Source organism: Aureimonas sp. AU4, from assembly GCF_001463765.1.
In the GTDB taxonomy this organism is placed as follows: Bacteria; Pseudomonadota; Alphaproteobacteria; order Rhizobiales; family Rhizobiaceae; genus Aureimonas.
Genome location: NZ_BBWK01000040.1, coordinates 1 through 55,127, shown reverse-complemented (window position 1 = coordinate 55,127; position 55,127 = coordinate 1). Strand labels below are relative to the sequence as shown.

53 protein-coding genes, 1 tRNA gene and 1 pseudogene (1 of these 55 running past the window's edge) are annotated in these 55,127 nt (G+C 70.5%); 26 read left to right on the top strand and 29 right to left on the bottom strand.

Annotation, left to right across the window (positions count from 1 at the left end):
* Positions 1-769: the final stretch of a PAS domain-containing sensor histidine kinase gene (locus AUL35_RS12475; RefSeq protein WP_062015252.1), read on the top strand. The gene continues 1,718 nt to the left of window position 1, outside the view; the window shows 769 of its 2,487 coding nt (coding positions 1,719-2,487); its start codon lies beyond the left edge, outside the window; it ends in the stop codon at positions 767-769.
* Here the strand turns inward: AUL35_RS12475 and hslU are convergent.
* Positions 759-2,069: an ATP-dependent protease ATPase subunit HslU gene (hslU, locus tag AUL35_RS12470; protein WP_062015251.1), complete on the bottom strand. Its 1,311-nt coding sequence runs from the start codon at positions 2,067-2,069 to the stop codon at positions 759-761. The two genes, AUL35_RS12475 and hslU, sit on opposite strands and share 11 nt — an antisense overlap.
* A 258-nt stretch (positions 2,070-2,327) precedes the next feature.
* On the opposite strand from hslU, the gene AUL35_RS12465 reads away from it, so the two are divergent.
* The gene (locus AUL35_RS12465) at positions 2,328-3,041 is read left to right on the top strand and encodes a LuxR family transcriptional regulator (RefSeq protein WP_062015249.1); all 714 of its coding nucleotides are present in this window, start codon (positions 2,328-2,330) and stop codon (positions 3,039-3,041) included.
* 61 nt (positions 3,042-3,102) lie between these two features.
* On the opposite strand, the gene AUL35_RS12460 is transcribed toward AUL35_RS12465, so the two are convergent.
* The 10 genes from AUL35_RS12460 to hisB all read right to left on the bottom strand — a co-directional run bounded on the left by AUL35_RS12460 (position 3,103) and on the right by hisB (position 11,866).
* A complete protein-coding gene (locus tag AUL35_RS12460) occupies positions 3,103-4,665 on the bottom strand; it encodes a glucan biosynthesis protein (RefSeq protein WP_062015247.1) in 1,563 nt (520 codons plus the stop codon).
* A 93-nt stretch (positions 4,666-4,758) separates the two neighbouring features.
* Complete coding sequence (locus AUL35_RS12455; RefSeq protein WP_062015245.1) at positions 4,759-6,456, bottom strand: methyl-accepting chemotaxis protein; 1,698 nt, start codon at positions 6,454-6,456, stop codon at positions 4,759-4,761.
* 147 nt (positions 6,457-6,603) lie between these two features.
* Positions 6,604-7,566, bottom strand: coding sequence for a type I pantothenate kinase (gene coaA, locus AUL35_RS12450; protein ID WP_062015307.1), 963 nt, complete (start codon positions 7,564-7,566; stop codon positions 6,604-6,606).
* A 23-nt stretch (positions 7,567-7,589) separates the two neighbouring features.
* The gene (locus AUL35_RS12445; RefSeq protein ID WP_062015243.1) at positions 7,590-7,922 is read right to left on the bottom strand and encodes a phosphoribosyl-ATP diphosphatase; all 333 of its coding nucleotides are present in this window, start codon (positions 7,920-7,922) and stop codon (positions 7,590-7,592) included.
* Positions 7,923-7,925: 3 nt separating this feature from the next.
* On the bottom strand, positions 7,926-8,729 hold the full coding sequence (hisF, locus tag AUL35_RS12440) for an imidazole glycerol phosphate synthase subunit HisF (protein WP_062015241.1): 804 nt from the start codon (positions 8,727-8,729) through the stop codon (positions 7,926-7,928).
* 49 nt (positions 8,730-8,778) lie between these two features.
* Complete coding sequence (locus AUL35_RS12435) at positions 8,779-9,336, bottom strand: Uma2 family endonuclease (protein WP_062015240.1); 558 nt, start codon at positions 9,334-9,336, stop codon at positions 8,779-8,781.
* Positions 9,337-9,400: 64 nt separating this feature from the next.
* Positions 9,401-10,138 (bottom strand): 1-(5-phosphoribosyl)-5-[(5-phosphoribosylamino)methylideneamino]imidazole-4-carboxamide isomerase, encoded by a 738-nt coding sequence (gene hisA / locus AUL35_RS12430; RefSeq protein WP_062015238.1) that lies wholly within the window; start codon positions 10,136-10,138, stop codon positions 9,401-9,403.
* The gene (gene hisH / locus AUL35_RS12425; RefSeq protein WP_062015236.1) at positions 10,138-10,794 is read right to left on the bottom strand and encodes an imidazole glycerol phosphate synthase subunit HisH; all 657 of its coding nucleotides are present in this window, start codon (positions 10,792-10,794) and stop codon (positions 10,138-10,140) included. The genes hisA and hisH overlap by 1 nt, the downstream gene beginning before the upstream one ends.
* Positions 10,791-11,261, bottom strand: coding sequence for a DUF2628 domain-containing protein (locus tag AUL35_RS12420; RefSeq protein ID WP_062015235.1), 471 nt, complete (start codon positions 11,259-11,261; stop codon positions 10,791-10,793). Before AUL35_RS12420 ends, hisH begins: the two co-directional genes overlap by 4 nt.
* Positions 11,258-11,866, bottom strand: coding sequence for an imidazoleglycerol-phosphate dehydratase HisB (gene hisB, locus AUL35_RS12415; RefSeq protein WP_062015233.1), 609 nt, complete (start codon positions 11,864-11,866; stop codon positions 11,258-11,260). The genes AUL35_RS12420 and hisB overlap by 4 nt, the downstream gene beginning before the upstream one ends.
* A 345-nt stretch (positions 11,867-12,211) precedes the next feature.
* On the opposite strand from hisB, the gene hslV reads away from it, so the two are divergent.
* Positions 12,212-12,772 (top strand): ATP-dependent protease subunit HslV, encoded by a 561-nt coding sequence (hslV, locus tag AUL35_RS12410; protein ID WP_374754496.1) that lies wholly within the window; start codon positions 12,212-12,214, stop codon positions 12,770-12,772.
* A 7-nt stretch (positions 12,773-12,779) separates the two neighbouring features.
* On the opposite strand, the gene AUL35_RS12405 is transcribed toward hslV, so the two are convergent.
* Positions 12,780-13,352: an NnrU family protein gene (locus AUL35_RS12405; protein WP_062015304.1), complete on the bottom strand. Its 573-nt coding sequence runs from the start codon at positions 13,350-13,352 to the stop codon at positions 12,780-12,782.
* Positions 13,353-13,483: 131 nt separating this feature from the next.
* Here AUL35_RS12405 and AUL35_RS12400 point away from each other — a divergent pair, with 131 nt between their 5' ends.
* Together AUL35_RS12400 and AUL35_RS12395 are read left to right on the top strand one after the other, a co-directional pair.
* Positions 13,484-14,281, top strand: coding sequence for a potassium channel family protein (locus AUL35_RS12400; protein WP_062015231.1), 798 nt, complete (start codon positions 13,484-13,486; stop codon positions 14,279-14,281).
* 206 nt (positions 14,282-14,487) lie between these two features.
* Entirely contained in the window at positions 14,488-15,513 is a 1,026-nt protein-coding gene (locus AUL35_RS12395) for a purine nucleoside permease (RefSeq protein WP_062015229.1), read from the top strand.
* Positions 15,514-15,561: 48 nt separating this feature from the next.
* Here the strand turns inward: AUL35_RS12395 and AUL35_RS12390 are convergent, their stop codons facing one another.
* The 3 genes from AUL35_RS12390 to AUL35_RS12380 form a co-directional block, all read right to left on the bottom strand.
* Positions 15,562-16,611: a glycosyltransferase family 2 protein gene (locus AUL35_RS12390; protein ID WP_062015227.1), complete on the bottom strand. Its 1,050-nt coding sequence runs from the start codon at positions 16,609-16,611 to the stop codon at positions 15,562-15,564.
* A 262-nt stretch (positions 16,612-16,873) separates the two neighbouring features.
* Positions 16,874-16,949: transfer RNA gene (locus tag AUL35_RS12385), tRNA-Ala, on the bottom strand.
* Positions 16,950-17,078: 129 nt separating this feature from the next.
* Positions 17,079-17,501, bottom strand: a complete 423-nt coding sequence (locus tag AUL35_RS12380) for a TIGR02300 family protein (protein ID WP_062015225.1) — start codon at positions 17,499-17,501, stop codon at positions 17,079-17,081.
* Between the two features lie 285 nt (positions 17,502-17,786).
* Here AUL35_RS12380 and aroA point away from each other — a divergent pair, with 285 nt between their 5' ends.
* The 8 genes from aroA (at position 17,787) to AUL35_RS12345 (ending at position 25,409) form a co-directional block, all read left to right on the top strand.
* Positions 17,787-19,142, top strand: coding sequence for a 3-phosphoshikimate 1-carboxyvinyltransferase (gene aroA, locus AUL35_RS12375; RefSeq protein ID WP_062015223.1), 1,356 nt, complete (start codon positions 17,787-17,789; stop codon positions 19,140-19,142).
* Positions 19,139-19,639 (top strand): hypothetical protein, encoded by a 501-nt coding sequence (locus AUL35_RS12370; protein WP_062015221.1) that lies wholly within the window; start codon positions 19,139-19,141, stop codon positions 19,637-19,639. The genes aroA and AUL35_RS12370 overlap by 4 nt, the downstream gene beginning before the upstream one ends.
* Positions 19,632-20,276, top strand: coding sequence for a (d)CMP kinase (gene cmk / locus AUL35_RS12365; RefSeq protein ID WP_062015219.1), 645 nt, complete (start codon positions 19,632-19,634; stop codon positions 20,274-20,276). The genes AUL35_RS12370 and cmk overlap by 8 nt, the downstream gene beginning before the upstream one ends.
* 238 nt (positions 20,277-20,514) lie before the next feature.
* Positions 20,515-22,209, top strand: coding sequence for a 30S ribosomal protein S1 (rpsA, locus tag AUL35_RS12360; protein ID WP_062015217.1), 1,695 nt, complete (start codon positions 20,515-20,517; stop codon positions 22,207-22,209).
* A 282-nt stretch (positions 22,210-22,491) separates the two neighbouring features.
* Positions 22,492-23,631 (top strand): helix-turn-helix transcriptional regulator, encoded by a 1,140-nt coding sequence (locus AUL35_RS12355; protein WP_156417975.1) that lies wholly within the window; start codon positions 22,492-22,494, stop codon positions 23,629-23,631.
* 182 nt (positions 23,632-23,813) lie between these two features.
* A complete protein-coding gene (locus AUL35_RS12350; RefSeq protein WP_192847087.1) occupies positions 23,814-24,017 on the top strand; it encodes a hypothetical protein in 204 nt (67 codons plus the stop codon).
* A gap of 214 nt (positions 24,018-24,231) precedes the next feature.
* Positions 24,232-24,378 carry a hypothetical protein gene (locus AUL35_RS22165; protein WP_156417974.1) on the top strand — a complete coding sequence of 49 codons (147 nt, stop codon included), beginning with the start codon at positions 24,232-24,234 and terminating at the stop codon, positions 24,376-24,378.
* Positions 24,379-24,800: 422 nt separating this feature from the next.
* Entirely contained in the window at positions 24,801-25,409 is a 609-nt protein-coding gene (locus AUL35_RS12345; RefSeq protein WP_244493764.1) for an N-acetyltransferase, read from the top strand.
* A gap of 69 nt (positions 25,410-25,478) precedes the next feature.
* On the opposite strand, the gene AUL35_RS12340 is transcribed toward AUL35_RS12345, so the two are convergent.
* The 5 genes from AUL35_RS12340 to AUL35_RS12320 all read right to left on the bottom strand — a co-directional run bounded on the left by AUL35_RS12340 (position 25,479) and on the right by AUL35_RS12320 (position 30,028).
* On the bottom strand, positions 25,479-25,820 hold the full coding sequence (locus AUL35_RS12340; protein WP_062015212.1) for an ATPase inhibitor subunit zeta: 342 nt from the start codon (positions 25,818-25,820) through the stop codon (positions 25,479-25,481).
* 203 nt (positions 25,821-26,023) lie between these two features.
* The gene (locus tag AUL35_RS12335) at positions 26,024-26,647 is read right to left on the bottom strand and encodes a ribonuclease D (RefSeq protein WP_062015210.1); all 624 of its coding nucleotides are present in this window, start codon (positions 26,645-26,647) and stop codon (positions 26,024-26,026) included.
* Between the two features lie 353 nt (positions 26,648-27,000).
* Entirely contained in the window at positions 27,001-28,239 is a 1,239-nt protein-coding gene (locus AUL35_RS12330) for an NAD(P)/FAD-dependent oxidoreductase (protein WP_244493763.1), read from the bottom strand.
* Positions 28,236-28,946, bottom strand: a complete 711-nt coding sequence (locus AUL35_RS12325) for a class I SAM-dependent methyltransferase (protein WP_062015208.1) — start codon at positions 28,944-28,946, stop codon at positions 28,236-28,238. Before AUL35_RS12325 ends, AUL35_RS12330 begins: the two co-directional genes overlap by 4 nt.
* Before the next feature lie 11 nt (positions 28,947-28,957).
* Complete coding sequence (locus AUL35_RS12320; protein ID WP_062015207.1) at positions 28,958-30,028, bottom strand: type III polyketide synthase; 1,071 nt, start codon at positions 30,026-30,028, stop codon at positions 28,958-28,960.
* A 323-nt stretch (positions 30,029-30,351) separates the two neighbouring features.
* Between AUL35_RS12320 and AUL35_RS12315 the strand changes: the two genes are divergently transcribed.
* Entirely contained in the window at positions 30,352-31,491 is a 1,140-nt protein-coding gene (locus AUL35_RS12315; RefSeq protein ID WP_082666300.1) for an alpha/beta hydrolase, read from the top strand.
* 84 nt (positions 31,492-31,575) lie between these two features.
* Here AUL35_RS12315 and AUL35_RS12310 read toward each other — a convergent pair whose 3' ends face one another.
* Both AUL35_RS12310 and AUL35_RS12305 read right to left on the bottom strand, forming a co-directional pair.
* Positions 31,576-31,833, bottom strand: coding sequence for a hypothetical protein (locus AUL35_RS12310; RefSeq protein ID WP_062015205.1), 258 nt, complete (start codon positions 31,831-31,833; stop codon positions 31,576-31,578).
* Between the two features lie 175 nt (positions 31,834-32,008).
* Complete coding sequence (locus AUL35_RS12305) at positions 32,009-32,899, bottom strand: outer membrane protein (RefSeq protein WP_062015203.1); 891 nt, start codon at positions 32,897-32,899, stop codon at positions 32,009-32,011.
* A 337-nt stretch (positions 32,900-33,236) separates the two neighbouring features.
* Here AUL35_RS12305 and AUL35_RS12300 point away from each other — a divergent pair, with 337 nt between their 5' ends.
* Complete coding sequence (locus tag AUL35_RS12300; protein ID WP_062015201.1) at positions 33,237-34,190, top strand: SMP-30/gluconolactonase/LRE family protein; 954 nt, start codon at positions 33,237-33,239, stop codon at positions 34,188-34,190.
* A 40-nt stretch (positions 34,191-34,230) separates the two neighbouring features.
* Entirely contained in the window at positions 34,231-35,412 is a 1,182-nt protein-coding gene (locus AUL35_RS12295; RefSeq protein WP_062015199.1) for an L-dopachrome tautomerase-related protein, read from the top strand.
* Positions 35,413-35,456: 44 nt separating this feature from the next.
* Here AUL35_RS12295 and AUL35_RS12290 read toward each other — a convergent pair whose 3' ends face one another.
* Positions 35,457-36,446, bottom strand: coding sequence for an SDR family oxidoreductase (locus AUL35_RS12290; RefSeq protein WP_062015197.1), 990 nt, complete (start codon positions 36,444-36,446; stop codon positions 35,457-35,459).
* Positions 36,447-36,628: 182 nt separating this feature from the next.
* Between AUL35_RS12290 and AUL35_RS12285 the strand changes: the two genes are divergently transcribed.
* From AUL35_RS12285 to AUL35_RS12275, 4 genes are all read left to right on the top strand, one after another.
* Positions 36,629-37,402, top strand: coding sequence for a gluconate 2-dehydrogenase subunit 3 family protein (locus tag AUL35_RS12285; RefSeq protein WP_062015195.1), 774 nt, complete (start codon positions 36,629-36,631; stop codon positions 37,400-37,402).
* Complete coding sequence (locus AUL35_RS12280; protein ID WP_062015193.1) at positions 37,399-38,967, top strand: GMC family oxidoreductase; 1,569 nt, start codon at positions 37,399-37,401, stop codon at positions 38,965-38,967. Before AUL35_RS12285 ends, AUL35_RS12280 begins: the two co-directional genes overlap by 4 nt.
* 126 nt (positions 38,968-39,093) lie before the next feature.
* Positions 39,094-39,252, top strand: a complete 159-nt coding sequence (locus AUL35_RS22160; protein ID WP_156417973.1) for a hypothetical protein — start codon at positions 39,094-39,096, stop codon at positions 39,250-39,252.
* Positions 39,249-41,093 (top strand): glycoside hydrolase family 15 protein, encoded by a 1,845-nt coding sequence (locus tag AUL35_RS12275; RefSeq protein WP_244493762.1) that lies wholly within the window; start codon positions 39,249-39,251, stop codon positions 41,091-41,093. Before AUL35_RS22160 ends, AUL35_RS12275 begins: the two co-directional genes overlap by 4 nt.
* Before the next feature lie 54 nt (positions 41,094-41,147).
* Here the strand turns inward: AUL35_RS12275 and AUL35_RS12270 are convergent, their stop codons facing one another.
* The gene (locus AUL35_RS12270) at positions 41,148-44,084 is read right to left on the bottom strand and encodes a peptidoglycan-binding domain-containing protein (protein ID WP_156417972.1); all 2,937 of its coding nucleotides are present in this window, start codon (positions 44,082-44,084) and stop codon (positions 41,148-41,150) included.
* A gap of 261 nt (positions 44,085-44,345) precedes the next feature.
* On the opposite strand from AUL35_RS12270, the gene AUL35_RS12265 reads away from it, so the two are divergent.
* From AUL35_RS12265 to AUL35_RS12255, 3 genes are read left to right on the top strand one after another with little or no spacing between them, the layout of a single operon-like run.
* A complete protein-coding gene (locus AUL35_RS12265) occupies positions 44,346-44,906 on the top strand; it encodes a TadE/TadG family type IV pilus assembly protein (protein ID WP_062015187.1) in 561 nt (186 codons plus the stop codon).
* Positions 44,900-45,454, top strand: a complete 555-nt coding sequence (locus tag AUL35_RS12260; RefSeq protein WP_062015185.1) for a TadE/TadG family type IV pilus assembly protein — start codon at positions 44,900-44,902, stop codon at positions 45,452-45,454. Before AUL35_RS12265 ends, AUL35_RS12260 begins: the two co-directional genes overlap by 7 nt.
* Positions 45,451-47,295, top strand: a complete 1,845-nt coding sequence (locus tag AUL35_RS12255; protein WP_082666298.1) for a pilus assembly protein TadG-related protein — start codon at positions 45,451-45,453, stop codon at positions 47,293-47,295. The genes AUL35_RS12260 and AUL35_RS12255 overlap by 4 nt, the downstream gene beginning before the upstream one ends.
* Before the next feature lie 16 nt (positions 47,296-47,311).
* Here the strand turns inward: AUL35_RS12255 and AUL35_RS12250 are convergent, their stop codons facing one another.
* The 3 genes from AUL35_RS12250 to AUL35_RS12240 all read right to left on the bottom strand — a co-directional run bounded on the left by AUL35_RS12250 (position 47,312) and on the right by AUL35_RS12240 (position 50,245).
* Entirely contained in the window at positions 47,312-48,094 is a 783-nt protein-coding gene (locus AUL35_RS12250; RefSeq protein ID WP_062015182.1) for an N-formylglutamate amidohydrolase, read from the bottom strand.
* A 76-nt stretch (positions 48,095-48,170) separates the two neighbouring features.
* Positions 48,171-49,163, bottom strand: coding sequence for an aldo/keto reductase (locus AUL35_RS12245; protein WP_062015180.1), 993 nt, complete (start codon positions 49,161-49,163; stop codon positions 48,171-48,173).
* Between the two features lie 122 nt (positions 49,164-49,285).
* On the bottom strand, positions 49,286-50,245 hold the full coding sequence (locus AUL35_RS12240; RefSeq protein WP_062015178.1) for a nucleoside hydrolase: 960 nt from the start codon (positions 50,243-50,245) through the stop codon (positions 49,286-49,288).
* 221 nt (positions 50,246-50,466) lie between these two features.
* Between AUL35_RS12240 and AUL35_RS12235 the strand changes: the two genes are divergently transcribed.
* A complete protein-coding gene (locus AUL35_RS12235; RefSeq protein WP_062015176.1) occupies positions 50,467-51,090 on the top strand; it encodes a DedA family protein in 624 nt (207 codons plus the stop codon).
* A gap of 5 nt (positions 51,091-51,095) precedes the next feature.
* Here AUL35_RS12235 and AUL35_RS12230 read toward each other — a convergent pair whose 3' ends face one another.
* Complete coding sequence (locus tag AUL35_RS12230) at positions 51,096-51,656, bottom strand: cytochrome b (protein WP_062015174.1); 561 nt, start codon at positions 51,654-51,656, stop codon at positions 51,096-51,098.
* Positions 51,657-51,757: 101 nt separating this feature from the next.
* Here AUL35_RS12230 and AUL35_RS12225 point away from each other — a divergent pair, with 101 nt between their 5' ends.
* Both AUL35_RS12225 and katG read left to right on the top strand, forming a co-directional pair.
* Positions 51,758-52,186, top strand: coding sequence for a plastocyanin/azurin family copper-binding protein (locus AUL35_RS12225; RefSeq protein WP_192847086.1), 429 nt, complete (start codon positions 51,758-51,760; stop codon positions 52,184-52,186).
* A gap of 227 nt (positions 52,187-52,413) precedes the next feature.
* A complete protein-coding gene (gene katG, locus AUL35_RS12220; RefSeq protein ID WP_156417979.1) occupies positions 52,414-54,690 on the top strand; it encodes a catalase/peroxidase HPI in 2,277 nt (758 codons plus the stop codon).
* A 49-nt stretch (positions 54,691-54,739) separates the two neighbouring features.
* Here katG and AUL35_RS22590 read toward each other — a convergent pair.
* Positions 54,740-55,127 (bottom strand): annotated as a pseudogene (locus AUL35_RS22590) (hypothetical protein); the annotation flags it as partial.

The window sequence follows — 55,127 nt, the reverse complement described above, 5'->3', positions numbered from 1 at the left end:
GATGGCGCTCCTGAACCTGGCGGTCAACGCGCGCGACGCCATGCCCGACGGCGGCCGGCTGCGCATCGCGCTCAGCGAGGAGCGTGTGGCGGCGGACCACCGCTCGCGCCTGCCCGAGGGCACCTATCTGCGGCTCGGCGTCGAGGATACCGGCCACGGCATGGACGAGGCGACGCTGGCGCGCGCGGTCGAGCCCTTCTTCTCCACCAAGGGCATCGGCAAGGGAACGGGCCTCGGCCTGTCCATGGTGCACGGGCTCGCCTCGCAGCTCGGCGGTGCGCTGACGATCCGGAGCCGGGTCGGCGCGGGAACCGAGGTCGAACTCTGGCTGCCGCGCGCGGCCCGCGCCAGGGGGGAGGCGCTCGCCGCGCCGAGCCTCGTCGGACCCGCCGCCCCCGCGCGCGGCGGGCGCGTGCTTCTCGTGGACGACGAGGTCTTCGTGCGCATGAGCACGGCCGACATGCTGGACGAGCTCGGCTACGAGGTCGTCGAGGCGGCCTCGGCCGAGGAGGCGGCCGGGCTCGTGGAAGGGGGCGAGCGGTTCGACCTCCTCGTCACCGATCATCTGATGCCGGGCATGACGGGCATGGAGCTGGCCGCGCTCGCGCGCCGCCGCCGCCCGGAGGCGGGTGTCCTGATCGTCTCGGGCTATGCCGAGATCGAGGGCATCGCCGCCGGGGTCGCGCGCCTCACCAAGCCCTTCCGCAAGGAGGACCTGGCCGCGAGCCTGGAGCGGCTCGCGGAAGCGGGCGAGGCGCTCAGAGGATGAAGCGCGACAGGTCGGTGTTGCCCGCGATGCCGTCCAGCGCCTTGTGGACATAGGCGGCGTCGACGCGGAAGCTCTGCCCGGCCTTGTCGGGCGCCTCGAACGAGATCTCGTCGAGCACCCGCTCCATCACGGTCTGGAGACGGCGCGCGCCGATGTTCTCGACCGAGCCGTTGAGCTGGACGGCAAGGTCGGCGATCGCGTCGATCGCGTCCTCGGTGATCTCGAGCGCGACCTTCTCGGTGGCGAGCAGCGCCACGTACTGCTTGATCAGCGACGCCTCGGTCTCGGTGAGGATGCGGCGGAAGTCGTCGCGCTCCAGCGCCCGCAGCTCGACGCGGATCGGCAGGCGGCCCTGCAGCTCGGGCAGGAGATCGGAGGGCTTGGAGACGTGGAAGGCGCCCGACGCGATGAAGAGGATGTGATCGGTCTTCACCGGGCCGTGCTTGGTCGCGACCGTCGTGCCTTCCACCAGCGGCAGGAGGTCGCGCTGGACGCCCTCGCGGCTGACGCCCGCCCCGCCCCGTCCGTCGCCGTTGTTGGCGACCTTGTCGATCTCGTCCAGGAACACGATGCCGTTGTTCTCGACCGCGAAGATCGCGTCGGCGACCACGGCCTCGTTGTCGAGGAGCTTGTCGGACTCCTCGTTGATCAGAAGGTCGTAGCTTTCCTTGACGCTCGTGCGGCGCGTCTTGGTGCGACCGCCCATGGCCTTGCCGAACATCTCCGACAGGTTGAGCACGCCCACGTTGGCGCCCGGCATGCCGGGGATCTCCATGCCCCCGAAGGGCGAGGCGGTATCGGCCACCTCGACCTCGATCTCCTTGTCGTCGAGCTCGCCGGCGCGAAGGCGCTTGCGGAAAGAATCGCGCGTGGCGGGCGAGGCGGTCTTGCCGACGAGGGCGTCGAGAACCCGCTCCTCGGCGCCGGCATGGGCGCGCGCCTTCACCTCCTCGCGCTTCCTCTCGCGCACGAGGCCGATGCCGACCTCCACCAGGTCGCGCACGATCTGCTCGACGTCGCGCCCGACATAGCCGACCTCGGTGAACTTGGTGGCCTCGACCTTCAGGAAGGGGGCGCCCGCGAGCTTGGCGAGGCGGCGCGAGATTTCGGTCTTGCCGACGCCGGTCGGACCGATCATCAGGATGTTCTTCGGCGAGACCTCCTCGCGCAGGCTGCCTTCCAGCTGCTGCCGGCGCCAGCGGTTGCGCAGCGCCACGGCCACGGCGCGCTTGGCGTCGCGCTGGCCGATGATGTGGCGGTCCAGCTCGGAAACGATCTCGCGGGGGGAAAAGTCGGTCATGCCTCGTGCCGTCCAGTGGGAGGGCCCGCCAGCCGCGGCGCCCGTCGGCCCCGAAGATGGGAACGCCGCGCGCGCCGCGCCAGGGTTTCGCGCGTGCGGCGGCCGATAGGAAGGAAAGCTGACAAACCTTTGCCAAGCCGGGTCGAAATACGGCGATTTCGCGTTAAGATGGGCACCCGAGCCGTTCGCTCCTCCAGATGACAGGGAACCGATCATGAGACGCCCGGCCCCCGTCCCGCAGACCCGTTCCCGCATCTGATGGGCCTTCAAGCATATCTCGCCGCTCTGCCGCGCCCGTTCACGGAGGAAGCCCTGTTTCGCGCGCTCGAGGAGGGCGCGCGGGCCGAAGGGTTCACGCGCTACGCCCTGATGACCATTCCCTCCACCGACGAGGCGGGATCGGAGATGCGCCTCCTCTCCTCGAACTGGAGCGAGGAGTTCCGGCGCGGATTCGAGCGGCTGGGCCTGAACCGCTTCTCGCCCGTTCTGCGCGCGCTGCGCTCGGGCGCCGTGCCCTTCGTGTGGGATGCCGAGACGCTCTACGGCTACGACCCGGCGGATCCCGACATGAGCCCGCAGGCGCGCTTCCTGGCGGCCCAGGATTGCCTGCAGGGCCTCTACTGTCCCGTGCACGGGCTGACCGGCTTCACGGGCGTCCTGTCGCTGTCGGGACCCGGCCATCCGATAAGCGACGCCGCGGCCGACGATCTCCACATCGCGACCTTCACCGTGTTCGGCATCCTGACCGTCTGCCGCTTCCAGGAGAACCAGCGCAACAACCCGCTGACGGGCCGCGAGCGCGACTGCCTGCGGCTCGCCATGCTCGGCAAGACGAGCTCCGAGATCGGCCTGATCCTGAAGGTCTCCGAGCACACGGTCTCGCAGCACATGACCTCCTCGACGAGGAAGCTCAACGCCTCGAACCGCACACACGCGGTCGCGCTCGCCGCCCAGCTCGGCTACCTGTCCTGATAGGAAAACGGGCGCCCGCACGGGACGCCCGATCTCGTTTCTCAAGCGGCCCTGCCGGCCCTCAGGCCGGGCGCGGCAGGGGCAGGAACTGGTAGGCCCAGGTCTCCGTCAGAACGGTGTCGCCCTGGCGCAGGTAGCAGCGCATCTCCACCGGCTCGGTGCCGTCCGCCGTGATGTCGAAGGTCGTGCGCCAGGCGGTGCCGACCTTGACGGAATAGGCGTCGGCCTTGCCGAGCGTGCCGCGCGAGGCCGAGACCACGGCCTCGACGCCCTTGGCGTCGCGCGCAAGAGCGCCCACCAGGCCGCCGTCGAAGTCCACCACGATCTTGGTGACGCCGGCGGGACGGGGCTGCCCGGCGATGCCGCCCCGCCCGAGGCGCGTCGCCACGACCTCGCCGACGCGGGGCGGATAGGGCTCGCGGTTCGCCCAGTGGAGGACGTAGTCGAGAGCGATCGCGTCGCCCCGGCGCACCGACTTGTCGGCGATCCAGTAGGCGGCGATGTTGTCGTGGATCTCGTCGTCGGTCGGGATCTCGACGAGCTGCACCGCGCCCCGGCCCCAGTCGCCCTTGGGCTCGACCCAGACGCTGGCGCGCTTCTCGTAGAAGACGCCGTCGTCCTCGTAGTTGTCGAAGTTGCGGTCGCGCTGCAGGAGGCCGAAGCCGCGCGGGTTCTCGTCCGTGAAGCTCGAGGTCATCACGTTCACGGGATTGTTGAGCGGGCGCCATATGCGCTCGCCGGAACCCGTCCAGAGCGCCAGGCCGTCCGAGTCGTGCACCTCCGGGCGCCAGTCGACGCGCCGGCCGCGGTCGGTCTCGCTATACCAGAACATCGAGGTCAGCGCCGCGATGCCGAAGCGCTGGATGTCGTCGCGCGCGAAGTAGCGCGCCTGGATGTCCATGACGATCGGACCGCCCTTCCGGACGTCCATGCGCAGGACGCCCGCGACGCGGGGGCTGTTGAGAAGGCAGGAGATCGCGAGACGCCCGTCGGCGGAGGGCTCGAGGAAGAAGTCCGTGAAGCGGGGGAATTCCTCCGGGGTGGGCATCGCGACGTCGATGGCGAGCGCCCGCGCCGACATACCGAACTGGTTGTCCTCGCCCGACGTACGGAAGTAGGCGGCGCCCAGAAACGCCAGCCAGTCGGTCTCGCTGCCGGGCTCCAGCACCCGGAAGCCGGCAAAGCCGATGTCGTCGGGAAGCTCGCGGGCCGGCGAATCCGCCGGAATGTCGAAGAGCTTGGGGTCGTAGCGCAGGGTGCGCGCCTGCCCGTTCTCCACCACGTGGATGCCCACCGGGAGCTTGAAGTAGCGGCCGAGGTGGAAGAAGCGGATCGGGGCCTTGCCGCCGTTCAGCTCCAGCGTCTGGTCGGCGCGGTAGCGGATGCGCCAGTGCTGGTCGAAGTCGATGCGCTCCAGCGTGTCGGCCGAGCGTGGCACCTCGGGCACGTAGGGCTCGGCGGCGAGCGCGCGGGCCCGCTCCACCAGCGCGTCGAAGGAGAAGGGCTGCGGCTCGCCGAACCGCAGGGCGTCGCCCTCGGCGGCCTGGGCCTGTCCGGTCACCCCGGCCAGCCCCAGAAGCGAAAGCCCCAGCATCAGCTCGCGGCGGTTGAGATCGATGGTCATGGCACCGTCCTGTCCCAAAGGTCGGGCGGCAGTAAGGGCGTTGCGCGGCCCCTGTCAACGGCGCGGCCCGTCCGAAGCGGTGGGAGCGCCCTTTCAGGCGCTCATCCGCTCGAAGCCGCCGTCGCCGTCGAGGTCGAGCGCCATGCCCTTGGGAGCGAGCTTGGCGGAGACGGCGGCGGGGGCGCGGCGCGGCGGAGCCGGTGTGGCGGAAACCCTGGGCGTTGCCGCCGGTGCCGTCGCTGCCATTTTGAGCGGGACGGGCGCCTCGGCCTCGCCGGTGCGGAAGAAGCTCGTCCGCTCGTCGAGCTCGCGCGCCTCGGCCGAAAGCGCCTCGGCGGTGGCCGCCATCTGGTTCGCCGCGCTGGCGTTGGCCTGCGTGACCTGGTCGAGCTGGACGATGGCCTGGTTGATCTGCTCGATGCCGACCGACTGCTCGCGGCAGGCGGCCGAGATCTCGCCGACCAGCTCCGCCGTGCGATGGATGTCGGGGACGAGCTGGCCGAGCCGATCGCCCGCCGCCTCGCAGGCGCGCATCGTCTCGGCGGACAGCTCGCCGATCCGCGCGGCCGCCTCGCCGGAGCGCTCGGCGAGCTTGCGCACCTCCGAGGCCACCACCGCGAAGCCCTTGCCGTGGGAGCCCGCACGCGCGGCCTCGATCGCGGCGTTCAGCGCGAGGAGGTCGGTCTGGCGCGCGATCTCCTGCACCACCACGATATTGTCCGCGATCTGGCGCATCGCCGCGACCGACTGGCGAACCGCCTCGCCCGAGGCTTCCGCATTGGCCGAGGCCTGCGCGGCCATCTTCTCGGTCTGGCTGGCGTTGTCGGCGTTCTGGCGCACATTGGCGGTCATCTGCTCCACCGCCGCCGAGGCCTCTTCCGAGGCCGAGGCCTGTTCGGTCGAGCCCGACGACAGCTGCTCGGCGGTTGCGGCCGACTGCGTGGAGCCCGAGGCGACCTGCGCGGCCGAGGCGCCGACCGCGCCCAGGACCTCGCGCAGCCGGGCGGTCATCTCGCCCATCGCCCGCTGCAGGTCGCCGATCTCGTCGCGCGCCGCGGCCTGGCCGACGCGCGCCGTCAGGTCCCCCTCGCCGATCTGCCGGGCGAGCGCCACCGAGCGTCCGAGGCCCCGGCCCACCGAGGTGGCGATCCAGGCGGCGGCGCCCGCCGCCAGCACGACCGCAAGGCCGAGCGTTCCCAAGAACAGGAGACGGGTCTGGTCGAAGGCGGCCGCGTTGTCGGCGAGAAGCTGCGTGGTGCGGGCGGTCTCGCGGTCGCGCGCCTCGGCGAGGCTGTCCACCATCTTCGACATCAGCGGGCGCATGCCCGTGTTGGAAAGCGTGGCGGCCTTGGCCGCGGCCTCCGCGCCGTTGGCCTTGTCGGCGTTGGCCTGCGTCAGCAGCCCGATCACCTGGGCGGCGATGTCCTCGTACTGCTTGGCGTCCGCCTCGAGCCCGTCCAGCGAGGCGCGCTCGGCGTCCGGCGCGTCGGCCCGGTAGTCGGCGAGCAGGCCTTGCGCCTTACGGCTGCGCTCGATCGCCGTTTCCGACAGGTCCTTGAAGACGGCCGGGTCGGTCACGGTGTCGAGCGTGTTGGCGAGGCGCCCGACGTCGGAGATGTAGGCGCGCACCGTGAGGAGCCGCTCGCTCTGTTTCATCGGCCCCGCGACGGTCGCCTCCAGAGCGGCCTTGGAGTCCTCCAGCGCCCGCAGCCCGACGAAGCCGAGCGCGCCCATGAGAACGAGAACCAGCGTGAAGGAGGCGACGAGCCGCGCCTTGATGGTGATGCGCATGACGGCCGAACTCCCAGCAGACCGATGACGGCCGGAAGGGTAGGGGCGCGGGAGCTTCGGATCGCTTAAGGAGACGGGGCCGGGGGCTTGGACGGGACGAATCCCCGGATCGAGGTGAAGGCTTCGCTAAGCTTGAGAACCGATGGTTCAAATCTTGCGCAGCGCCACCTCTTCCACGAGATGGTTGCCGCCCTTGCGCAGCACGAGGTCGGCGCGCGGCCGCGTCGGCAGGATGTTCTCGTAGAGGTTCCGGGCGTTGATCGTCGTCCAGAGCCGCTCGGCGATGGTCAGCGCCTCCTCCTCCGAGATCGCGGAGTAGCGGTGAAAGAAGGAGGCCTCGTCGCGGAACGCCGTTTCTCGCAGGCGCATGAAGCGCTCGACATACCAGCGGTGCAGGTCGCGCTCGTCAGCGTCGATATAGATCGAGTGGTCGAAGAAGTCCGACACGAAGGGCACGAAGCGCCCGCCCGGCGGCATGTCGCGCACCTGCAGGACGTTCAGGCCCTCGAAGATCAGGATGTCGGGCTGGTCGACCTCGATGCTCTCGCCGGGCAGGACGTCGTAGAAGAAGTGCGAATAGACGGGAGCCCGCACATGACGCGCGCCCGCCTTGATGTCGCTGAGGAAGCGCAGGATCGCCGCGACGTCGTAGCTTTCGGGGAAGCCCTTGCGCTGCATCAGGCCGTTGGCTTCCAGAACGCTGTTGGGGAACAGAAAGCCGTCGGTCGTGACGAGGTCGACCTTGGGCGTTCCCGGCCAGCGGGCGAGAAGTTCCTTGAGGATGCGCGCCGTGGTGCTCTTGCCCGCCGCGACCGACCCGGCGATGCCGATGATGAAGGGCGTGCGGGCCTGGTCGGAGCCGCGCAGGAAGCGCTTGCGCTGGCGAAACAGGGCCTGGCTCGATTCCACATGGGCGTAGAGCAGGCGCGACACGGCAAGATAGATGCGCTCCACCTCGCCGACGTCGATCTGGTCGCCGAGCGAGCGCAGGCGCCGCACCTCGTCTTCGGTCAGCGTCAGCGCCTCGCGGCCGCGAAAGGTCGCCCAGGTCTCGGCCGGAAAGAAGTGGTAGGGCGAGAGCGCTTCGCCGCCCAGGGGGGCGGGCCGCAGGGTGAGGGGATCCACGGCGGCGCTCAAGCGTCGGGGGCCCGCGACGCCTTCTCCTGAAGGCCGGTCTGGGCGGTGCGCCGGTCGAGTTCGGCCAGGACCGCACTCAAGGGGATCTCGCGCAGGCGCAGCACCACGAGGAGATGGTAGAGAAGGTCTGCCGCCTCGCCGGTGAGCGCCGCGTCGTCCTCCGAGATCGCGGCCACCACGAGCTCCACCGCCTCCTCGCCGAGCTTGCGCGCGGCATAGGGCGTGCCGCGCGACACGAGCTTGGCGGTGTAGGAGCCGCCGTCGCCGGACGCCGCGCGCGCCGCCACGATGCGCTCGAGGCTGGTGAGCGTGAAGTCGTGGGTCGTCATGGTCTAGTGCGTCCCGTTCGGGCGTGGCGCCGCATCGAGGCGCATGGGAATGCCGGCGGCCGCCATGTGGTGCTTGGCCTCCATCACCGTATGGGTGCCGAAGTGGAAGATCGAGGCGGCCAGAACCGCCGCAGCGCCGCCCTTGGCGACGCCGTCCACCAGATGGTCGAGCGTGCCGACGCCGCCGCTTGCTATCACCGGCACGGTGACGGCATCCGCGATCGCGCGGGTGAGGGGCAGGTCGAAGCCGGCCTTGGTGCCGTCGCGGTCCATGGAGGTGAGAAGGATCTCGCCCGCGCCGAGCGCCACGACGCGCCGCGCGAACTGGACCGCGTCGATGCCGGTGCGGTTGCGCCCGCCATGGGTGAAGATCTCCCAGCGCGGTGCCTCGCCCTCGGCCGAGACGCTTTTGGCGTCGATCGCCACCACGATGCATTGGTTGCCGAACTTGTCGGCCGCTTCCGCCACGAACTCGGGCCGGGCGACGGCCGCCGTGTTGATCGACACCTTGTCGGCGCCAGCCAGGAGCAGGCGGCGGATGTCGGCGACGGTACGCACGCCCCCGCCCACCGTCACCGGCATGAAGCAGGCCTCGGCCGTGCGCGCCACGACGTCGAGGATCGTGTCGCGGTTGTCGGACGAGGCGGTGATGTCGAGGAAGCAGAGCTCGTCGGCGCCCGCCGCGTCGTAGCGGCGCGCGGCCTCCACCGGATCGCCGGCGTCGCGCAGGGCTTCGAAGTTGACGCCCTTCACGACGCGCCCGTCCTTGACGTCGAGGCAGGGGATGATGCGGGCTTTCAGGGTCACGGGAAACGGCCTGTGGAAAGGGGCGGCGCCAGGAGCGCCTCGGGGCGGCTTATGCGATGCCGCGATAGAGCTCGGCAAGGGAAAGGGTCAGGCCGAAGCCGTCCAGCGCGACGCTTTCCTGCGCGCCTGCAGTCATTTCGGGCGGGCCGAAAGCCCCGTCCTCGCCACGCCGCCAGAGCCAGGCGCGCGGCTCGTCCTGCGACAGGACGAGGTAGTGCAGGAGGGTGGGAAGCGCGGTGTACTCCGCAGCCTTCTCCCCGAAATCCGTCGCCAGTGTCGACGGCGACAGGATCTCGGCGATGAACAAAGGCTCGCCGGTCGCCAGATCCCGTCCGTCGCCCTCGGCCCGGTGAACCAGAACGTCGGGGTATCGGATGCCGACGGGAGTCCGTACGGCATAGTCGGCCGCCGTGATGCGAAGCGAGGGGTCGGTCAGGTCTCGCTTCAACAGGAAGGCCAGCTGCAGGAAGAGCTCGGCGTGACGCCTCGAGCCGCCTGTCATCATGCCGGTGATCCTTCCCCGTACGAATTCGAGCTTGCCCGCGCGGCCCTCGTTCCAGCGCAGGAAGTCGTCGGCAGTCCGGATGGTCGGCGTCTGGACGTTCATGCCGCTAACATAGCGCCGCCGCGAGCCCCCCGAAAGGGCGCGGCGGTTTCACGTGAAACAGCGGTCAGGCCGCCGCCAGCACGCGCAGCGCCTCGGCCGGGTCGAGGCGGCCGTCGTAGAGGGCGCGGCCGGTAATGGCGCCTTCCAGATGCGAGGCGTCGGGCGAGGCGAGGCGCCGGACGTCCTCGATCGAGGCGAGACCCCCGCTCGCGATCACCGGGATCGGCACGGAAGACCCAAGCGCGATCGTCGCCTCCCAGTTGATGCCGGCCAGGACGCCGTCGCGGTCGATGTCGGTGTAGACGATCGCCGCCACCCCGGCATCCGCGAAGCGGAGCGCCAGCTCGGTCGCGGTGAGTTCCGACGCTTCCGCCCAGCCCTCGACCGCGACGCGGCCGCTTTTGGCGTCGATGCCCACCACGACCTGGCCGGGAAAGAGCCGCGCCGCCTCGCGCACGAGGGCGGGATCGCGCACTGCCACCGTGCCGAGGATGACGCGCGACAGGCCGAGCCCGAGCCAGCGCTCGACGTCCTCCAGCGTGCGGATGCCGCCGCCGAGCTGGACGCGCATCTCGGCTCCGACCGCACCCAGGATCGCCTCCACCGCCGCGCCGTTCACCGCGCGGCCCGCGAACGCCCCGTCGAGGTCGACCACGTGGAGATGCGTGAAGCCCTGCGTGCGGAAGGCGCGCGCCTGCGCGGCCGGGTCCGTGTTGTAGACCGTCGCCTCGTCCATCAGGCCGAGCTTCAGGCGCACGCACTCGCCGTTCTTCAGGTCGATGGCGGGAAAGAGGGTCGGCATCAGGGCCTCCAGCGCAGGAAGTTCGCGATGAGCCGGAGACCCAGCGTCTGGCTCTTCTCGGGATGGAACTGGGTGCCCGCGCGGTTGTCGCGCGCCACGATCGCGGTGACCGCGCCGCCGTAGTCGACGCTCGCCACCACCTCCTCGGGCCGCGTCGCGACCAGATGGTAGGAATGGACGAAATAGGCATGCAGCCCCGTCTCGCCGGTCGCGATCCCCTCCAGAAGCGCATGGTCGCGGTGCTGGCGGATCGTGTTCCAGCCGATCTGCGGAACCTTGAGCTGAGGGTCGGACGGCACGATCGGCTCGACGTCGCCGCCGATCCAGCCGAGCCCCTGCGTCACGGTCTTCTCCAGGCCCCGGTCCGACATGAGCTGCATGCCGACGCAGATGCCGAGGAACGGCACGCCGCGCCCCTCCACCGCCTCGCGCAGCGCCGTCTCCATGCCCGGCACCGCCGCCAGGCCCGCCCGACAGTCCGCATAGGCGCCGACGCCCGGCAGCACCACGCGGTCCGCCCGGCGCACCGCGTCCGGGTCCTCGGTGACGAGAACCCGCACATCCGTCCCGGCCTCGGCGACCGCCCGCTCGAAGGCTTTCGCGGCCGAGCGCAGGTTGCCCGAACCGTAGTCGATGATCGCGACCGTCTCGCTCATGCACGCAGTCCCGAGGAAGGGGGATCGAAGAGGGTACGGGCCGGGCGCGGCGGCAGCACCGCGACGGGTGTCGGCGTCTCGCCGCCCGTGCCCTCAAAGCGTCGCCCACGCCCGTAGTAGAGGATTTCCGCTTCCGGCAGATCGCGTGCCTCGAAGGCCGCGCGCTCGCGCCAGCCCCGCCGCTCCAGGCGCCGCGCCCGAAGGCCCGGCCCCTCCAGCGCGACGAGGAGGCCGAGAAGCAGCGACAGGAGGCCGCCGATGCCAGGCGCCGCCGACAGGGCGCCGAGCGCGGGAAAGGCGATCTCCAGGACCAGCGCGCCCGCCGCCCACCAACAGAGGCGGTGGCGCGCGAGCCAGAGCGGCGGCAGCACCAGCGCTGCCCACGAGAAGCGCTCCGGCACGAAGCGCGCCGTCTCGCTCGGCTCCCGCGCCGCTTCCCGCTCGAAGACGCGCCAGCGCGTCGTCACGCCAGCATGCCTTTGGTGGAGGGCACGAGGTCGGCCTGGCGGGGGTCGATCGACAGCGCCTCGCCGAGCACCCGCGCCACCGCCTTGAAGCAGGTCTCCGCGATGTGGTGCGAGTTCTCGCCGTAGAGCGTCTCGATATGCAGCGTCAGCCCCGCGTTGATCGCCAGCGCCTGAAAGAACTCACGCACCAGCTCCGTGTCGAAGGTTCCGATCTTCTCCGCCGTGAAGCGCGTGCGGAAGACGAGGAACGGCCGACCCGAGACGTCCACCGCCGCGCGCGTCAGGCACTCGTCCATCGCCAGATCCAGCGACGCATAGCGCCGGATGCCCCGCCGCTCGCCCATCGCCCGGCGGATCGCCTGCCCCAGCGCGATGCCGACATCCTCCACCGTGTGGTGGTCGTCGATGTGATAGTCGCCCTTCGCCTCGACGTCGATGTCGATCAGCGAATGGCGCGAGAGGTGATCGAGCATATGGTCGAAGAAGCCGACGCCCGTCGCGACGCGCGCCTGGCCCTGCCCGTCGAGATCCACCCGAACCCGGATCTGCGTCTCCTTGGTCGCGCGCTCCACGCTCGCATCCCGCCGGCCCGCCGTCTCACCCATCACCCGTCTCCAAACGCTGTCGCCTCCCCATAGCGCGCGGCGACGCGGACCAAAAGGGCGCGGGCGTTCGGGGTACAAGACGGGGCTCCGCCCTCGACCCGGCAGGGACATGATGTCCCTGCACCCTCCTTCGTCGAAGAGGTTTCCCAGGCCGGGCGGGGCCACAGGCCCCGCCCGGCCTGGGACATGTTACCAAACGAAGGGAAGGGTCCGGGAATTCGTTCCCGGATGGGGACCGGGGCGATAGCCCCGCCACGACCCCGCGCGCCCCGCGCCCTTGGGGTCGCCGCGCCGCGCGCCCATATGGGCGGCGAGCGGGCGTTGGGCCCGGCGTGGATGGGTGTGATGATGGACAGGCATGATCCGGCGACGATGTACGGGACGACGATCGTCACGGTGCGCAAGAACGGGCGTGTCGTGGTGGCGGGCGACGGTCAGGTGTCGCTGGGCAACACGGTGATGAAGGGCAACGCTAAGAAGGTCCGGCGGCTCGGCAAGAACGGGCAGGTGATCGCGGGCTTCGCGGGGGCGACGGCGGACGCGTTCACGCTCCTGGAGCGGCTGGAGGCCAAGCTCGAGCAGTATCCCGACCAGCTGACGCGCGCCTGCGTGGAACTGGCCAAGGACTGGCGTACGGACCGCTATCTGCGCCGGCTCGAGGCGATGATGATCGTGGCGGACCGGAACGTGACGCTGACGCTGACCGGCAACGGCGACGTCTTGGAGCCCGAGAACGGGGTGATCGCGATCGGCTCGGGCGGCAACTACGCGCTGGCGGCGGCGCGGGCGCTCGCGGACACGGACCTCGACGCCGAGGAGATCGCGCGGCGCGCGATGCGCATCGCGGCCGAGATCTGCATCTACACCAACGACAACGTCGTCCTGGAGGCGATGGACGCGGCCTGAGGGCGCGTCACTGGAGCGGCGAGACGCCGATCAGCCACTGGTGCAGGCCAAGGATGAAGGCAAGGGCGAGGCCGAGGCCGACCGTGACGGCGATGGCGTCGCCCTTCGGCGAGACGGGGCCGGCGACGGGCTGGGGCGCACGGCGGAGCGAGCCGGCGTAGTCCGCCGCGGCCCAGACGAGAAAGGCGCCGAACAGGACGACGTTGGCGGTCTCGCCGTTGGCCAGGAGATGGCCGAGCGCCCAGAGGCCGACGCCGAGCACCATCGGATGGCGCGCGAGGCGCTTGATGCGCCCGGCCGGCGCATAGGCGCTGGCGACGAGCACGAAGGCGATCGGCACGAGAAGAAGCGCGAGGTGGCGAAGGCCGGTCGGCGGCGTCCAGGCCATGCCGGAAGCGGCCAGCGCATGGCCGTAGCCCTGGCCGATCAGGACGAGGCCGGCCAGCGACAGAACGGAGTAGAGCCCCTTGTAGGGGCCGTCTCCGAGCCGGGCGACGATGGCCGCGCGCGGGCCGTCGCCGGCGATGCGCAGCGAGTGGATGCCGAGAAACAGCACGAGGCCGAGAACCAGAAGAAGCATGACCGCCCCGCGCCGCGTTGCACCGCCGGGCGAGAATGGGTTCGAAACGACGACGGAGCAAGCGAAAAGGCCTGAGCGGCCCATGCCGGCCGCCTCGCGGTCCGACAGCGATGCCCTAGCTTTCCGCGGGCATGACCACGACCGCTTCCGAACCCGCCGAGACCCGCTTCCGGCGCCTGCGCCGACGGCTCGACGCGCTCTACCATTCCGACCATCCGGCGGCGCTCCGCTTCCAGGCGGCGATGGCGGCGGTCGACGTCCTGATCGTCGCCTTCTTCATCGCGAGTCCGCTGATCGAGAACCGGCGCACCTTCCTGTGGCTCGACTATGCGGCGGCGCTGGTGGTGGGGCTCGACCTCCTGGCGCGGGCGCTGGCGGCGCCGCGCCTGTCGCGCTGGCTTCGGCGCCCGACGGTCTGGATCGATCTCATCGTCCTCCTGACGCTGGTGGCGCCGAGCTATTTCTTCAGCCTCGGCTTCCTGCGCGTCCTGAAGATCTGGACGCTGTCGCACAAGGAGGTCCTGTGGCGCCCGGTGCGCCGGGGCCGCTGGCGCGCCTATGAGGACGCGGCGCGGGCGCTGATCAACCTCGTCACCTGCCTCTTCGTGATCACCGGCTTCGTCTACACGGCGTTCGCGAGGCCGGGTTCGGGCATCGAGGGCTATGTCGACGCGCTCTACTTCACGGTGGCGACGGTGACGACCACCGGCTTCGGCGACGTCACGCTGCCGGGCGTGGCGGGCAAGCTGACCTCGATCGTGACCATGATCGTCGGCATCTCGCTCTTCGTGCGTCTCGCGCAGGCCGTGTTCCGCCCCTACAAGGTCTTCTTCCGTTGTCCGCGCTGCGCGCTGGAGCGCCACGAGCCGGACGCCGTCCACTGCAAGGCCTGCGGCCATCTGCTGGCGATACCCGACGACGGGGAGTGAGGGAACGTCGGGCCTCGCCGTCCCGCAGCGCGACCGCCGCCGAACCGGGCAGCCGGCGCCGCTTGCCTAGGCAGGGACGGGTATCCTGCCGACGGGATGAGCCGATCCAGCGAAATCGGTCGGCTGCCTTAGCTTTGAGGCTTGCGTCCGCCCGGCCCCCCGGCTCTTAGGCTCCGTTGTTCGTTCCACCCGCAGAAGGACCCGACATGAAACGCAAACGGATCGTCGCCGGCTCGCTGGCCGCGCTGGCCACCCTCGCTACGCCGGCTCTCGCTGAGGACAGCAAGCCGATCGCGCCCAAGGTCTTCGTGATCACGATGTTCGGCGACGAGGCCAAGCCGTGGCTCGCCAACGAGAACCTGACGGACGTCGTCAAGGTGCCGGGCCTGTCCGCCGAGTATCCCGAGGTCCATTGCGGCACCGAGGGTCTCTGTCACATGACGACGGCGATGGGTTTCGCGAACGCGGCCAGCTCGGTTTCCGCCATGGTCTACAGCGGCCGGTTCGACCTCTCGCAGACCTACTTCCTGATCGCCGGCATCGCGGGCGTCGATCCCGACGACGGCACGCTCGGCTCGGCGCACTGGGCGCGCTACGCGGTGGACGGCGGCCTGCGCCACGACATCGACGCGCGCCAGATCCCGGCGGGATGGAGCTCGGGCGCGCTGGCGCTGGGAGCGAAGGCGCCCGGCGAGAAGGCGACCTGGGGCTCCAAGACCGAGCTCTACGAGTTGAACGAGGGCCTTCTGCAGCGGGCCTACGCGCTGTCCAAGGACGTCGAGCTTCTCGACGGCGACGAGGCGAAGAGCTATCGCGCGAACTACGGCAAGGGGCCGGGAAGCGCGGCGCCGGTCGTCTCGATCTGCGACACGCTGTCCAGCGACACCTACTGGCACGGAAAGCGCCTGGCCGACGCGATGGCGGAGCTGGTGAAGGCCGCGACCGACGGCAAGGGCAACTACTGCACCACGCAGATGGAGGACAACGCCACGCTGACCGCTCTCCAGCGGGGCGACATGGCGGGTCTCCTCCGGTTTGACCGCGTCGCGCTCCTGCGCACGGCGTCCAACTTCGACCGCGAGCCCGAAGGGGGCGATGCCTTCCAGTCGCTGAAGGCGCGCTCGGGCGGCTTTCCGCTCGCCACCGAGAACGCCTATCGCGTCGGCCATGCGCTGACCAGCGATATCCTGGCGAACTGGGACCGCTGGTCGGCGGGCGTTCCGGCGCAGTAAATTCTCGAAATGAGCGCCCCGCCTTCGTCGCGGGGCGCAGCCAGGTTGCTAGATCCGGAACGGGCGCATCAGCAGGCGCCAGGGGCCGAGGATGAAGCGGGCGACGTTGTTCTGGCGCGTCCAGCGGTTGAAGCGCATGTTGCGCTTGGTGGCGAGAAGCATCTGCATCTTGCGACGGTGGTTGGGCGGCAGGAGCGGCAGGACCTCGTCGAGGTCGGCCAGCGTCTGCCGGTGCAGCGCCTCGTTGTCGGTGCGGGCCGCGCGGTCGAGCTCGCCGCGAAGCAGCCGCAGGAAGCGCGGTGCGATGAGGTGGCTCACCGGGTTCGTGTCCCAGCTCTCGTCGGCGCCGAAGGTCTCGACGAGCTTGCGCATGTAGATGAGGCGCGAGCGCGCCATGCGCGGCGTGAACGAGGTCGAGCCGGGGTAGATGCACCAGAAGGACAGGGCCTTGGGCACGAATTCGTTGCGCCAGCCCGCATGGAACAGGCGAAGGAACAGGTCGTCGTCCTCGTAGCCCGACAGGCGCTCGTCGAAGCCGCCCACCGCCTCGAAGGCGCGGCGCCGGATCAGGCTGGAGGAGGGCAGGATGAACATGTCGTCGGCCAGCGCCTCGGCGAGGCGCGTCTTGGGATGCTCGTGGTGGAGCTTGGAGAGAAGCTCGCGCGTCTTCAGCCGGGCGTGGCGGTCGCAATGGTCGAGGTCGCTGTAGACCCAGCCGAGGCGCTCCAGCCGGTCGGCCTCGAAGGGCTTGCGCAACTCCTCCAGGTGGTCGGGATGCCAACCGTCGTCCTGGTCGAGAAGCGCGATCAGGGCGGAGCGCGACTCGCGGACGCCGAGGTTGCGCGCCGAGGACTGGCCGCCGTTCTCCTTGCGCACGAGGCGCACCAGCGGGAACTCGGCCGCCAGCCGCTCCACGATCGCCGCGCCTTCGTCGGTCGAGCCGTCGTCCACCACCAGGAACTCGTCGGGCAGGAGCGTCTGGGCGAGCACCGTGCGCACGGAGCGCTCGATGAACTCGGCGCCGTTGTAGAGCGGGATGATCGCGACGATCGACAGATCGCGGGACGAGGGATCGGAAGGCGTCAGATCGGTGGGCATGGGAACTCCGTTCACGCGACGACGCCCACCGCCGGCTCCGGGACGAACACGTGAAAGACCCCGGAAAACCGCCGGCGGGCCGGTGCTCGAACCGCAACATGTCGGAACGCCAAGACGAGCGCTCCCTTCCGCCCATCCCTAATCGGGAGCGCGGCACGCGGCAAGAGCCGGCCATGCATGGCTGCGAAGGGGCGCGGGATCCGGGACGCGAAACGGAGAAAGGCCGACACCCGGTTTCGGATATCGGCCTTTTCGCAAATCATGGTGGAGCCAATCGGAATCGAACCGACGACCTCTTGAATGCCATTCAAGCGCTCTCCCAACTGAGCTATGGCCCCGTTGCCGCCCCTGGTGCGGCGTCCGGCGGGGCCCTTGGGTGCGGCCCCGTCGTCGTGTGGCGGCTAGGTATGCGATGCCGGGCGGAAGCGCAAGCGGAAAAATCCGCCCGGCTCCCATCCGGCCCTCGATCAGGCGTCGTCGTCCTCGCGGCCGCCGCCGATGATGTCGGTCATGTCGCCGTCCTCGTCCTCGTCGGTCTCGAGGAACGTGTCGTCGTCGTCGCTGTCGTCGTCGGCCACGTCGTCGTCCTCGTCGCCGTCGACGTTCGGCAGGTCGGCGCCCTTCGCGTTCGCGTCCTCGTCGTCCTCGACCTCCGAGAGCGAGACGGTCTCCTCGTCGACGTCGGCGACCTCCGTGGTCTCCTCGGTCTCCTCCTCCTCGCGCTCCGCGGCGCGCGACACGCGCGCGGCCGTCGCCTTCGCGGTCTCGAAGTAGGAGAGCGGATATTCCTTGCCCGTGAAGGGCGAGACGATCGGGTCCTTGCCGAGGTCGTAGAACTTGCGGCCCGTTTCCGGGTCGACGCGCTTGGTGCCGAGTTCGGGTTTTGCCATTCGTGTGTCGCCTTCGTGGGGATCGCCTGGAGGGAGTTTCGCGCGGCCTCAAGACCCAGGGCCAAGTCCAGCGCGGACGGTGCCCGGCCGCTCGCGGGAAGGAACGCGCGGGCACGCAGAGGACTCGATCAGGATCGGTCGGGTCCCATACGGCGTCGGCCAGGGCTTGTCAAAAGACGCTTTGGCCCGCCCGGCGTCCATGATAGGCGGGCGCCGAACCCCTTGGCGCCCATGGCCCGCCCCGGCCCCGAGCGCCCCCGTCCGACCCCGCCCGGGAGCCTGTCCATGACCGCCGACCACGAGAGCCCGCCCCGTCCGCTCGCCGCCCGCCGAACCGGAGCGCTCGCGGGCACGGTGACGGTTCCGGGCGACAAGTCCATCTCGCACCGCGCCTTCCTGTTCGGGGGCCTCGCCTCGGGCCGCACGCGCGTCACGGGGCTGCTGGAGGGCGAGGACGTGCTCGCAACGGGCCGCGCCATGCGCCAGATGGGCGCACGCATCGAGCGCGAGGGCGAGGCCTGGGTGATCGACGGGGTCGGCAACGGCTGCCTGCTCGAGCCCGAGGGCGTGCTGGACTTCGGCAACGCGGGCACCGGCTCGCGCCTCACCATGGGGCTGGTCGGCACCTACAACTTCTCGGCGACGTTCGTGGGCGACGCCTCGCTATCGAGCCGCCCCATGGGGCGCGTCCTCGATCCCTTGCGCGAGATGGGCACCCAGGTTCTGGCCCGCTCGCGCGACCGCCTGCCGCTCACGCTGCAAGGACCCCCGGTCGCGGCCCCCATCCGCTACCGCGTGCCGATGGCCTCGGCGCAGGTGAAGTCGGCCGTGCTTTTGGCCGGTCTCAACACGCCCGGCATCACCACCGTGGTGGAGCCGGTGATGACGCGCGACCACACCGAGAAGATGCTGGAGGGCTTCGGCGCGACGGTGGAGGTCGAGACCGACGCCGCGGGCGTGCGCACGATCCGCCTCCACGGGCAGGGGGATCTGCGCGGCGTGCCGGACTTCGTGGTGCCGGGCGACCCGTCGTCGGCCGCCTTCCTCGTGGTGGCGGCGCTGATTGTGCCGGGCTCGGACGTCACGATCCGCAACGCGCTCATGAATCCGACGCGCACCGGCCTCGTCGAGACGCTGCGCGAGATGGGGGGCGACATCGCGATCCTCGACCGGCGCCTGTCGGGCGGCGAGGAGGTGGCGGACCTGCGCGTGCGCCATTCGGCGCTTCGCGGCGTCGACGTGCCGGCCGCCCGCGCGCCCTCGATGATCGACGAGTATCCGGTGCTCGCCGTCGCCGCCGCGTTCGCGGAAGGGGTAACCCGGATGAACGGGCTGGAGGAGCTGCGCGTCAAGGAGTCGGACCGGCTGGCCGCCGTCGCGGCGGGGCTCCAGGCCAACGGCGTGCCGCACGAGGAGGGACCGGACTGGCTCACCGTCACCGGCCGCCCGGACGGCTCGCGCCTCGGGGGCGGGCGCGTCGCCACCCATCTCGACCACCGCATCGCCATGAGCTTCCTCGTGATGGGCCTTGCCACCGAGACGCCGGTGACCGTCGATGACGCGCGCATGATCGCGACGAGCTTCCCCGAGTTCGAGGGACTGGTCGAGACGCTCGGCGGCACGCTGGAGCCGGCGGGGTGACGACGGGCTGGGCCGGCATCCTACTTCTTCTGTTCTTCCTGCCGCTCGGCTTCATCTACGGCCGCAGCCTTGCGGGCCGCCTGCATGCCGAGGCGCGTCGAGCCAGACAGCCCGCACCGGCGCTCATGGCGCCGAAACTTCTGCTGCCCCTCCTTGTGGTCCTGTCGCTCGGCCTGCGCTTCTCGGGTCAACCGCTCGAGGCGTGGGAGGAGATCGCATCGCACTGGCGCATACGCTGGATGATCGATCTTCTTTGGTTCGTCGGTTCGCTTGCTGGCTTCCTCTTCTTTCTGTCGATCCCCTTCATCCTCGGCCGAGTATTCGCGCTTCTCGCTCTCATCGTCGGTTGGTTCACGCATGTGCGCGACGAGCCGTTGCGCTTCGGCACGAGCGGCTACAAGAACGACGACGAGCCGGATGACGAGAACGTCCGTGAAGAGAACTTCCGCACGGCGAGCCGCAGGGGCGCGGACGAGGAGAACCGCAGGGATGGCTGACCCTTACGTGATCGCGATCGACGGACCGGCCGCCGCCGGCAAGGGCACGCTCGCCAAGCGCCTCGCCGAGCACTACGGGCTCGGCTACCTCGACACGGGGCTTCTGTACCGCGCGGTGGGGCGGCTCGCACGCGAGCGCGGCGTCGACCCGGACGATGCGGAGGCCGCAGGGCGGCTTGCGCGCGAGCTCGTGCCGAGCCATCTCGACGACGGATCCCTGCGCGGCCACGAGGCGGGCGAGTGGGCGAGCCGAGTGGCCGCGCATCCGCAGGTGCGCGAGGCGCTCGCCGACTTCCAGCGCGACTTTGCCCGCCGCCCCGGCGGCGCGGTTCTGGACGGGCGCGACATCGGGACCGTGATCTGCCCGGGGGCCGACGTGAAGATCTTCGTGACCGCGAGCGCGGAGGTGCGCGCGCGCCGGCGAACCGACGAGCTTCTCGCCAAGGGGCGGGGCGTCGACTTCGATCAGATCCTGGCCGAGGTGCGAGGGCGCGACGCGCGCGACTCGGGCCGCAGCACCGCGCCGCTTCGCCCCGCCGCCGACGCGAGCTTGCTGGATACCAGCGACTTGGATATAGAGGCGGCGTTCCGGGCGGCTTGCGCGATCGTCGACGCATCGCCATCTAGAATTTCCTAAGGCTCGACGGCCGGCTCCCCCAAAGGGGCGGGCGGCCGGGCCGCATCCGCATGACAACCGCCGCCGGCCGGTCCTCGCGCCGAGTGCGGATGGGCGTTCCCGATGGGAGCCCCGTCCGCTTGTTCCCGCCCTTCCCGGCCGGAACGGGACCGCCGATCCGGCATCCGCAACACGAACCGAAGGCGCTAGTCCCCTCCGATCCGCGCCCGGCGCGACCAGGGGACCTTTAGGAGAACGAATGTCCAACGCAGCAGTTTCGCGCGACGATTTCGCCGCGCTTCTCGAAGCCTCGTTCCACGAGCAGGATGTCGCCGAAGGCGCCGTCGTCAAGGGAACCGTGGTCGCGATCGAGAAGGACATGGCGGTCATCGACGCCGGTCTGAAGGTCGAGGGCCGCGTGGCCCTCAAGGAGTTCGGCGGCCGCGCCACCGAGCTCAAGGTCGGTGACACGGTCGAGGTCTATGTCGAGCGCATCGAGAATGCGCTGGGCGAGGCCGTCCTCTCGCGCGACAAGGCGCGCCGCGAGGAGAGCTGGGTCAAGCTCGAGGTCAAGTTCAACGCCGGCGAGAAGGTCGAAGGCCAGATCTTCAACCAGGTCAAGGGCGGCTTCACGGTCGACCTCGACGGCGCCGTGGCCTTCCTGCCGCGCTCCCAGGTCGACATCCGTCCGATCCGCGACGTCGGCCCGCTGATGAACACGCCGCAGCCGTTCCAGATCCTCAAGATGGACAAGCGCCGCGGCAACATCGTCGTGTCGCGCCGCACGGTCCTCGAGGAGAGCCGCGCCGAGCAGCGTTCCGAGATCGTCCAGAACCTCGAGGAGGGTCAGGTCGTCGAGGGCGTGGTCAAGAACATCACCGACTACGGTGCGTTCGTCGACCTCGGCGGCATCGACGGTCTGCTCCATGTCACCGACATGGCGTGGCGCCGCGTGAACCACCCGACCGAGATCCTGCAGATCGGCCAGACCGTCAAGGTCCAGATCATCCGCATCAACCAGGAGACGCACCGCATCTCGCTGGGCATGAAGCAGCTGGAAGCCGATCCCTGGGAAGGCATCGGGGTCAAGTACCCGATGGGCGTCAAGGTCACGGGTCGCGTCACCAACATCACCGACTACGGCGCCTTCGTGGAGCTGGAGCCGGGCATCGAGGGCCTGATCCACGTCTCCGAGATGAGCTGGACCAAGAAGAACGTCCATCCGGGCAAGATCCTTTCGACCTCGCAGGAAGTCGAAGTGGTCGTGCTCGAGGTCGATCCGGTCAAGCGCCGCATCTCGCTCGGCCTCAAGCAGACGCTCCAGAACCCCTGGGAAGCGTTCCGCGACCAGTTCCCGGTCGGCACGATCGTCGAGGGCGAGGTCAAGAACAAGACCGAGTTCGGTCTGTTCGTGGGCCTCGAGAACGACGTCGACGGCATGGTGCACCTCTCCGACCTCGACTGGAACCGTCCGGGCGAGCAGGTCATCGAGGAGTACAACAAGGGCGACGTGGTGCGCGCGCAGGTTCTCGACGTCGACGTCGAGAAGGAGCGTATCTCGCTCGGCATCAAGCAGGTCGGCGGCGATTCCTTCGCCACGGCGGCCGAGAGCGGCGAGATGCGCCGTGGCTCGATCGTCACCTGCGAGGTGACGGCGGTGAACGAGGGCGGTATCGAGGTCCAGATCGTGGACACCGACTTCTCGGCCTTCATCCGCCGCTCGGATCTCGGCCGCGACCGCGACGACCAGCGCCCCGAGAAGTTCTCGGTCGGCCAGAAGGTCGATGCCCGCATCACGCAGTTCGACAAGAAGGCCCGCCGCGTCGGCGTGTCGATCAAGGCGCTGCAGATCGCCGAGGAGAAGGAGGCCGTTGCGCAGTACGGCTCGACCGACTCCGGCGCCTCGCTCGGCGACATCCTCGCCGCCGCGATGAACAAGCGCGACAGCGAGTAAGCTTCCCCCGGCGCCCTCGGGCGCCGTGGTTTCACGTGAAACGCATGAGCCCGCGCCGGGAAACCGGCGCGGGCTTTTTCGTGCCCTTCACGCGTGGGACGGTGGGCGCTCTGTGGCTGCCTCAGAGAGCGAAGCTTTCCTTAGGTTTCGGTCGAGCTACATCAACGAGCAGCCATCATGGCTTTCCGGACGCATGCCGACACGCCGGCTCCGGGTTATTACGCATAGGAAAATTATTGCGATAAACTATTGTCTGCATACGAGGGGGTGCCTGTGGACACGGTGCGCAAGCAACTCGATGAGACGCTCGACCTGATCGGAGACGCCAGCGCCGACCCCGCCCTGTGGCGGGAGGTGACCGAACGGGTTCTCGGCCATACCCGCGCCGCTGCCGGGGCGATCTATCTGCAGGGTCCGCCGGCCAATCCATTCCGGCAGCCGACGACCGAATTCGGCCACATGCTGAACTACGGCACCGGCTGGATCGACAGCTACTTCCAGCACTACGTCGCCGGCAACCCTTACGTGAACCGTCCTGAACTGCGAGTGCCCGGCCGCGTCCTGACCGAGGCGGACCGTCCTGCCTCCCTGTCCGCCGCCGAACGGGAGTTCGTCGCCGACTGGCAGGAGGCTCAGGGGTTCCAGCATGTCATCGCTCAGTTCCTGCAGGATCGCGACGACGGGACGCTGACCTTCGTCTTCTGGCGCGACAAGGCGGCGGGCGCTGCGTCCGAGGAGGAGCGGGCGCAGTTCGATATCCTCGCGCGGGCCGCCAACCGGGCGGTGCGCGCCGGCGACCGGCTGCGCCAGGCTGCCGCCGAGATGCTGGCGACGACGCGGTCACTCGACCATCTCGACGTCGCCGTCATCACGCTCGGGCGCGACGGGCGCGTGCGGGGCGCGAGCCGGACGGCGGAAGCGTTGCTGGCCGCGCGCGACGGGCTCGCCACGCGCTTTGGACGGCTCGAGGCCGTCCACCCGCCGGACCAGAAAGCACTCGACCATCTCGTGGGGCACGTTCTCGATCCGCAAGCCGGCTTTGACGCCGAGACGCGGACCATCCGGCTGCGTCGCCCGGAGGGGCGGCCGTCCTGGCGCGTCAGCGCGGTGGCCGTGCACCGGCGGCTTCCCGCCTTCGCTCTCGACCAGGGCGTGGCTGCCGTGATCACCATGCGAGCCCCGGAACCGGGCGCGGCACGGGCCGAGGTCATGGCGGCGACGTTCGGCCTCACCCCGGCCGAGTTGCGCCTCGCCATGCTCCTGATCGAGCCCGTCGCGTTCCAGGAGGCCGCGCAGCGTCTTAACGTCAGCCGCGAAACGGCGCGATCCCACCTCAAGGCGCTTTTCGCCAAGACCGGAACGCACGGACAGACCGAACTCGTCGTCCGTCTTCTGACGGGAACGACATCATGGCGCTGTTAGCCATAACACGTGTCGGTGATAAGTAGTCCGCTACGTATCACCCGTTCGGGGGATGACGAGCGCTTCCCTTCATGCGTGTATAGGTTGACTATCATTATCCAGTTTTGCGTTGAGGGGTCGCTTCCGGAAGGATGCAGGAGAGCCAAAAAGGATCGGAAGTCGAACTTCCGACGCAGGAGGACATGCGCACGGCCTGGGGCCTGACCCCAGCCGAGTCGCGCTTGGCCGCGTTGATGCTTAAGCCCATGAGTTTGCAAGATGCTTCGCGTCATCTCGGCATCAGCATCGAAACCGGGCGCACCCATCTCAAGGCGCTCTTCGCCAAGACGCAGACGAACCGTCAGGCCGAGCTCGTGATCCGTCTTCTCGCGACTGCCCATCGTTAATCATTCGTAACGATCTCGTGCGACCTCACCCATATGGGTGATGACTGGGCACGCATAGATTGTGCATATGCGAAGGGGGCTTCGACCCCTCAGCGCCCAAGGACGTCGGATCGGACAGATGAACCAGGACTCGACAAGAAGCGTCACCGGTGTCGGTCGTGCGGGCTTGTCCCGTGCCGACCGCCGTGTCGCCCAGGGTCGCCCGGTCCATGTCATGACACTCCTGGCTGCCATGCCGCTGATCGGCATCCTCGCAGCCCTCGTGACATGGTTGCTCGGCGCAAGCGGTTGGCAGATCGGTCTGTCGGTCCTGGCGTCCTGGCTCCTGATCCAGCTGATCTACGCCGGGCAGGTCGCCTGATACGCGGCGCGCTCGAACAGCGAACTGCAGACCGACTGGGCGGAACCGCGGTCCTTGCACTCGAACGGCGAGAGCGATGGGGCACCGAACTCCGAGCACCGCGCGGGTAATCGCCAGCTCCCCGGATAATCCGGAGGCGTCGCCTTACCGGTCGTCCCGCGCCTCGGCTTCGCCGTCCGGGCGCACGGGCGAGGGCGGCGCCGAGGCTTGAGGCGCCCCGCTTCGCTCGGGCGGACCCGGCGGCGTCCGGTGGAAGGGGCCGCTGTTCTGGGCCTCTGCGGGTGATATGTCTTCGTCGCGTCTGCCGGTCATGTCGCGCCTCCCAATATCCGCTAAAAACACGCCCTCGCGCCCGGGGGTTCCCCGACCCCTCGTCCCGTGGCATGGGCGGTGCGGATCGGACGAAACGGGGCGAAGTCGACATGAGCGGGAACACGATGCCGGCGCGCTTCCAGAGCGTGGAGCGCGGCATGATCGCGGCCGTCGCCACGACGCTGGAATGCCTCGCGCCGCCGGAGCCGCGGCCCGAACCCGCGAACCTCGCCGGCTCGATCGAGGCGCGGCCCGGCATCGACGTCGAGACCTATCTCGGCCTCTATCGCCATGTCGGTGCCGACCATCTCTGGTTCTCGCGCCTCTACATGAGCCGGGACGAGCTTGCCGCCATCCTCGCCTCGCCGCGAACCGAGGTCTATGCCTACCGGGTCGGGGCGCGTGACGAGGGCATTCTCGAACTCGACTTCGCTGAGGCGGGCGCCTGCGAGATCAAGTATTTCGGCGTCGCGCGCTCGCTCCAGGGGACGGGCGCGGCCCGCCGCCTGATGAACTTCGCGCTGAGCCGCGCCTTCGCGGCGGAGGGTGTCCGGCGCGTCTGGTTGCATACCAACACGATCGACCACCCCCGCGCCCTCGACTTCTACCGTCGCACCGGCTTCCGGCCGATCGGGCAGGAGATCGAGATCACGCCCGATCCGCGCCTCAACGGCGCGCTGCCGCGCGACAGCGCCCCGCACGTGCCGATCTTCGAGTAGGTTTCGCGGCCAAGAGACGCCGAGCTTTCTTCCGGCGCGCGGTTCGCTTCCCGTCGCAAACCCCGGCCGTCAGTGGACCGCGGCGGTCGCCCGCGGCCCGGCTGCGACGGCGATCGGCTCCACCGCGCCCAGAAGCGCGATCGCGTAGCGCGTTCGCACGGCCTCGGGATGGGTGGACAAGGGCGCCAGATCGCGCAGCACGCGGTCGAAGCCGCCCCGCCCGCCGGCGCTCGCGACGCCCGCTCGCATGACGTCGAGCGCGTAGGTTTCGGCCGCCTCGCCGGACAGGCCGAGAAGCCCCGCCGCCCAGCGCCCGACCGTGCGGTCGGCCTTCGCGCGATCCGCGAAGGAGCGCTCCTCGCGAAGAAGGAAGATGCGCTCCGCCATGTCATGCCGATCGTCGATGCTCATGCCCTTCGCGCCCCCACAAGCTCCAGGTTCCCGCCCTTCGCGGGATCCGACGGGACGACCATGCGACGGCCCGTGTGAAGGGAGCGCTGCGCGGACCGAATCAATTGATTCGAACGGGCGAAAAAGACCCTAACGAAGAATGAAGAGGCCTCGCACGGGCGATCACGTCCGCGCGAGGCCGCGCTTGCCGCCGTCCGGCGCCCCTAGCGGGCGACGGAGTGGGAGAAGATGTCCTCCTCGTCCCAGCCCATCAGGTCGAGCCGGGCGCGGGTCGGGAGATAGCGGAAGCTCGCCTCGGCCAGCTCCAGTCGGTCCTCGCGCTCCAGGCGCTGGCGCAGCACCGCCATCAGGTCGTGGAGGTAGAGGACGTCCGAGGCCGCGTAGTCGAGCTGGGCGGGCGTCAGCGTTTCGGCCGCCCAGTCCGAGCTCTGCTGCTGCTTGGAGAGATCGACGCCGATCAGCTCCTTCGCCAGATCCTTCAGCCCGTGCCGATCGGTGTAGGTGCGGGTCAGGCGCGAGGCGATCTTGGTGCAGAAGACCGGCTCGGTCATCACGCCGAAGGCATGATAGAGCGCGGCGATGTCGAAGCGGGCGTAGTGGAAGATCTTGCGCTTGTCCGGATCGGCGAGCAGCTTGCAGAGGTTGGGCGCCTCGCGCTGGCCCTTCGCGATCTGCACGATGTCGGCCGTGCCGTCGCCCGGCGAAAGCTGCACCACGCAGAGCCGGTCGCGCCGCGTGTCGAGGCCGAGCGTTTCGGTATCGATCGCGACCGCCCCCGTGTAGCGGGCGAGATCGGGCAGGTCGCCCTTGTGGACGCGGATCGTCATGGATGTCTCATCTCTTCAGGCAGGGAGACCGTCTGTAACGCAAGGTTCGCCGCCGGGGAAACCGTTTCCGCCGCGTTTCGCCCCGATGGCGGACGCGAAACCCGCCGCGACATCACGGCGAAACGGCGCAGGCGCACAAAGGGGACACAGCCAACCCTAGAAGGACACGTCCCATGCAACCGACCGCACACGACGCCGCCTCCCCTGCACGCAACTCCTCCGCCGATCCCGCCCGCACCCGTCGTCCGGCACCGCCGCCTTGGCGCGCGGCCTTCGGTTCGGCGGCGGGGCAAGGTTTCTCGTTCGGCGCACCGGTCCGACGTCCCACCGCCTCGGATTGGGGATAAGCCGGCTTATCTCAACGCTGTGGCATCCGGCAGGGCACGGGCCTTGCCGCTGAGGCGCGCGCCGAGCGAGAGAAGGGCGGGAGCGCGCGCCAAGACCGGCGCAAGGGCCCCGTGCGCCGCCGGGCTCCCCGCCAGCGCGGCAAAGACGCGGGCGGCGCGGATGCGGGTCGCGAACTGCCTCCTGTAGACCCGCGCGTAATCCTGGGCCGCGCTCTCGCGCCCGGCGACGTCGCCGGGATCGGCACGCATGAGGGTGCGGGCGAGAAGCCAGCCCGACTGCAGCGCCATGGAGATACCCTCGGCCACCACGGGATGGGCCTCGCCCGCCAGATTGCCCGCGCGGAACACGCCGTCCGCGTGCACGGGCCGCAGACCCGGACGGATCGGTCCCGCCGCGAGCCAGGGGCCGGCAAGATCGGCCCCCTCCAGCGTCTCGGCGATGCCGCGCGTCGTGGCGACGAGGTGGCGGTGAAGAGCCGCGCTCGCGCTCTCGCCGCTTTGGCGGATACGCTCCAGCGCCTCGCGGCGGATGCAGCAGGAGAGCGACAGGCGACCCTCGTCGACCCGCACCATGCCGCCGTAGCCGCCGGGAAAGGCGAGGAGCGGCATGTCGCCCGCAGTCAGGCGGTCGCCGCGAAAGTGGGCCTTGAAGCCCAGTTCGTCGCGCGGCCCGTGACGGCGCGGCAGATCGGTGGGAAGGTTCGAGCGCTCCCACGAGCCGTTGGCCGCGATCGTGACGCGGGCGGCCAGCACGACGCGCTCTCCCTGTGGCCCCTCCAGCTGGATGCGGGTTCGCGCCCCGTCCCGGTCACCGTCGATCGCGACCGCGCGAAAGGGCTGGAACAGCGTGACGCCAAGGCTTGCCGCGCGCTCGGCCAGGAGAAGGTCCAGCCGGTCGCGCCCGAGCGCGCGGCCCAGCCCCGCGTCCGCCGGCATGGGCGCGGCCACGACATGCCGTCCCGCCATGAGGACGACGCGGCGCACCGGGGGCCCCGCCTCCCGGTCGAAGGCCGCCTCCAGGCCGAGCGCCCGCAGGACGGGGCGGCTCGTGCCCGAGACGAACTCGCCGCAGACCTTGCGACGGGGAAACGGCGCGCGCTCCACCAGCGCCACGCGCCAGCCGCCCTCGGCCAGAAGGATCGCGCTGGCCGAGCCGGCCGGACCCGCGCCGATCACCACCGCGTCGTAGCCTTGCGCTTCTTCCAAGCTTGGCGCTTCCTCGAGACGCGACATCGGCATGCTCATCGCCCGCCCTCCCGAACCGCCGCGAAACCTTGCGTGAAGGGGCCGTGCCGCGCCTCGTGCAGCGCGAAGCCCGGCGCCTCCCACTGCGCGGACAGCTCGCGACCGCAAAAGCCGGCGCGGACGCTCGCCGGGGCGTCGTGACGCGTCACCGCGTTCGCTCCGAGGAGGCCCAGAAGGCGCGAGGCGAGAAGCGAGGCGCGGTCGCGGTGCGGCTCGGTCGCGATCACGACGGGCGCCATCTGCGCGAGGAGGCGCAGGAGCCGGCGCAGCGCGTCGCCCTCGAAATGGTGGAGGAAGAGGTTCGCAAAAACGCAATCGAACCCCGGGTCCCCCATGCCGAGCGCGCCCGGCAGGGCGAAGACGTCGGCGGCGAGCGGGCGCGCCAGCCAGCCGAGGGCGGCGAAGGCGCGGCGCGTCTCGGCCGTGACGAGGTCCTGCCGGTCGAGAAGCACGATCTCGACGCCCGGCCAGCGCTCGGCCAGGCGCTTCGCGAGGTGGAGCGCGAAGCGCCCGTCGCCCGCGCCGACCTCGAGGATGCGGCGCGGCGGCGCGGCCACGTGCCGCCGCAGGAGACCGGCGGCGATCGGCCCCGCGAACATCAGCCGGTTGACGAGGACAAGGTCGCGCCGAGAGCCCATGGCCAGCGGGTCGGCGGGCTCGAGGACGTCGAGCCGTTCGGTCACGAGCCGGCGGGGCAGGGGAGCCACGGCGGCGCCCCTCAGGCCGCCTCGAAGCGGAAGGTCTCGGCCGTCAGCCCCGGCCCGAAGGCCATGCCGCAGCCGCGATCGCCGGGTCGGGCGCGCCGCAGCATCCGCTCCAGGACGAACATCACGGTGGCCGACGACATGTTGCCGGTGTCGTGCAGGACGGCGCGCGAGTCGTCGAGCGCGTCGGGCGGCAGGTGAAGGGATCGCTCCACCGCGTCCAGCACCGAGCGCCCGCCCGGATGCACGGCCCACAGGTCGATCCGCTCGGGCGCGACCTCGCCCAGGACCTCGCCGCCGCGCGTCTCCAGCACCTCGGCGATGGCGGCGGGCACGGCGCCCGAGAGCACCATGTCGAACCCGTCGTCGCGCACCGCCCAGCTCATCAGCTCGCGGCTGTTGTCGGCCAGAAGCGCGCGGAAGCTGTCGAGCCGGAAGCCCGTCGGTTCAGCCGAGACGAGCGCCGCCGAGCAGCCGTCGCCCCAGAGGCAGAAGGTGAGAAGCTGCTCGAGATCGGCGGTTTCCTTGAGGTGCAGCGTGCAGAGCTCGAGATTGACCACGAGGACGCGGGACTGCGGCTCGGAGCGCACGATGTGGCGCGCGAGCTTGAGCGCGTTCACCGCCGCATAGCAGCCCATGAAGCCGATCTGCGTGCGCTCGACGGACGGGTCGAGCCCAGCGCGCTCCACGATCTCGAGGTCGAGGCCGGGCGCCGAGAAGCCGGTGCAGCTGGTGACCACGAGATGCGTGACGGCGGCGCGCGCGTCGGCGAGCTCCAGGCCCGCCACGGCGCGGGCGGCGAGCTCGGGCGCGGCGCGCTCGAAAAGGTCCATGCGCCGGGCGGTGGAGGGAAAGGCGCCGCGCCGGAACATGCCGTCCCGGTCGATCACGGGCCCCTCCGGATCCTCGGTCGCCGGGATCACGGAGTAGCGGCGCGCGATGCCGGCGCGATCGGCCATGCGCCGGAAGACGGCCTGCCGGCGCGGGTCGTCGCGGAGCTTGGAGGCGGCAAAGCGCAGGAAGAAGTCGTGCACCTCGAAGCGGGGGACCGCGGTGGCGATCCGGTTCAGATAGGCGTCGGTCATGGGTCGTGCCGTCATGGGCTGCGGCGGACCGGAAGGTCGGGAACGCCTCGGGGTGTCGTGGCGGGCCCGAAGGGTTCGGGGGCCGGTCCCCGCTTGCCGGGGACACGCCATCATCCTAGCGCCGCGCCCGGCCGGGGGCGAGGGCCGCGCGGCGGAGACGTTTGGCCGCATACGATGGGGCGCCCACGGAACCGCGCGATCGTGGGCTTTGTCCCGTAGCCGGATGCGCTTATCGCGGCCCCCGGCCTGTTTCGGCGGCGGAACCGAACGCGGGTTCGGAACCTTAGTCCGATATCCTTTCGCCCGCCAGGGAAACACGCTCGATGTCGAACCGCATCCTCCGCTCGCTCGGTGCCGCCACCGCGCTCGCCGGCCTTCTCGCCCTTGCACCGGCCGCGCTGGCAAAGGGCCCGGCCGCCGCGCCGGCGGCGTCCGCCACCGCTCCGATGGCGCAGCCGACGCCGGAGATGCGGGCCGTTCTCGACGAGCTCCAGGCGCTCGGCGCCAAGCCGCTCGGCACGCTGCCTGTGGCCGAGACGCGCGCCCAGCCGACCCCGGCCGACGCGGTCGCGGCGGTGATGCGCAAGAAGGGCGTCGTGCCCGACCCGACCGCCGACGCCGTCAGGACGCGCGACATCACCGTGCCCGATGCGGCCGGCGAGGTGAAGGCCCGCGTCTACACGCCCGAGGGCGAGGGTCCGTTCCCGCTCGTCGTCTACTATCACGGCGGCGGCTGGGTGATCGCCGACATCGACACCTACGACGCATCGGCGCGCGCGCTCTCGGCCGGTGCCAAGGCCGTCGTCCTTTCGGTCGAGTATCGTCATGGTCCCGAGAACAAGTTCCCGGCCGCGCACGAGGATGCGTTCGCGGCCTACGAATGGGCCGTCGAGAACTCCGGCACGCTGAACGCGGACGCCGACCGGGTCGCGGTGGCGGGCGAGAGCGCGGGCGGGAACCTTACTGCCAACGTCGCGCTCATGGCGCGCGACGCAAAGATCAAGCAGCCGGTCCATCAGCTCCTGGTCTATCCGATCGCGGGCAAGGACATGGATACGCCGTCCTACCGGCAGAATGCCGAGGCCGCGCCGCTCTCGAAAAAGGCGATGGAGTGGTTCGCGCAGAACGCCCTGCCGAGCATGGAGTCGATCGCCGACCAGCGCATCGACCTCGTGGCGCGCACCGACCTGTCGGGCCTGCCGCCCGCCACCGTCATCAACGCCGAGATCGATCCCCTGCGCTCGGAGGGCGAAACCTATGCCGCCAACCTGCGCAAGGCGGGCATCCCGGTCGAGCAGATGACCTATGGCGGCGTCACGCACGAGTTCTTCGGCATGGGCACGGTGGTGCCCGAGGCGAAGGCGGCCATGACCATGGCGACCGATCGCTTGGCGACGGCCTTTGCCGCCGGCGTGCCGGAGGGGACCATGCCGGCGACGCCCGCGCCGCGCCCCGCCAACTGACGGCGGCGGCTTCGAGGAAGGGGCGTCCGGTTCCGCCCGCTTCCCGCTTCGCGCCGGGGTCGGTGCTGTTTCAGGCGCTCGCCGCTAGCGGCGGCGTCCCATCGTGTCGGACAGGACCTTGATCGCGGCGGGCGAGTAGATGTGGCCGCCGGGCGTACGGATCCAGGGATGGAGACCCTGCGGCTCACGGTCGGGCATCATGCCGACCGCGTAGTTGATCGCCTGGTGGAGGTTGGCCCAGAGGGCGGCCGAGCGCTGGTCGCTCGCGTCGATCCGCCACGCGGCGGGATCGGGCCTTGCGTCCCGATCGCCCCAAAGCAGCGTCGCCTGTCCGTCTTCCATCGCGTGCGGCTCCCGACCGTCTGGTCCGGACCTTCGAAGATCCAGAGAACGGAAACGGGCGGCATGGCGGTTTCGTTGCGTGCGGCCCTCCGAACGCCGACGGCCGGTCCCGCGCGAGACGGGACCGGCCGGACCGGCAGGGGGACGAAGGGATCGTCGGCCGAGACCGGGCCGCTCAGTTGAAGCGGTAGGAGAGCTTGGCGGTGACGGTGTGGAAGTCGAAGTCGCCCGAGGTGCGGAAGTCGGTGAAGCCGCCCGTCGTGGCCGCGCCGTTCGACGCGTTGCCGTCGAAGGGGCCGCCGTCGAGGCGCGCCACCGAGGAGCCGTCGCCAAGGTTGGTGTAGAGATACTCGGCGCCGAACGAGACGTTCTGCGTGACCTTGACCTCCATGCCGCCGCCGACCGTGTAGCCGACGTCGTCGGAGTCGTTGAAGAGGGCGGCGGGACGAGCCGTGGCGGTCGAGCGACCGTTGCCGGCGACCGCCGGGCTGTCGGTGGAGAAGCGGGTGTCGACCTCGCCGTAGGCGACGCCGCCCGTGGCGTAGGCGAGCGCGGTCGGGGTGACCAGGAAGCCCGCGCGCAGGCGGCCGGTCACGAGGTAGTCCAGCGAGCGCTCCACCGTGTAGAAGGCGGGCGTGTTGGAGAAGGCGCTGTCGCGGTAGCTGACGTCGGTGGCGTTGATGTCGGCAAGGACGCCGATCACGAACCGGTCGCCGACCTGGTAGTCGTAGCCGACATGGGCGCCGCCGACGAAGCCGGACTCGAACTCCGAGGAGAAGCTGTTGCCGAAGGCCGCGCCGATCGTGTTGGCGCCAAAGCCGTTGTTGGCGGCGGCGGTCAGGCCCGGCACGGCGGTGTTGGCGCCGAAGCTCGGCAGGATGCCGAGGCCGTCGCCCTCGTCGGGCTGGAAGGCGCCGCCGCCCTGGACGCCGAGGTAAAGGCCGGTCCAGCTCGGAGGCGCGGCGACCGCGATGGGAGCCGCCGGCTCCTCGTAGACGACGTCGGCGGCGAGCGCCGGCGCGGCGAAGGCGGCGCTGAGGCCGAGGGCGAGAAGAAGGCGCTGCATGGCGGGCTCCCGAAGGGGTCCGCCGGACGCAGCGGACAGTTGGATTGCGCAGCATCAAGTCTCGCCGGACCGGGACCGCGCAAGCGGGCTCGGCGAGGCGGCAGTCCCGCTGTGTCGGATGCGACACGGTCCGGTTGCTGCGCCGCCACGGTTCGGACAGGCGACCAGGGCCTGCGCCGTCGGGGTTTGCGGCTTGGTGCGCACCCACATCACCCGGCTCTCACGATGCGGTGATCCCTTGCCCGCGATCCAATGGCGCGCCCGCGGAAGCCCCCGGGAGGCTGACGGATCGATGGCCCGCTCCAGTTGTTGTGCTCGCGAGAGGGGAGTTGCCGCCATGCTTCATGCAACGCGCCGCCATGTGCTTGTGGGGCTGGCCGCCGGCCTGGCCTTCGGACCGCCAGCGCTCGCCGCGAGAAGGACGAGCGAGGACCTGAGCGGCGTGCTCGCCCCCGGCGCCCGTCTGCAGACGCTTTATTCCGGCGGGCGCTGGTGCGAGGGCCTGTGCTGGGCGCCAGCGCTCGGCGGGCTCGTGTTCAGCGACGTGCGGCGCAACACGATGAGCGTTCTCGGCTCGGACGGATCGGTGCGCACCTTGCGCGATCCCTCCCGCAACGCGAACGGCAACGCGCTGGACGCGCAGGGGCGTCTCGTCACCTGCGAGCACCGCACGCGGCGCGTGGTGCGCGCCGAGCCCGGCGGCGAGCTGACGATGCTGGCCGAGCGCTTCGAGGACAGGCGGCTCAACGCGCCCAACGACGTGGCGCTCGCACCGGACGGCTCGCTCTGGTTCACCGATCCCGTGTTCGGCATCCGCCAGCCCGACGAGGGGCTGATGGCCGAGCCCGAGCAGCGGGCGCGGCGCGTCTATCGCATCACCCCCGGCGGGGCGGTGGAGGCGATGATCTCGGCGATCGACCAGCCGAACGGCCTCGCCTTCTCGGCCGACGGGCGCACGCTCTACGTCTCGGATGCGGGCGCCTCGCTGAACCCCGAGGCGGGCCGCGCGATCCATGCCTTCGCGCTCGGGCCCGATGGGCGGCCGGGCGAGGGGCGCCGCTTCGCCGAGCCCGACGGCGGCGCCGTGCCGGACGGCCTGTGCGTCGACGGGCGGGGCCGCGTTTTTGCCGCCTGCACGCACGGCGTGCAGGTCTGGGAGGCGGACGGACGCCGTCTCGGCCGCATCCCGACCGCCGGGCCCGCCGCCAACCTGGCCCTCGGCGGCGCGGACGGGCGCCGGCTCTTCATCGGGCAAGGGCCCCATATCCACGCGATCGATCTCGCCGGCTGACGCCGCGCCATCTCCCGTTTTCCCCCTCGAGGCCGACCCCATGATCCGACGCCGCTTCCTCGCCCTCTCCGCCGCAGCCGCCGCGACGCCGCTTGCCGCCCGCGCGCAGACGAGTCCACCCGCGCCGGGCGCCGTCCAGGGGCAGGAGGCGAGCTCCGCGCGCCCCGCCGGCGAGATGGAACTCGCCTATCTCGCGGACGCGCCCTCGACCCCGACCGGGCTGGCGGTGACCGCCGAGGGCCGCGTCTTCCTGATGATGCCGCGCTTTACCGGGCGCGAGCCGATCACGGTCGGCGAGGTCCTGGAGGGTGGGCGCGTCGTCGCCTATCCCAGCGAGGCGCTGAACAGGATCGACCGCGACGAGCCGCAGAGTTCGATGTTCCACGTGCCGAATGGCGTCTTCGGCGTCGAGGGGCGGATGTGGCTGCTCGACGCCGGACTGCCGGAGGGCAAGGGCGCGCCCGTGAAGGGCGGGGCGAAGCTGATCGAGGTGGACCTCGCCGCCAACGAGGTGCGGCGCGTCCTGCCGCTCGACCCGGCGGTGGAGCCGACCTCCTCGCTGAACGACCTGCGCGTCGACGCCCGGCGCAACCGCGCCTTCATCACCGACCAGGGCCAGGACGGTCAGGGCGCGATCGTGGCGGTGGATCTCGAGACGGGCCGCTGCGTGCGGCGTCTCGCCGAGCATCCGAGCACGAAGTCGCAGGAAAAGGTGGTGAAGTTCGTCGAGGCGCGGCCCGTGATGCAGCGTCCGACCCCGGATGCCACGCCGAAGAGCCCGCAAGGGGGCGCCAACGGCATCGCGCTGTCGCCGGACGGCGCGCGCCTCTACTACGCGCCCCTCATGGCGCGCCGGCTCTACGCGGTGGACGCGGCGCTGCTGCTCGACGAGAACGCCACCGACGCCGATGTCGCGGCGAGCGTCGAGGATCTCGGGGAGAAGGGCATGACGGGCGGGCTGTCGAGCGACAGCCAGGACCGCGTCTACCTGACGCTCCAGGAGCAGAACGCGCTTGCCCGCCGCCACCCGGACGGGCGGATCGAGGTGCTCGGCTCCGACCCGCGCCTCGTGTGGGCCGACACGATCTCGATCACGCCCGACCGCTGGCTCTACGTCTCGGGCGCGCAGGTGAACCGCCGGCCCGAGTACAACGGCGGCGAGGACCTACAGACGCCGCCCTACGCCATCCTGCGCCTGCGCATCGACGCCGATCCGGCCTGAGGCGCTGGGCCGGCGGCGGTCGCCCGCCGGCCCCGAAAAAGCCGCTAGATCCCGGTGCGTCTGGCCACGAGATGGGCGACGCCGGCCGCCACGAGCGCCAGGCCCCCCAGTACCACCGCGTCGCGCTGGCGGCTGGTGAGATAGGTGTGGCGCGAGGAGAGCGTGCGGTCGCCGCTCGGGCCGTCGATCCGGGCGCTGCCCTCGGCCGGCTTGAAGAGGTTGCCCTCGATCTCGCCCATCGGCTCGCCGAGCTGGCCGTCCCAACCGCTCTTGGCCACCATGTCGCCGCCCTTGGGCCAGAGGCGCTGGACGATCGCGCCCAGGATCGTGGTGCGGCCCACCCAGATGTCGCGACGCGGATTCTCGGCGGCGAAGAAGATGGCGTTGGCGGCCAGGCGCGGATCGTAGACCGGATCGGGTGCGATCTGGCGCTTGCCGGTGCGGTTGCGCGCCCAGCCGTCGAACTGCGTGGAGTTCACGGCCGGCAGATAGATCGTCGAGATCTCGATGGGCAGGCGCTCGTGGGCGAGCTCGGCGCGCAAGCCGTTGGTCCAGTTCATCGCCGCGCCCTTGGCACCGGCGTAAGGGGTCTGGAGCGGGAAGGCGCGGATGCCGATCACCGAGTTGATCTGGATCACCGTGCCGCGACGGCGCGCGCGCATGTATTTCAGCGCCGCGAGCGTGCCGAAGACCTGCCCGAGATAGGTGACCTCGGTGACCCGGCGGTACTCGTCGCCCGACACGTCCCACGCCGGGGCCACGATGCTGGACATGGCGTTGTTGACCCAGACGTCGATCGGGCCGAGCTCGCGCTCGACGCGCGCGGCCGCGTCGAACATGGCCTTTTCGTCGGCTACGTCGGCCTCGATGCCCAGTGCCTTGACGCCCATCGCGCGCAGCCGCGCCTCGGTCTCCTTGAGTCGTCCCTCGTGGCGCGCCACCACCGCGACCTGCCAGCCCTCGCGCGCGAAGCGCTCGGAGGCGGCGAGCCCGATGCCGGCCGAGCCGCCGGTGATCACAACCGTCTTCGTCATGCCTGTTCCCGTGTCCCGTCTGAAATCCGTTGCGGGGCGGGAAGCGCGGGAGGCTCGCGAAGGTTGCATCGGCGCAAGGACCCGACATCGTGAGACGATGCGGCAACTTGTTGCGCTGCGTTGTCGTTGGGGTGCTTCCAACCAGATAGCCGGCCAAGTGTCGCGCCGAATGGACCGCCCCGATGAACGAACATTTCCGTCCGGCCCCCGCGGCCCTTCCCAACGTGCCGGCGACCTATGCCGAGCTGATCGCCTCGCCCGAACGCGTCAGCGAGCGGCTGCGCGAGGCGCTGGTGAAGCGAGCGCAACCCGACGATCCGGAATACCGGCCGCAGACCATGAACGAGACGCAGCTCGCGAGCTTACGCGCCGCGCTCGCCCGCATCATCCCGCAGAAGGGCGACGCGCCGATCGATCTGGCCGCGCGCATCGACACGATGATGGCGGAGGCTACCGGCAACGGCTGGCGCTACGAGGCGCTGCCGACCGATCCGGAAGCCTACCAGGTCGGTCTCGACACGCTGGAGGCGCTGGCCCGTGACCGTCACGGACGGGCCTTCGCGGAGCTCTCGCCGCAGGAGATCGACGCACTCCTGCGCCGGATCGCGGACGGGGAGGCCGGCATCGAGGCCGAAGACCGCTTCTCGCCGAAGCAGATGACGCTCTGGTTCGAGGAGCTGCGCTCGGACGCCGTGCGTATCTTCGTCGCCCACCCCGCCGTCATGGCCCGGATCGGCTATTCCGGCATCGCCAACGGGGGACCTGGCGGGGCGGCCTTTGCCGGCTTCCAGCATGTGGGCATCGGCGAGCGCGAAGCCTTCGAGCCGAGAGGAGAAGCCGAGCGCGAAGCCTTCGAGCCGAGAGGAGAAGCCGAGCGCGAAGCCTTCGAGCCGAGAGGAGAAGCCGAGCGCGAGGCCTTCGAGCCAGAGGGTACGGCCGAGGAGACCGCACGATGAACCTTTCCGGCATGAAGCGCTACGGCGCGAGCGAGATCGTGGACGCGGTGGTGATCGGCACGGGCGCGGGCGGCTCGCCGCTGCTGGCGCGGCTGGCGGCCAAGGGGCTCAGCGTCGTGGCGCTGGAGGCGGGACGCAACCGCGACCCGGAGGAGTTCGCGGCCGACGAGACCCTTTCCTCCGACCTCTACTGGATGAACGAGCGCGTCAGCGGCGGGCGCACGCCCGAGGCCTTCGGCGCCAACAACAGCGGCATCGGCGTCGGCGGTTCGATGCTGCACTGGGGCGCCTACGTGCCGCGCGCCGACCCGCGCGACCTGAAGCTTCGCACCGAGACCGGCCTCGGCGAGGACTGGCCGATCGAGCATCGCGAGCTCGTGCCCTACTACGAGGAGGTCGAAAGCTTCATCGGCGTGTCGGGTCCGGCGCGCTATGTCTTCGACGAGACGCGGCGCTACAAGCTGCCGCCGGTCAAGCGCAACGCGCCGGCGCAGGCCATGGCGGACGGCTGCGCCAAGCTCGGCCTCCGCATCGACGACGGGCCCGTCGCCGCCGTCTCGCAGGACTTCCAGCAGCAGGAAGGGCCGCTGCGGCACGCCTGCGCCAATTGCGGATACTGCCACCAGGGCTGCCGCAACGGCGCCAAGGCCTCGATGGACGTGACCTACCTGCCGATGGCCGTGCGGCGCGGCGCCGAGATCCGGCCCGAATGCTTCGCCACCGGCTTCGAGCGCGACCGCGAGGGTCGCATCACCGCCGTCGTCTATCGCCAGGGCGACCGGGAGATGCGCCAGCCCTGCCGCGCCGTGTTCCTGTGCGCGGGCGCGGTGGAGACGCCGCGCCTCCTCCTCAACGCCGAGCTCGCCAACCGCAACGGGCAGGTCGGCAAGCACTACACCGCGCATGTCGCGACGCAGGTCTGGGGCACGTTCGAGCGCGAGATGCGCATGAACAAGGGCTATCCCTCGGCCATGATCACCGAGGACATGCTGCGGCCGACCGACGCGAACTTCGCGGGCGGCTACCTCGTGCAAAGCCTCGGCGTCGTCCTCGGTACCTTCGCCGACCAGGTGGCGCGCGGGCGCGGCCTGTGGGGCGAGGACCTCGTGCGCTATCTCGACCGCTACAACCACACGGCGGGCATCGGCATCAACGGCGAGGGCCTGCCGCACGAGGACAACTATCTCACGCTCGCCGACGAGCGCGACGCGACGGGGCTGCGCAAGCCGCTGATCCGCTACAGTTATCAGGAGAACGAGCGGGCCATCCGCGACCACTCGGTCCGCTTCATGCGCGGCATCTGGGAGGCGGCGGGCGCCACCGACATCTGGGTCCTAGAGCGCACGGCCCACACGATCGGCACCTGCCGCATGGGGCACGACCCCGAGCGCTCGGTGGTGGACGACGCCGGCCGCTCGCACGAGATCGAGAACCTCTGGATTTGCGACAACTCGGTCTTCCCGTCCTCGCTCGCGGCCAATCCCGCGCTCACCATCATGGCCCTGTCGCTGCGCACCGCCGACCGGTTCCTGGCGAACGGCGGGGCGGGGCGCGCACGCGCGTGACGCCGTTCCCGACCTGACCCGAGGCCGGATCGACGCGATGCGAAAGTGTCGCGCCGAGCCTGACAAACCCCGCTGCCGCGCCACTTCGGTCCGGCCATGTTTCACGACCCCGACCTTCGAGACCGGATGACCCTCCGCTTCAACCTCGTCCTGCGCCCCTCGCCCTGCGAGATCGAGCGATTTCGCGACGCCGTGCGCGAGCTGACGGCCGGCGGCGGGGCGCGCGAGGCGGCCGAGCGCGCGGCGGCGGAGCGGGTCTTCCTGGTCGGGCGGGCAAGCGCATGAGGGACGATGCCCCCGCCGACGGCGCGATGTGCGAGGAGACGGCGAGCGAGAACCCCGCCGCCGACCGCCGGCGCGACGGCTTCCTGCCGCTCGAATCCTATGCCGCGATCGGCGACGGGCGCACCGTGGCGCTGATCGGCATCGACGGCTCGATCGACTGGATGTGCGCGCCCAACCTCGACACGCCGCCGCTCTTCGACCGCCTGCTCGACGAGAGGCGAGGCGGCTGCTTCGTGCTGGCCCCCGACGAGCCCTTCACCGCCACGCGCCGCTACCGCGAGGACTCCAACGTCCTGGAGACCGAGTACACGACCATGAGCGGGCGCGTGCGCGTGGTCGAGGCGCTGAACTCGTCCAGCGCCGGCCGCCTGCCCTGGGTGGAGCTGGCGCGGCGCGTGGAAGGGGTGGCGGGCCATGTGCGCCTCGCCTTCCACCTGCGCTTCGGAACGCGGGCGGACTCGATCTGCCCCTTCATCCAGACCAACTCGAACGCTACGACCTTCCATGCCGGCGAGGTGATGGGCTTGCTGCGCGTGAGCGATGGCGTCGCTGTCGACGAGGAGACCGACGACGGCGTCCGGGGCACGCTGGAGGTCGCGGCGGGCGGGCGCGAGCTCGTGGCGATCCTGGCCGGCGAGAACGAGCCGCTCGTGGTGGAGCCGATCGAGACGATCGACGCGCGCCTCGACACGACCCACGACGAATGGTGCGAGTGGTCGCGCGGCATCCGCTACGACGGGCTGTATCGCCCGCTGGTCCTGCGCTCGGCGCTGGCGCTGAAGCTTCTTCTCTACTCGCCGACCGGCGCCATCGCGGCGGCCGCAACCACCTCGCTGCCCGAGGGCATCGGCGGACCGAAGAACTACGACTACCGCTACGCCTGGGTGCGCGACGCCTCCTACACGATCAAGGCCTTCATGCGCATCGGCGCGATGAGCGAGGCCAAGGCCGCGCTCGCCTGGCTGATCAAGCGGCTGGGCGAGCACGGGCCGAAGGTCTGCTACCGGCTCGACGGGCGCCTGCTCGGCGAGATGCGGGAGATCGACCTGCCGGGCTATCGCAATTCCAGCCCGGTCCACAGCGGCAACCAGGCCGCCGATCAGCTGCAGCTGGGCGTCTACGGCGACATCATGGAGACCGCCGCGCGCTTCGTGGCGGCGGGACACGTGCTCGACCCGAACTCGGGCCGCATCCTGGCCGAGACCGCCGATCTGTGCGCCGAGCAATGGCGCCAGAAGGACGCAGGCATCTGGGAGCTCGAGGAACTCGAGCACTACACCATGTCGAAGATCAGCGCCTGGCAGGCGCTGGCGCGCGCCGTGGAACTGGCCGAGGGCGGCCACATTCCCGGCACCTGCCGCCCGCGCTGGGAGCGGGCGCGCGACCGCATCTTTGGCTGGATCGAGGAGAACTGCTGGTCCGAGGAGCTGCAGGCCTACACGATGTATCCCGGCACCTCGAAGCTCGACGCCAGCCTCGCGCTCGCGGTGCGCTTCGGCTTCGACGGGCGCGACCGGCTGGAGAAGACCATCCGCGCCATCGACCGCGACCTCGGCCGCGGCGCGCTGCACCACCGCTACAACGGCGTGGAGGCGGACGAGGGCTGCTTCATCGCCTGCTCGTTCTGGGTGATTGAGGCGCTGGCGCTGCTGGGGCACCAGGACGAGGCCAGAGAGCGCTTCGAGGCGCTCGCCAGGGTGCTCGACCACGGCAAGGGCGCGGGAACGCTGCCCGAGATGATGGACCCGCGCACCCACGCCTTTCTCGGCAACATGCCGCAGGGGCTGACGCACCTCGCCCTGATCCAGGCCGCCGCGACGCTGTCGGGCCACGCGGTCTGAAGCCGCTTTCCGGCCGAGGCGAAGACGCGCCTCGGCCAAGGCCCTGGCTGAGGTTCAGGGTGTCGCGGACGCCTCTGCGCGCGCGCGCCAGCGGCTCGCCAGCTCATGGCCGAGCGCCCACTTTCCCAAGTCCTCCTCGCCCGCGTCGCAATCGGTTTCCAACGGGTCGCGGTCCATGCTGAACTCGGCGTCCGCGACCACGGCGAAGCGGAAGCAGTGGTCCGCATAGGCGCCGCGCTCGCGGCTTTGCGTGCGCACGCGTGTCTCCAGCGCGACCGCCTCGACGGCGCGGCCCTGCCAGCGCGCCATGCCGTAGTCGACCAGCGTGCTCTTGGTCTCGATCGGCTCCCAGGCGTCGGCCGACAGGCCGTCGCGCCACGCGGCGAATTGCGGGAACAGCGCCGCCAGCCGGTTGCGATCGGCGGGCAAGCCGTCGCCGCGTACGAAGTGCTCGATCAGGGGTGCGAAGCGGTTCAGAAGTGTCGCCGCCTCGGTTGCGTGCCGCGCGCGCAGCTCCCGCTCGCGCGCCTCGGCACCTTCCGCGAGCCGCTGCCGCGTCCGCTCGGCGTCGGCCCGCTCGGCGTCGGCGGCCAGACGGCGCGCCTCCGCGCTCGCCCGCCGGGCGTCCTCCTCCTGCGCCAGCGTGGCGCGGCGCTCCTCGATCGCCTTGGGCGCCAGCCAGACGGGGGCGACGGCCACGGTCTCGTTCTCGCGCAGAAGCGCCTCCCTCACCGAGGCGAGCGTCGGCCCCTCGGCGTAGATCGCACCGCATTCGCCGCGACGGGCCGCCTGGAAGGCATCCTCCGCCGACATCGGGCGGATCGGCAGCTCGCCCGCGCCCCGGTGGGCGAGGCGCGCCACTTCGCGCAGGGTCGGCTCGTGCAGGGCGGGCGGCTCGGCCTCCACCGCGCAAACCGCGCCGCGCCGCGCGAGCACCGCGCCGAAGCCCGCCCGTCCGCCGCCCTGCAGGTCGCGCTCGATCTCGCCCGCCAGCGCCTCGTCGGCCTCGACCCGCCCGCGCAGTTCCGCAAAGGCAAGGGCGGGATAGGGCCGCAGGCGTCCCGCCTCCAGCGCTTCCAGCACCGGCACCGCGAAGGCGGTCGGCGCATCCAGGAAGCGCCCGCGCTCCAGGATCAGGAGATCGCGCTCCGCCAGGTCGCGGCTCGCGCAATCGGCCTCCGCGAGGTCGAGCGTCTGCGCCCCGCTCGGGGCCAGCGCCGCCTCCAGCGCGCCGCGAAGGGCGGCGGTGCGCTCCACGCCGAGCGTGCAGAGCGCGGCCGTGCCGGTGCGGAAGGAAAAGTCGCCGCGAAGGTTGCGGCTGAGCGAGGGGGCGCGTGGGTCGGCGTTATAAAGCACCACGACCTCCTCGCGCCCGCCCTCGAGAAGAACGGCGTTGAGCGGCGTGCGGACCACGGCCTTGGCGAGCGCGCCGCCCGCCTCGGCTTGCGGCGAGACGGCGGCCGGGCGTTGCAGGAGCTCGACCTGCGCTTCCAGGCCCTTCTCGCGCAGGAGCGCCCCGACGCGCCGGTGCGCCTCGTCGAGCGTCGCGATCTCGGGACTTTCCCGGTCGCGGCCGAGCCGGTCGAGTTCGGCCACGACGTCGGGAAGCGCGGGCGCCGTGAGATGGGCGGCGACCCAGGCCGACAGGCCCGCCCGGTCGCGCTCCAGCACGGTGCGGAGCTCGTCGCGACGAAGGTTTTCTGCCGCCTCCCGCTCCGCCGCGCGTTGGGCGGCGAAGGCGGCGAACCCGCCCTCCGCCGCCAGCGCGTCGCCGAGCCGGGCGGTCGCGGCGGTGACGGCGTCGGGATCGCTCGTGCCGCTCGCCGCCTTCAGCTCGGCCGCAGCCTTGGCGATCGACAGGAGGTTCGCGCTCCCGGGGTTGAGGCGCAGGAAAGCGTCGGCATCCGACAGCCTGGCGTCGGCGGTCTCGCGCGCGTCCTTCAGGGCCTTGGCCCGCGCCGCGCGCCAGCTCGCCTCGTCGCCAAAGCCCGCGCGCGCCGCCTCGCGGAAGGCCGACGCGTCGCGAAAGCCGGAGGCGCGGAAGGCCTTGAACTCGCGCGCCGTGTCGAAACCCTCGCGCCGCGCCTCGGAAAAGGCGCTGGCGCTCTGGAACCCGCCGGCCCGGGCGCGCACGAACTCGTCGCTCGAGCGGAAGCCGCCGGCCACCGCGTCGTCGAAGTCCTGCCGGGTTCGAAAGCCCATGGCGCGGGCCTCGTTGAAGCTCGAGGCGGACGGAAAGCCGCCGGCCCGCGCCTCGCCGAAGCTCGCCGCGTCCGCGAAGCCGCCGGCCTGCGCGGCCATGCGCTCCGTGGGCGAGCCGAAGCCGTCCACCGCCGTCTCCTCGATCCGGGCGAGCGCATAGTCGTCCAGCCGCTCGCCGCCGGGCGTGCCGAAGCGCGTCTCGAAGCGCGCGAAGGCGTCCGCCGTGGAGACACCGATCAGCCCGTCGACCGGCCCGTCATAGAGGCCGAGGCGGTGGAACGAGGCCTGGAGGCGGCGGACCGACTGCCGGTAGGCGGGGCGCGTCATCAGGTCGAGCGAGCTGTTCTCGGGAAATGAGTGCCAGACGACGCGCTCGAGGTTCCGGCCGTCGGACAGGAAGCTGTCCTGCGGGATCAGCCGAATGGCCTTCAGCGTCTCCAGGTTGATCTTCGCGCGATCCTTGGCGAGCGTTCCGGCCAGAACCGCGTAGCGACCGTTGCGGCTGAGCATGACGAGGGTGGGCCCGAGCGTCGGACCGAAGCTTTCGGCGAGCGCCACGGCCTCTTCCGGCCCCTCGCGGCTGGCGATCACCAGCCAGCGCTTGTCGCTCACCGGCGCGCGCCGGGCAGGCGCCGCGTTGCGCCGGGGCACCGGGCGCTCGCCCTCCGTCGCCATCTCCCGCAGAACCGCGCCGATGAAACCGGCGAAGTTTCCTTCCGCCTTGGCGGGCGACGCCAGGGCGCCCGTCAGCAGCCACGCGGCAAGACCTGCCCCGACCATCGTCCGCACCGCCGAACCCCGCTGAAAATGTGGCAAGCCCGGGGCAAGGATAGCAGGTCCGCCACAATCTCCAAGGGCGCTGCGGCGGACAAATTCAACCCTCCTATCGAGGCGATCGATCCTCGACGGGTGGTGCGCCCGTCGCCGTAGAGTCCCGTTCCGGACATCCGCCCGGTCCCACGGCGTAGGATGGCGTCGAAACCGACCGCTGCCGACAATCAGAGGGTCGGATTCAAGAAACTGGTAACGGCTGCGTCTTTAACTGCCGGAATGACGGCCAGCATTCCCAGACGCGAAGGTCTCCTGCGAACATTCGCACGTCACCGGAGTGGAGCGGCGGCGATCGAGTTCGCGCTGATCGCGCTTCCCTTCTTCTTCGTCCTCTTCGCCTCGATCGAGACGGCGATCGTGTCGGGTGCGAACGTCGTCCTGCGCAACGCCGTGGATCATGCGGCCCGCGAGGTGCTGACCGGCCAGATGCAGACGCGCGACATCACGCCCGCGACGTTCCGGTCGGAGCTGTGCGCCGACGTGTCGTTCCTTCTGTCCTGCGACCGCCTGAAGATCGACATGCGCACCTACCCGACCTTCGGCGCGATCCCGACCGACGTGCCCTTCAAGCTCGGTGACGTCGACGACACGGGCTTCTGCTTCGATCCCGGCGCCCAGGACAACATCACCGTGGTCCGGGCCTTCTACGCGTGGCCCTGGGTCACCGGGTTCCTGCAGAAGCTGGCGGAAGACACCAACGGCAACGCGACGATCTTCGCGATGGCCGCCTTCATGAACGAGCCGTTCGGCACGGCCGCCTCGACGAGATCGACGTGCTGAGGGCGCCGCGCCCGGTTCGCGTGGCGCGGCGCTTCTGGCGCGACCGGCGGGCGGTCGCGGCGGTGGAGTTCGCGCTCATCCTGCCCGTGATGCTGGTCTTCTATCTCGGCACGGCGGAGCTGACGCAGTTCCTGAACGCCGACGCCAAGGTGGCCGCCACGGCCGACACGGTCGGCAACCTCGTCACGCGGGTGAAGACCATCGACACGACCTCGATGAACAACATCTTCGCCATCTCCTCGGCGGTGATGAACCCCTTCGCCATCGCGCCGCTCGCCATCAAGGTGACGGCGGTCCGGGTCGATGCGAACGGCAAGGGCACGGTTCACTGGTCGAAGGTGAGCGGCAGCGCGACGCCCGACGCGGCCGGAGCCACGTTCACGATTCCCACCGGCCTGTCGGGATTCACCGACAGCTACTTCGTCGTTTCCACCGCCACCTACGCCTACCGGCCGGTCATCGGCTACGGCGGCATCATCGGACCGGTGACGCTGGAGAAGACCGCACTCTACCGCCCGCGCAAGAGCTCGGAGGTCACGCCCCAATGAACCGGCGCTCGTTTGCTGCCCTCTTGTCTTTGCGGCGTCTGGCAACCGACCGGCGCGGCAACGTCGCGATGATCTTCGCGATCTGCGCCCCCGTGCTCGTCGCCGCCACGGGGGTGGCGGTCGACATGACGAACCTGCAGGCGCAAGGGGTCGCGCTGCAGCACGCGCTCGACGCCGGCGCCCTGGCCGCCGCGAAGGAATACGGTCGGACGCAGAACAAGGACGAGCTGAAGCGGATCGCCGAAGGCTATTTCAACAGCAATCTCGGCACCAACACTGCCATGCCGACCACGTTCAGCTTCGACGGCGTGGTGCTGGAGAACGGCAACAACGTGCTCAAGGTCTCGGCCGAGCGCCAGGTGCCGCAGTATTTCGGGCCCGCGATCCAGCGCCTGATCGGGGGCGACGTCCAGAGCTCGCGCACGCTGCAGCGCGAGAGCGAGATCGTGATCCAGAACCGCTCGATCGAGCTGGCGCTGGTGCTCGACAACTCGGGCTCGATGAAGGATCCGCCGACGGGCGGCGGCACGAGCAAGATCTCGACGCTGAAGACCGCGACCACCAATCTCGTCAACCAGATGATGGCGACGAGCTCCTCCAACGTCCAGTATCCTGTCTCGATCTCGGTGGTGCCGTTTTCGGGCGCGGTGAACGTGGGGACGAAGTACGCTTCCGCCTCCTGGATGGATACGAAAGGCGTCTCGCCGGAACATCACGACGATTTCGACTGGTCGACTTGGACGGACGGCAAGCTTCCGAAAGCCATCCAGGTGTTCGATGCTTATGGCTCGCCGTATTGGGTGAAGACGATCCCGAGCGGTCTCACGGTGCTGCCCGGCACGGAGGCGCTGACCCGCTTCTACCTTTATGATCATGCGGTGGGAGCAGGCAGCTGGCCCGGTTGCGTTATGTCGCGGCCCAACGGCTACGCCGTGACCGACGATGCACCGACGCAGCGCAACCCTTCGACGCTTTTCGTTCCAACCTTCGCGCCGGCGGAAGCCTACTGGGCATACATGTCATCCAACCTCGGGAATGATTGGATCAAGGCAGACAACACCATTCGAAGCGACAGGGACGCGATCCTCAAGCAACGTGATATGAACCGCTACTTCACCGGACAGAAGAACACGGCCAACTACGTCACCGGGCCTGACTTCGTCTGCAACACACAGCCCGTCACTCCCCTCTCCAAGACGAAATCCACCATCCTCTCCTCCATTTCCGGAATGGTCGCATCGGGAGGCACCAACATCATGGAGGGCGTGGCCTGGGGGTGGCGCACGCTCAGTTCACGCGAGCCGTTTCCGGAGGGAAAACCTGCAAAGACCCCTGACAACCTTAAGGTCTTGGTCCTGATGACGGACGGCGAGAACACCTACAATGCGTCCTACAGCAACGGCCAACAGGTCGAGATGACGAGCCCCGGGCATTCGCTCTACGGAACCTACGGCTACGCCCAGATCCTCCAAAGCGACCCGAAGCTCCCGAACTCTGGCCAGTTAAGGCCCGGCCGCATGTTCGATTCCGTCAAGACCACCGCGAAGCAGGCCAACATCACGCAGGTCACCGCGGCGATGAACGAGAACATGTCCCTAGTCTGCGAGAACGCCAAGTCCGACGGGCGCAACGAGGATGGCAGTGACGGCATCGTGATCTTCGCGATCGCCTTCGACCTCAAGGACGGAAGCCCGGTCAAGGACCGCCTGCGGGCCTGCGCCTCCAACGGCATCACGGGCCGGGGCGCCAAGCTCTACTACGACGCGCGCTCCTCGGCGGACCTGACGCGCGCCTTCGCCGACATCACCGAGGAAATCTCCAGCCTGCGCATCGCGCGCTGACGAACGCGGGGTTCCCTCAGCCCGCCAGGACGCCAGAGCGCTCCACCGCGCGGGGAAACAGGCGGGCGCAGAGCGTGGCCCATTCAGCCTGTCCCCTGTCGGTCGCGATGAGGTCCTGCCGGATCTCGATCTCGGCATAGGGAAGCCCGGCGCCTTCCGCGTGGGTGGTGATCGTGTAGTCGCTGAGGGCGCTCGCGACATAGGGCTCGTTGCGCCCGACCGTGAAGGGCGTCTCCTCGCGCAGGATCTCGATCAGGGCGTCGCCGACGCGCCAGTCCTGGTCCGCCAGGATGCCGATCTCCCAGGGTCGATGGACGCCGTCCGCGCGCAGCGCGTCGGTGCAGGAATGCATGGCGAAGACCACGGTCGGAAGACCCCGTGCGCGCCTCGTGGCCAAAAGCTCCGCCACCGCGTCCTGGTAGGGATGGAAGATCTCGCGCTCGCGCGCCGCGCGGGCCTCGTCCGACACCACGAGATTGCCCGGCACCTCGGTCGTGTCGCTGATCGGCGCGAGCGACTGCGGGTGGCCGGGGCGGCGGTTGCAGTCGATCACGAGGCGCGAATAGCGCTGGAAGACGTATGGGGCGCCGAGCGCCTCGGACAGGCGCGTCGAGACGCCGTGGATGCCGATGTCCCAGCCGATATGGCGCGAAAGCTCCGCGTCCGGCAGGCCGAGGGTTCCAAGGCTTTGCGGCACGGCGCGCCCGGCATGGTCGCCCAGAAGCACGATCGGCGCGGCGGCCTTGGAACGGAGCAGGCCGACCGGTTCGGGGTCGCCGGGCTGGAGAAGCGTGGTCATGGGCGGCTCGACGGGGAGGGGGAGGGACGGGGCGCTTGATGCCCCGCGCCCGCCCGCTTGTCCACCGCCCGGCGCCTCACCAGCGCGCGTGGACGTGCGGCGCGACGATCCGGCCGTAGATCTCGCGCGCCGCCGCCATCGTCTCGGCCGGCAGCGGGGCGAGATCGCCGGCGGCCGCGTTGCCGCGCGCCTGGTCCGCCCGCCGCCCGCCAGGGATCACGACGCTGACGGCGTCCTCCATCAGGATCCAGCGCAGCGCGAAGGCCGCCATGCCGCCCGAGCCCTCCGGCACGAGCGGGCGCAGCGCCTCCACCGCCTCCAGCGCCGCCTCGAAGGGCACGCCCGAGAAGGTCTCGCCGACGTCGAAGGCTTCGCCGTGCCGGTTGAAGTTGCGGTGGTCGTCGCTCGCGAACTGCGTGGAGCGGTCGATGCGGCCCGTCAGGAGGCCGCTCGCCAAAGGCACGCGCACGATCATCGCCGTTCCGGCGGCGCGGGCCGCCGGAAAGAAGTCGTCGGCCGGGCGCTGGCGGAAGAGGTTGTAGATGATCTGGACGCTCGCTACGCCCGGCTGGCGAATAGCGCCCAGCGCCTCGTCGACGCGCTCCACCGAGACGCCGTGGAAGCGGATCTTGCCCTTCTCCACGAGCCGCTCCATCGCGCCGAAGACCTCGGGCCGGTCGTAGACCTCGGTCGGCGGGCAATGGAGCTGGACGAGGTCGAGCGTCTCGACCTCGAGATTCCCGAGGCTCCGGTCGACGAAGGCTTCGAGGTTCTCGAGCGTGTAGCCGTCCGCCGCGTGGGGCTGCAGGCGGCGCCCGGCCTTGGTGGCGACGACGGGGCGCTCGGCTCCGCCGCGCTCCTTGAGGACGCGCGCGATCAGGCGCTCGGAGCGCCCGTCGCCGTAGACGTCGGCCGTGTCGAGGAAGGTGACGCCGCTGTCGAGCGCGGCGTGGAGGGTCGCCACCGCGTCGTCCTCGGAAACGTCACCCCAGGAGCCGCCGATCGCCCAGGCGCCGAAACCGATCTCGCCGACGCGCCAGCCCGTGCGCCCGAAGTCGCGCTGTTTCATGGATAGCTCTCCCGTTCGTCCCGCCCGATGCGAGGCGCTGCAACTGGCGCGGGGCGATCCCCTGTCGAGGGTGTTTCACGGGAAACACCCCTTGGGTGCCTGCGGATCGCGGGCGGGCGCCCTCAGCCGTTGGCCGCGGGATCCACCGAGGCGGCAAAGAGTGCGCGCAGGCGTGCCGGGTCCGCTTCTTCGAGGAGGAGAACCTCGGGCGTGCCGAGCCGCCCGCTCGGGTCCACCAGCACCATGCCGCGCCCCGGCCCCTCGCCGAGCACGACGTCGAGCGAGGCGCGGCTCGTGCGCCGCGCGATCGCGGGTTCGAGAAGGAGGGCGGCGGCGAGCGGGTCCACGAAGCGGAAGACGTCGCCCGCCCCGTAGGACGCGTTGGTGCGCCGGGCATGAAGGGCGAGCGCCTCGGAGAAGCGCCGCCCCTCCGTGTCGGACGCGCCCGCGAAGACGGCCTCGATCTCGTCGCCGGTCATCACGTGGCGGCGGCAGGGCTCCCAGGGCACGAGCTCGATCGGCAGGCCGGAGGTGAGCACGATGCGCGCGGCCTCGGGGTCGGAGGCGATGTTGAACTCGGCCGCCGGCGTCGTGTTGCCGCGCCCCTCCAGCGTGCCGCCCATGATCACGAGGCGGCGCACGGCGTGGGCGACGCCCGGGTCGAGCGACAGAAGGATGGCGAGGTTGGTGAGCGGGCCGAGGAAAAGGAGGTCGACGCTGGCGGGCGCGGCCTTGCGCAGAAGCGCGCGCAGGGCGTCCACCGCGCCCTCTTCGCGCGCCGGCGCATGGTTCTGCGGGCGCGGCGCGCCGCCGAGCCCGTCCTCGCCGTGGATGTGCCGCGCCTCGATGCGGGGCGCGAGCAGCGGGCGCGCGGCGCCGGGATGCACCGGCACGTGACCCGCGCCGCCGCTCGCGAGCGTCGCCAGGACGTTGCGCGTGGCGGCCTTCAGCGCGACGTTGCCGAAGACCGTCGTGACCAGCGCCGGCACGCGCCCCGCGCCGAGCAGCATTAGAAGCGCCTGCGCGTCGTCGACGCCGCCGTCGGTGTCGACCACGAGGGCGGAGGAAGGGGCGTCGGTCATGGCGGGGCGGGTCCTTCGGGGGATGGCGCGTCGGCTTATGGCTCGCGCGCGGCACCTTGGGTAGCCCCGCGAATCCAGGCGGGCGGTGCGCCGGCCTTACCGATCCGTATAGGCCACGGCCCGCGCCGCCCCTTTCCAAGCGGGGCGTTTGTGGCGCAGGAAGGCGCCGCTTGCCCGATCCTCCTCCGGGCGGGCGGATTCACAAGAGGCGAGCGACCCCCATGAACGGCATCCTGGCTGCGATCTCGAGCGTCGTCGTGTCGGTGATCTCGGCCGGGGGCTTGCCGGGCATCGTCCTTCTGATGGCGCTGGAATCGGCCTGCATCCCGATCCCCTCCGAGATCGTCCTGCCCTTCGCGGGCTATCTCGTGGGCGAGGGGCGCTTCACGCTTCTTGGCGTCGCGACCGCCGGCGCCATCGGCTGCAACCTCGGCTCGGCGGTGGCCTATCTCGCGGGCTCGCGCGGCGGGCGCGCGATGGTGGAGCGGTTCAGCCGCCATTCCGTCTTCGGGCGGGCCGAGCTCGCGCTGGCCGACCGCTTCTTCGCCCGCTTCGGCCCCGCCGCCATCTTCCTAGGGCGCCTTCTGCCGGTTGTGCGCACCTTCGTCGCCCTGCCGGCCGGCATCGCGCGGATGAACGTCTGGACCTTCCACGCCTTCACCTTCGTCGGCTCGTGGATCTGGTGCTACGCGCTCGCCTCCATCGGCCTGTCGCTGGGCAGCGGCTGGGAGAACGACCCGCGGCTCAAGACCGCCTTCCACGTGGCCGACGTCCTCGTGGTGCTCGCGCTCCTCGCCGCGCTGGGCTGGTTCTTCGTCAGCCGTCGGCGCTCGCGCGCGGGCTGAGAGCCTCAGCCGATCCGCATCCGGTTCAGGAGCCCGTCGCGCTTCAGGAAGTGGTGGCGCAGCGCGCCCAGCACGTGCAGCGCGGCAAGCGCCAGGATGACCCATCCCAGGAAGCCGTGGAATTCGAAGAGCCGGTCGCTCCGGTCCTCGTTCATGGGGACGAAGTCCGGCAGGGCGAGGCCGAAGAGGCGCACCGTGTCGCCCGCCATGGCGGAGGCTAGCCAGCCGACGAGCGGCATGGCGAGGAGCGCGAGGTAGAGCGCGGCCTGGACGCCGGACGCCAGCCACCGCTCCCAGCGCGGCGCCGCCCCCGCCAGCGGCTCGACCCGGTGGGTCAGGCGCCACAGGAGGCGCAGCGCCACGACCGCGAGGATCAGGAGGCCGAAGGAGCGGTGAAGGTCGACCAGCGTCGCGCTGACCGGGCTGGGCCCGAGCGCGTCGAACGTCCAGGCGAGCGCGAACATGACGACGAGAAGCGCGACGGTCGCCCAGTGGAACCGGCGCAGGGCGGCGGGAAGGGGGCGGGGCGGCGACGTGTCGCCGCGGCGGTCGAACATTACGGACATGTATAGAAGGCGCCCTGATCTGGAAATATTGTCTTCCTATTTATGGCGCGGTGACAGGCAAAGGTAAATCCTGTCCCTTTATTTCAAGATAGGACAACATCATGAAGCTTCACCGTGTCGTTCTCGGGGCCGCCTGCGGCGCCCTGCTTCTCAGCGCGCCGGCCTTCGCGGCCGAGACCGTCTCGGTGCAGCTTGTGGGCGAGCGCGGCGGGCAGATGGCGATCAAGCTCGACAAGAGCGAGGTGCCGGCCGGCGAGGTGACGTTCCAGGTCGCCAACGTGGCGGCGAACACCCCGCACGAGATGGTGGTGATCAAGCTCGACAAGCCCGGCGAGACGCTCAAGGTCGATCCCGCCAAGAACCGGGTCGACGAGAAGAAGCTGATGAGCATGGGCGAGGTCTCCGACCTCAAGGCCGGCCAGTCCGGCAAGCTGACGGTGAAGCTCGCGCCCGGCGCCTACGAGCTGATCTGCAACATCAAGGGCCACGTCGCCGCCGGCATGGTGGCGCCCTTCACCGTGAAGGGCTGACCGAAGCGCCGGGCGGGGTGCCGAAACGGCACTCCGCCCCGCGCGATCCCGAGGGCCAGGTTGTCGCAGCCGGAGCGGCTGCGACCCGGCCGCACTGGCCACGGATCGTTGGCCGCCTAACTGACGCTTGCCGAACCCTTCCCGCCAGACCATCACGCCGCCCGCCATGACCGGCGCGGCGCGCGGAAGGGCGGCCGTCGACGCGCGAGGATGACATGGACACGAAGATGGATGACGTGGGCACGGGCGTGTGCCCGTTCGGCGGCACGCGGATCAGCGGCGCGGTCGGCACGGAGCCGCAGATCGACCACTGGTGGCCGAACCGCCTCAAGGTGGAGCTCCTCCACCAGAACCCGCCCGAGGCCAATCCCTTGCGCGACGTCGACTACGCCCGCGCCTTCGAGGCGCTCGACCTCGAGGCGGTGAAGGGCGACATCAAGCGCTTCCTGACGAGCTCGGTCTCCTGGTGGCCCTCGGACTACGGCAACTACGGCCCGCAGATGATCCGCATGGCTTGGCATTCGGCCGGCACCTACCGCATCGCCGACGGGCGCGGCGGCGCGGGCCAGGGCATGCAGCGCTTCGCGCCGATCAACTCGTGGTGGGACAACGGCAACACCGACAAGTCGCGCCGCCTCCTGTGGCCGATCAAGCAGAAATACGGCGCCGCGCTGTCCTGGGCCGACCTCATGGTGCTGACCGGCAACTGCGCTCTGGAGGTCATGGGCTTCAAGACGTTCGGCTTCGGCGGCGGGCGCATCGACGCCTGGGAGCCGGACCGCGCCACCTACTGGGGACCGGAAGGCTGGGACGGCAAGCCGGTGAACGAGGCGCCCTACGGTCCCAAGGCCGGCCATCCGGAGGAGATGGTGAACCGGGGCCTGCGCTGGCAGGGCGGCCCGAAGGACGCGACCTACGAGCTCGACAGCCCGCTCGCCGCCACGCACCAGTCGCTGATCTACGTCGACCCGGAAGGGCCGAACGGCAACGGCGATCCCCTGGATTCGGCGCGCGACATCCGCCTGTCCTTCGGCCGCATGGCGATGAACGACGAGGAGACGGTCGCCCTGATCGCGGGCGGCCACGCCTTCGGCAAGTCGCACGGCATGGTCAAGGCCGACCGCATCGGCGGAGCGCCGGAGAACTCGCCGATCGAGGCGATGGGCCTCGGCTGGCACAATCCGGAGGGCTCGGGCAACGCCGAGTTCACGATGACCAACGGCATCGAGGGCTCCTGGACCCAGGATCCGACACGCTGGGACAACAGCTATCTCGAGAACCTCTTCCGCTTCGAGTGGCGCAAGACCAAGAGCCCGGCCGGCTCGATCCAGTGGACGCCGGTCGATCCCGACGCCCCGAGGACGCCGGACGCGCACATCCGGGGCCAGATGAACCCGCTGATGATGATGACCTCCGATATCGCGCTGAAGGAGGACCCGGCCTACCGCGCGGTGTGCGAGCGCTTCCTTCACGACTTCGACGCCTTCTCCGACGCCTTCGCGCGCGCCTGGTTCAAGCTGACCCACCGCGACATGGGCCCGAAGGTGCGCTACCTCGGACCCGAGGTTCCGACCGAGGACCTGATCTGGCAGGACCCGATCCCGCCGCTCGACTTCACCCCGATCAACGAGAGCGACGCCGCGCGCCTGAAGGAAGAGGTGCTCGCGAGCGGCCTGTCGGTCACCGACCTCGTGGCGGTCGCCTGGGCGGCGGCCTCGACCCACCGTGTCTCCGATAAGCGCGGCGGGGCGAACGGCGGGCGCATCCGCCTCCAGCCGCAGCGCGGCTGGGCGGTGAACGAGCCCGAGCGCCTGGAGCGCGTCATCCCGAAGCTGGAGGCGATCGCCGAGCGCTTCAACGCGTCCGGTAGCGGACGCCACGTCTCGTTCGCCGACATGGTGGTGCTGGCGGGCTGTGCGGGCGTGGAAAAGGCGGCGCGCGACGCCGGCACGCCGATCACGGTGCCCTTCGTCCCGGGCCGGCGCGACACGACGCAGGAGCTGACCGACGTCGAGCAGTTCCGCTGGCTGCAGCCCGTCTCGGACGGGTTCCGCAACTACCAGGACCGCTCGATCGACATCCGCGTCTCGCCGGAGGAGCTGTATCTCGACCGCGCCATGCTGCTCTCACTGACCGCGCCGGAATGGACGGTGCTCCACGGCGGCCTGAAGGCGCTGGGCATCACCTATGGCGGGTCGAAGCACGGCGTGCTGACCGACCGTCCCGGGGTGCTGACCAACGACGTGTTCCGCAACCTCACCTCGATGGATACGGTCTGGTCGCCGGTGGACGGCGCAAGCCAGGTCTTCGAGGGGCGCGAGCGCGAGGGCGGCGCGCCGCGCTACACGGCCACGCGCTGCGACCTCGTGTTCGGCTCGAACTCGCAGCTGCGCGAGATCGCGGAGGTCTATGCCTCGGACGACGCGCGTGAGCGCTTCGCGCGCGACTTCGTGGCCGCTTGGCACAAGGTGATGATGCTGGACCGCTACGACGTGGCCCGCTGACCCTTCGAACGACACTTGAGGCCCGCCCTTCGGGGCGGGTCTCCGGGCCTCAGCGCCGGATGCGGTTGCCGAGCACGAAGCCGAAGAGGCCCATCAGGATGATGCCGACCGCCCCTTGAAGGCCGACCAGGATGTTGGTCCAGCGGCCGACGGGATCGAGGCCGATCGCGGGCGGGTTGGCGGTCATCATGTTGAGCGCGCTGTAGCTCATGAGGTCGACCGCGTGGCGCGTGCCCTGCGTTTCGCCCGTCGGGACCAGCCCGCCCGCCAGGCCGTAGAGCACGGCGAAGACGAAGATCAGGATCACGAAGGCGCGCACGATGCGCGACATGCTCTCGCCGTAGTCGCAGAGCCATTCCACGAACCGGTCCGCCGCCCAGCGGGCGCCCGCGGCCAGCGCCTCGCGCCGCCGCCCGGCGCGCCAGGCGGAGAGGGCC

What these genes read in the sequence shown, in the direction of transcription:
- hslU (WP_062015251.1), bottom strand. Translation starts at nt 2,069, where the DNA reads ATGACCGACTTTTCCCCCCGCGAGATCGTTTCCGAGCTGGACCGCCAC.
- AUL35_RS12465 (WP_062015249.1), top strand. Translation starts at nt 2,328, where the DNA reads ATGGGCCTTCAAGCATATCTCGCCGCTCTGCCGCGCCCGTTCACGGAG.
- AUL35_RS12460 (WP_062015247.1), bottom strand. Translation starts at nt 4,665, where the DNA reads ATGACCATCGATCTCAACCGCCGCGAGCTGATGCTGGGGCTTTCGCTT.
- AUL35_RS12455 (WP_062015245.1), bottom strand. Translation starts at nt 6,456, where the DNA reads ATGCGCATCACCATCAAGGCGCGGCTCGTCGCCTCCTTCACGCTGGTT.
- AUL35_RS12445 (WP_062015243.1), bottom strand. Translation starts at nt 7,922, where the DNA reads ATGACGACCCACGACTTCACGCTCACCAGCCTCGAGCGCATCGTGGCG.
- AUL35_RS12435 (WP_062015240.1), bottom strand. Translation starts at nt 9,336, where the DNA reads ATGAACGTCCAGACGCCGACCATCCGGACTGCCGACGACTTCCTGCGC.
- hisA (WP_062015238.1), bottom strand. Translation starts at nt 10,138, where the DNA reads ATGCCGACCCTCTTTCCCGCCATCGACCTGAAGAACGGCGAGTGCGTG.
- hisH (WP_062015236.1), bottom strand. Translation starts at nt 10,794, where the DNA reads ATGAGCGAGACGGTCGCGATCATCGACTACGGTTCGGGCAACCTGCGC.
- hisB (WP_062015233.1), bottom strand. Translation starts at nt 11,866, where the DNA reads ATGGGTGAGACGGCGGGCCGGCGGGATGCGAGCGTGGAGCGCGCGACC.
- hslV (WP_374754496.1), top strand. Translation starts at nt 12,212, where the DNA reads ATGATGGACAGGCATGATCCGGCGACGATGTACGGGACGACGATCGTC.
- AUL35_RS12405 (WP_062015304.1), bottom strand. Translation starts at nt 13,352, where the DNA reads ATGCTTCTTCTGGTTCTCGGCCTCGTGCTGTTTCTCGGCATCCACTCG.
- AUL35_RS12400 (WP_062015231.1), top strand. Translation starts at nt 13,484, where the DNA reads ATGACCACGACCGCTTCCGAACCCGCCGAGACCCGCTTCCGGCGCCTG.
- AUL35_RS12395 (WP_062015229.1), top strand. Translation starts at nt 14,488, where the DNA reads ATGAAACGCAAACGGATCGTCGCCGGCTCGCTGGCCGCGCTGGCCACC.
- AUL35_RS12390 (WP_062015227.1), bottom strand. Translation starts at nt 16,611, where the DNA reads ATGCCCACCGATCTGACGCCTTCCGATCCCTCGTCCCGCGATCTGTCG.
- AUL35_RS12380 (WP_062015225.1), bottom strand. Translation starts at nt 17,501, where the DNA reads ATGGCAAAACCCGAACTCGGCACCAAGCGCGTCGACCCGGAAACGGGC.
- aroA (WP_062015223.1), top strand. Translation starts at nt 17,787, where the DNA reads ATGACCGCCGACCACGAGAGCCCGCCCCGTCCGCTCGCCGCCCGCCGA.
- cmk (WP_062015219.1), top strand. Translation starts at nt 19,632, where the DNA reads ATGGCTGACCCTTACGTGATCGCGATCGACGGACCGGCCGCCGCCGGC.
- rpsA (WP_062015217.1), top strand. Translation starts at nt 20,515, where the DNA reads ATGTCCAACGCAGCAGTTTCGCGCGACGATTTCGCCGCGCTTCTCGAA.
- AUL35_RS12350 (WP_192847087.1), top strand. Translation starts at nt 23,814, where the DNA reads ATGCGCACGGCCTGGGGCCTGACCCCAGCCGAGTCGCGCTTGGCCGCG.
- AUL35_RS22165 (WP_156417974.1), top strand. Translation starts at nt 24,232, where the DNA reads ATGACACTCCTGGCTGCCATGCCGCTGATCGGCATCCTCGCAGCCCTC.
- AUL35_RS12345 (WP_244493764.1), top strand. Translation starts at nt 24,801, where the DNA reads ATGAGCGGGAACACGATGCCGGCGCGCTTCCAGAGCGTGGAGCGCGGC.
- AUL35_RS12340 (WP_062015212.1), bottom strand. Translation starts at nt 25,820, where the DNA reads ATGAGCATCGACGATCGGCATGACATGGCGGAGCGCATCTTCCTTCTT.
- AUL35_RS12335 (WP_062015210.1), bottom strand. Translation starts at nt 26,647, where the DNA reads ATGACGATCCGCGTCCACAAGGGCGACCTGCCCGATCTCGCCCGCTAC.
- AUL35_RS12330 (WP_244493763.1), bottom strand. Translation starts at nt 28,239, where the DNA reads ATGAGCATGCCGATGTCGCGTCTCGAGGAAGCGCCAAGCTTGGAAGAA.
- AUL35_RS12320 (WP_062015207.1), bottom strand. Translation starts at nt 30,028, where the DNA reads ATGACCGACGCCTATCTGAACCGGATCGCCACCGCGGTCCCCCGCTTC.
- AUL35_RS12315 (WP_082666300.1), top strand. Translation starts at nt 30,352, where the DNA reads ATGTCGAACCGCATCCTCCGCTCGCTCGGTGCCGCCACCGCGCTCGCC.
- AUL35_RS12310 (WP_062015205.1), bottom strand. Translation starts at nt 31,833, where the DNA reads ATGGAAGACGGACAGGCGACGCTGCTTTGGGGCGATCGGGACGCAAGG.
- AUL35_RS12305 (WP_062015203.1), bottom strand. Translation starts at nt 32,899, where the DNA reads ATGCAGCGCCTTCTTCTCGCCCTCGGCCTCAGCGCCGCCTTCGCCGCG.
- AUL35_RS12300 (WP_062015201.1), top strand. Translation starts at nt 33,237, where the DNA reads ATGCTTCATGCAACGCGCCGCCATGTGCTTGTGGGGCTGGCCGCCGGC.
- AUL35_RS12295 (WP_062015199.1), top strand. Translation starts at nt 34,231, where the DNA reads ATGATCCGACGCCGCTTCCTCGCCCTCTCCGCCGCAGCCGCCGCGACG.
- AUL35_RS12290 (WP_062015197.1), bottom strand. Translation starts at nt 36,446, where the DNA reads ATGACGAAGACGGTTGTGATCACCGGCGGCTCGGCCGGCATCGGGCTC.
- AUL35_RS12285 (WP_062015195.1), top strand. Translation starts at nt 36,629, where the DNA reads ATGAACGAACATTTCCGTCCGGCCCCCGCGGCCCTTCCCAACGTGCCG.
- AUL35_RS12280 (WP_062015193.1), top strand. Translation starts at nt 37,399, where the DNA reads ATGAACCTTTCCGGCATGAAGCGCTACGGCGCGAGCGAGATCGTGGAC.
- AUL35_RS22160 (WP_156417973.1), top strand. Translation starts at nt 39,094, where the DNA reads ATGACCCTCCGCTTCAACCTCGTCCTGCGCCCCTCGCCCTGCGAGATC.
- AUL35_RS12275 (WP_244493762.1), top strand. Translation starts at nt 39,249, where the DNA reads ATGAGGGACGATGCCCCCGCCGACGGCGCGATGTGCGAGGAGACGGCG.
- AUL35_RS12265 (WP_062015187.1), top strand. Translation starts at nt 44,346, where the DNA reads ATGACGGCCAGCATTCCCAGACGCGAAGGTCTCCTGCGAACATTCGCA.
- AUL35_RS12255 (WP_082666298.1), top strand. Translation starts at nt 45,451, where the DNA reads ATGAACCGGCGCTCGTTTGCTGCCCTCTTGTCTTTGCGGCGTCTGGCA.
- AUL35_RS12250 (WP_062015182.1), bottom strand. Translation starts at nt 48,094, where the DNA reads ATGACCACGCTTCTCCAGCCCGGCGACCCCGAACCGGTCGGCCTGCTC.
- AUL35_RS12245 (WP_062015180.1), bottom strand. Translation starts at nt 49,163, where the DNA reads ATGAAACAGCGCGACTTCGGGCGCACGGGCTGGCGCGTCGGCGAGATC.
- AUL35_RS12240 (WP_062015178.1), bottom strand. Translation starts at nt 50,245, where the DNA reads ATGACCGACGCCCCTTCCTCCGCCCTCGTGGTCGACACCGACGGCGGC.
- AUL35_RS12235 (WP_062015176.1), top strand. Translation starts at nt 50,467, where the DNA reads ATGAACGGCATCCTGGCTGCGATCTCGAGCGTCGTCGTGTCGGTGATC.
- AUL35_RS12230 (WP_062015174.1), bottom strand. Translation starts at nt 51,656, where the DNA reads ATGTCCGTAATGTTCGACCGCCGCGGCGACACGTCGCCGCCCCGCCCC.
- AUL35_RS12225 (WP_192847086.1), top strand. Translation starts at nt 51,758, where the DNA reads ATGAAGCTTCACCGTGTCGTTCTCGGGGCCGCCTGCGGCGCCCTGCTT.
- katG (WP_156417979.1), top strand. Translation starts at nt 52,414, where the DNA reads ATGGATGACGTGGGCACGGGCGTGTGCCCGTTCGGCGGCACGCGGATC.